The following is a 56,013-nucleotide window of genomic DNA, read 5'->3' on the forward strand; positions in this document are numbered from 1 at the left end:
AACGAGCTGTTCTACATGGACAAGACCATGATGGTGTTCGGCGACGCCAAGAAGGTGGTCGAAGACATGTTCAAGGCGGTCGACTAAGGCCGTCCGCGCGCCGCGCGCAGGCCCGGGCCATCCCGGCCCTGCCGCGGGCGCTTCTCCCGCCCGGCGCCCCGCCGGGCTCCTCCTGCCGCCGGCCCTGGCTGCAAGGCCTGCCTTGCAAGGCAGCCATGGCGCGCTATACTGGCCTGCGAATGCGCACACCGGCTTGCCGCTTGCGCCACGCCCGTGCCTAACCACTGCGCCGAACTCCTGCCCGCCGCTCCATGACCTTCAACCCGCACGACAGGAACCTGTCGGTCTTCCATCACCCGGTCCTGACCGTCCTGGTCGATGACAGCAAGTCGTTCATCGACAGCCTGGCGTTCCAGATGGATGCCTCGCGCGCTGTGATCACCTTCACCGATCCGCGTGAAGCGCTGCAATGGATCCGCGAGGCCTATGCCACCCGCTTCCCGGGCTTCCTGCCGGTGCGTGTGACGCACGACGACCTGACCTTCCTGACCGAGCGGCGCACCGTGCAGCTCGACATCGACCGCATCTACCGCCAGATCCACGACTTCAAGCGCTTCCTCCAGCCGGGCGTGGTGGTGGTCGACTATTCGATGCCGCAGATGGACGGGCTGGAATTCTGCCAGGCACTGCAGGACCTGCCCTGCAAGACCATCCTGCTGACCGGCACCGCCGACGAGAGCATCGCCGTGCAAGGCTTCAACCACGGGCTGATCGACCGCTACGTGAAGAAGCATGAGAGCAATATGGTCGAGCGGCTGGACCAGGAAATCGAGGCCATGCAGCAGGCGTACTTCGCCACGCTGTCGCGCACGCTGCGCGAGCTGCTGACGCGGCATTCGTTCTCGTTCCTGTCCGATCCGGCCATCACCGAGCGCGTGCGCCAGCTGATCGCGCGCTATGGCTTTGTCGAGTACTACCTGTACCCCAACCCGGCCGGCATCCTGCTGCTGACCGCGCAGGGCCACGCCACGCTGATGGTGATCGAGACCCGCGCCGGGCTGATGAGCCAGGTGGAGTCGGCCGAAGCCTACGACGCCCCCGCGGCACTGATCGAAGGCCTGCGCGAAGGCCGGCTGGTGCCGTTCTTCTGGCCCGGCAACGGCATGTACACGCCAGCGTGCGTGGACTGGGAACAATACTGCCTGCCAGCAGAGCGCTGCGAAGGCAATGAAGAATTCATCTATGCGCTGTTCGACCTGCCGCGCCACCTGCTGCAGGAGCCGGTGGTCAGCCTGCAGAGCTTCCTGGCGGACTTCAGCCGCAATCCGGATGCACTGACGGGGCGCAAGCGCCCCTGACCCCGCCGCCCGGCGCCGCGGGCGCCGTCAGTCCGCCTGCGGCACCCGGTTGGCGCCGCGCACCATGTCGAAGCGGAACAGCCGGCATTCGATATTGCCGTTGTAGAGCGGCGTGCGGCGCGACTCCTTGAGCCGCAGCCGGCGCGGGAAACCCATGTCGCCGGTAAACACCCACGCCTGCCAGCCCGCGAAATGCTGCTTGAGCGTGGTGGCAAAGGCACTGGCGAACTGGTTGGCGGCGGCCTCCTCCACCTCGTCGCGCGGCATCTCTTCCTCTGGCAGGCGGCGCTGGCCGCGCACCGCGATCCGCTCGCCGTACGGGGGATTCATCAACAGCAAACCCGGCTCTTCAAAAGGCGGCTGCACGAAGCGCGCGTCCACCTGCTTGGTGCGCGCCTCGCCCGGTAGGCCGGCACGCTCCCAGTTGGCGCGCGTGATGGCCAGCATGTCGGTGGAGATGTCCGAACCCACCACCTGGAGTTCATCGGCCGAGGCCAGCATGCGGGCGCGCTGCGCGTCCGACTTCAGCTTCTGCCAGGCCTTGGTATCCATGCCCTTGAGCCATTCGAAGGCAAAGCTGCGGCTGCCGCCCGGCGCGATGCCAAGCGCCACCTGCGCGGCCTCGATCAGGAAGGTGCCGCTGCCGCACATCGGGTCGTAGAAAGGCCGGAAGGTCTGGCCCGGCACCCAGCCCGCCAGGCGCAGGATGCCAGCGGCCAGGTTTTCCTTCAGCGGCGCCTCGCCCTTCTCGGTGCGCCAGCCGCGCTTGAACAGCGGCTCGCCGGTGGTGTCGAGATACAGCGTGCAGTCATGCTCGGTCAGATGGGCATAGATGCGCACATCCGGGCTGGCGGTATCGACGCTGGGGCGCGCGCCCACGCGCTCGCGCAGGGCGTCGCAGACCCCGTCCTTGACGCGCAGCGCGGTGAAATTCAGGCTGCGCAGCGGCGACTTGTGCGACGTGATGTCCACACGCAGCGATTCATCGGGCGAAAACCACTGCTCCCAGCGCACGCCGCGCGCCAGCGTATAAATGTCGTCCTCATGCCGGTAGCCGCGCGCGGCCACGCGCATCAGCACCCGGCTGGCAATGCGCGAATGCAGGTTGACCGCATAGGCGGCGGCCATCTCGCCCGAGAAATTGACGCCGCCCGGCACTTCCTGGTGCACCGTGAACGGCGCCAGCGCGGCCATGCCCGGCATCGCGGCGATCTCGCGCAGTTCTTCGGCGAGCGCGCTCTCCAGGCCGCGCGGGCAAGGGGCAAAGAAGGCTTGGGTCATGTGTTGGGTATCCTGCAAACAAAAACGTCCGCCGTAGCGGACGGGGATCTATCCGAAGCTTAGCTCAAGCCGCCGCCAGGGCGCGGTCGAGGAAATCCAGCCGGTCCTGGCCCCAGAAGGGCTGGCCGTCATGGACGTACCACGGCGCGCCGAACACGCCGGCCGAAATCGCGTCCTGCGTGTTCTGCGCATAGGCCGCCTGCACCGACTGGGCCTCGCTGGCCTTGAGCAGGCTGGCGCCGTCCAGGCCGGCCTCGTCGGCGATCTGCGCCAGCGTGGCGGCATCGGCAATATTGCGCTGCTGCGCCCACACTGCCGCGCCAATGGCGCCGGTCAGCTGCATTGCGCGGGCTGTGCCGTGCGCCAGCTGCGCGGCGATGATCAGCTTGCTGGCCGCGTCGCCCGATACCGGGAAGAACGTCGGCTGCAGATGCAGCGGCAGGTCCAGGAATTCGCTCCAGCGCGCCAGCTCCACCAGGCGGTAGGCCTGGCGCTGGGGCGGGCGCTGCGACAGCGGCAGCCCGCCCGAGACGGAAAACACCTTGCCCAGGTCGCACGGCTTCAGGTTCACCTGCGCCCCATGGCGTTCGGCGATGGCGGCAAAGCGCGCATGGCCCAGGTAGACGAACGGCGACTGCGGCGTCAGGTAATAGTCAACCAGCTTGCTCATTTCGGTTCCGCAACAGGATTGGCAACAACAGACCGGGCGCCAGGCTCAGAACGGCTTGACGACCACCAGGATCACCACCGCCAGCAGCACCAGCACCGGCAGCTCATTGAACCAGCGATAAAACTTGTGCGAGCGCGTATTGCGCCCCGCCTCGAACTTGCGCAGCAGCACGCCGCAGCCGTGGTGGTAGCCGATCAGCACCAGCACCAGCGCCAGCTTGGCGTGCATCCAGCCCTGCCCCGCGCCGCGGCCGATGCCGTAGCCCAGGTACAGCCACAGCCCGAACACCACCGCCGGCACCGCCAGCATGGTCATGAAGCGGAACAGCTTGCGCGCCATCAGCAACAGGCGCTGCGTGCTGGCGGCGTCGGTTTCCATGGCCAGGTTGACGAAGATGCGCGGCAGGTAGAACAGGCCGGCGAACCACGAGACCACGAAGACGATATGCAGCGCTTTGACCCAGAGCATCGGCAGAGAGACGTTCGAGAACGATTGTTATTGTTGTTGGCGCGCGAGCGTCAGGTGCGGATCTCGCCGTGCCCGAATACCACGTACTTCAGCGACGTCAGCCCTTCGAGCCCGACCGGGCCGCGTGCATGCAGCTTGTCGTTGGAGATGCCGATTTCCGCGCCCAGGCCGTACTCGAAGCCATCGGCAAAGCGCGTCGAAGCATTGATCATCACGCTGGCCGAATCGACCTCGCGGATAAAGCGCATGCCCGCCGAGTAGTTCTCGGTGATGATCGAATCGGTATGGTGCGAGCCGTATTCGTTGATATGGGCGACGGCCTCGTCCAGTCCGGCCACGGTCTTGATGGCGAGGATCGGGGCCAGGTATTCCAGGCGCCAGTCTTCCTCCGCGGCATCGACCAGGCCGGTGAAGCCCGCCGCTTCCAGCGTGGCGCGGGTGGCCGGGCACACGCGCAGCTCGACGCCCTTCTCCTGGTAGATGCGGCACAGCGGCGGCAGCGCGGCGGCGGCGATGTCCTGCGACACCAGCAGCGTCTCCATGGTGTTGCACGGCGCATAGCGCTGGGTCTTGGCGTTGTCGCAGACGCGCACGGCCTTGTCCAGGTCGGCAGCGGCGTCGATATAGACGTGGCAGATGCCGTCCAGGTGCTTGATCATCGGCACGCGCGCTTCTTCCATCAGCCGCGCGATCAGGCTCTTGCCGCCGCGCGGCACGATCACGTCGACGTATTCGGTCATGGTGATCAGCCGGCCCACGGCAGCGCGGTCAGTAGTCTCGATCACCTGCACCGCCTCGGACGGCAGCCCGGCCGCGGACAGGCCCTCGGCCACCAGCGCCGCCAGCGCGGTGTTGGATTCGATCGCCTCGGAGCCGCCGCGCAGGATGGTGGCGTTGCCCGACTTCAGGCACAGCGCCGCGGCGTCGATGGTCACGTTCGGGCGCGACTCGTAGATGATGCCGATCACGCCCAGCGGCACGCGCATCTGGCCGACCTGGATGCCGGTCGGGCGGAACTTCATGTTCGAGATCTCGCCGATCGGGTCGGCCAGCGCGGCGATCTGCTCCAGGCCCGCGGCCATGGTGGCGATGGCCTTGTCCGACAGCGTCAGGCGGTCGATAAAGGCGGCGTCCTGGCCGTTGGCGCGGGCGCGTTCAACGTCACGCGCGTTGACCGCCTTGAGCTTGTCGGCATCGCGGCGGATGGCAGCGGCGATGGTCAGCAGCGCACGGTTCTTGTCGGCCGTGGAGGCACGCGCCATGGCGCGCGACGCGGCGCGGGCCTGGCGGCCGACGCGGTCCATGTATTGGTTGAGGTCGAGCTCGTTCATGTCAGTGGCCCTGGGGTGGTGGCCGTCAGTGTGTTTTCCGTCCCCCCGCCGCACGCGGCGGGGGGAGCAAACCTGTGGAGTTGCGCGTTCAGCGCGCGATCATCAGGGCAAGCTGCTGCAGCCCGTCCCATGGTTCCGCCGGCAGCGGGCTGCCGCCCGGTGGCGGCAGGTCCGACAGGCCCTTGACCTGGCGGTCCAGCCGCGCCGCCAGCGCCAGCGCCGCTTCCAGCCTTGGCAGCGCCAGGCGCTGCGCAGCCTGCGGCACCAGCCGCTCGCGCGGGCCCCAGACGCGCAGCTCGCGCATCAGCACGCCCGCCGGCTTGCCGGCCGCCAGCCCTTGCCGGACCTTGGATAATACGCGAATTTCCTCGGTCAGCGCCCACAGCACCAGCACCGTGGCCTCGCCCTCGCCGCGCAGCCCTTCGAGCATGCGCACCAGCCGCGGCACGTCGCCAGAGAGCATCGATTCAGACAGCTTGAACACGTCGTAGCGGGCCACATTCAGCACCGCATCGTGCACCTGGTCGAAGGTGAGTTCGCCGGGCGGGTACAGCAGCCCCAGCTTCTGGATTTCCTGGTGCGCCGCCAGCAGGTTGCCCTCGACCTTGTCGGCGATGAACTGCAGCGCACGCCGGCCAGGCTCGCCGCCCTCGACGCGCTGCTGCTGCAGCGACAGCCGCTCGCCGACCCAGGCCGGCAGCCGGGTGCGGTCCACGGAGTCGACCTTGATCGACACGCCGGCGCTTTCCAGCGCCTGGAACCAGGCCGACTTGGACGCGGCAAAATCCAGCCGCGGCAGCGTCACCAGCAGCACCACGTCGGGCGACGGCTGGGCGGCCACGGCGCGCAGCGCCTCGCCGCCGTCCTTGCCGGGCTTGCCCGACGGAATGCGGAGTTCAACGATCTTGCGGTCGCCGAATAGCGACATCGACTGCTGCGCCTCGACCAGCTGGCCCCAGTGGAAGCCGCGCTCGGCCACCAGCACGTCGCGCTCGGAGAAGCCGGCTTCGCGCGCCGCGGCGCGCAGGCGGTCGACGGCCTCCAGCACCAGCAGGTGTTCGTCGCCATGCACCACGTACAGCGGCGCCAGGCCCTTGGCCTTCGCCTGCCGCAGGTGTGCGTCGAGCCCGTCGAGCTTGAGCTGCATGCCGTGATCAGATGGCCTTGACGGCGGCCAGCCGGCGCATCAGCTGCTGCACGATATCGCGCTGCATGTCGCGGTACAGCTGCTGCTCTTCGTAGTCCTTGGCCAGCGTGTTGGCTTCGTTGTAGGTCAGGTCGCGCGTCAGCACCAGCTGCGACGGCGGGATCAGTTCCTTGCCGGCGGCGTCGCGCAGGCGGAAGGTGAAGCGCTGCGTCAGGCGGTATTCGCGCACCACGCCGGTGGTGGTGATCGACAGGATCGACTTGGTGCGGGTGTCCTGCAGCACGTCCAGCAGCGCGTCGGCCTCCTTCTGGTCGACCACCACCTGGGTGTCGGAGCCGCCGTGGATGGCGCGGCGCAGGTCCGCGCCCATCAGCGAATTGGCCGGAATCCCGATATAGAGCCGCTTGAAGGCGAAATCCGAGTTGCCGCGCATGTGGAAGCCGCAGCCGGCCAGCAGGCCCGTTGCCGGCACTGCCAGCATTGCCGCGAGCACCTTGCGGCGCCCCATGTTCAGTCGCTTCATTCTTGGCGATTCCTTGTCAGGTTCCGGGGCCAGCTTACAACACCACGTTGACCAGGCGGCCGGGCACCACCACGATCTTCTTCGGCGCCTTGCCCTCGGCGAACTTGGCCACGGTCTCGCTGGCGGCGGCGGTTGCCTCGATGGCGGCGCGGTCAGCGTCGGCGGGCACGGTGATGCTGCCGCGCACCTTGCCGTTGATCTGCAGCACCAGTTCGATCTCGCTGCGCACCAGCGCGGCTTCATCGACCTGCGGCCACGGGGCGTCGAGCAGGTCGCCGGCTTCGGCGGCGTAGCCCAGCTGGTCCCACAGGCCGTGGGTGACGTGCGGCACCACCGGGTACAGCACGCGCAGCAGGATGCCGAAGCACTCGCGGCGCGCGGCCGGCGAAGCGGTCTTGGCGTCGTCCAGCGCGTTCAGCATCTTCATCGTGGCGGACACCACGGTGTTGTACTGGATGCGCTGGTAGTCGTAGTTGGCCTGCTTGAGCACGCCGTGGATCTCGCGGCGCAGGTCGGCGTCATCGGCAGTCGGCGTGCCGCCGGCGCCGTCACGAATGGCCGCGGCGTTGGCATAGCCGTAGTTCCACACGCGGCGCAGGAAGCGCGAGGCGCCCTCCACGCCCGAGCCGCTCCACTCCAGCTGCTGCTCCGGCGGCGCGGCGAACATCACAAAGAGGCGCGCGGTGTCGGCGCCGTACTGGTCGATCAGCGCCTGCGGGTCGATGCCGTTGTTCTTGGACTTCGACATCTTCTCGACGCCGCCGATCACCACCGGCTGGCCGTCGGCGATCAGCGTGGCGCCCACCGGGCGGCCGCGCTCATCGGTGCGCAGGTCGACCTCGGCCGGGTTGTACCAGTGCTTCTTGCCCGAGGCGTCTTCGCGGTAGTAGGTCTCGTTGAGCACCATGCCCTGCGTCAGCAGGTTGGTGAAGGGCTCGTCGAACCTGACCAGGCCCAGGTCGCGCATGACCTTGGTCCAGAAGCGTGCGTACAGCAGGTGCAGGATCGCGTGCTCGATGCCGCCGATGTACTGGTCCATCGGCATCCAGTAATCGTTGCGCGCATCGACCATGGTGGCCGCGTCCGGGCAGGTATAGCGCATGTAGTACCAGCACGAGTCGATGAAGGTATCCATCGTGTCGGTCTCGCGGCGCGCCGGCTTGCCGCACGACGGGCAGGTGCACTGCAGGAAGCGCGCATCCTTGGCCAGCGGGTTGCCGGTGCCGTCCGGCACCAGGTCTTCGGGCAGCACCACCGGCAGGTCTTTCTCAGGGACCGGCACCACGCCGCAGCTGTCGCAGTGGATCAGCGGGATCGGCGTGCCCCAGTAGCGCTGGCGCGAGATGCCCCAGTCGCGCAGGCGCCAGGTCACCTTCTTCTCGCCGATGCCCTTGGCGCCCAGGTCGGCGGCAATGGCTTCGACCGCGGCCTGGTAGCCGAGGCCGTCATACTTGCCGCTGTGGATGCAAGTGCCGTTTTCCTTGTCGCCGTACCACTCCTGCCAGGCCTCGGTTGAGTACGGCTGGCCCTTCACGTCGATGACGGGCTTGATCGGCAGCTTGTACTTGAGCGCGAAGGCGAAGTCGCGCTCGTCGTGCGCGGGCACGCCCATCACGGCGCCGTCGCCGTAGCTCATCAGCACGTAGTTGCCGACCCACACGTCGACCTTCTCGCCGGTCAGCGGGTGCACCACCTGCAGGCCGGTCGGCATGCCCTTCTTCTCCATGGTCGCCATGTCGGCTTCCATGACCGAGCCGTGCTTGCATTCGTCGATGAAGGCAGCCAGTTCGGGGTTGTTCAGCGCGGCGTGCGTGGCCAGCGGGTGCTCGGCGGCGACCGCGCAGAAGGTCACGCCCATGATGGTGTCGGCGCGCGTGGTGAACACGTACAGCTTGCCGTCGTTGATCGGCTTGCCGTCCTCGCCCGGGATGTCGTGCGGGAATGCAAAGCGCACGCCCACGCTCTTGCCGATCCAGTTCTGCTGCATCACCTTGACGCGCTCGGGCCAGCCCAGCTGGTCCAGGTCGCCCAGCAGTTCCTCCGCATACTCGGTGATGCGCAGGTAGTACATCGGGATTTCGCGCTTTTCCACCACCGCGCCCGAACGCCAGCCGCGGCCGTCGATGACCTGCTCGTTGGCCAGCACGGTCTGGTCGACCGGGTCCCAGTTGACGGTGCCGGTCTTGCGGTAGGCGATGCCCTTTTCCAGCATCTTCAGGAACAGCCACTGGTTCCAGCGGTAGTAGTCCGGGCTGCAGGTGGCGACTTCGCGCGACCAGTCGATCGCCAGGCCCATCGACTGCATCTGCTTCTTCATGTAAGCGATGTTGTCGTAGGTCCAGGCCGCCGGCGCCACACCGTTGTTCAGCGCGGCATTCTCGGCCGGCATGCCGAAGGCGTCCCAGCCCATCGGCATCAGCACGTTGTTGCCGTTCATGCGCAGGTAGCGCGCCATCACGTCGTTGATGGTGTAGTTGCGCACGTGGCCCATGTGCAGCTTGCCCGACGGATATGGCAGCATCGAGCAGGCGTAGAACTTGGGCTTTTCCTTGCCGTCGGCCCCGGCCGCATGCTCCGACACGCGATAGGCGTCGATGGCTTGCCAGTGCTGCTGGGCGGCTTGTTCAACGGCGGAAGGAAGGTATTTGTCTTGCATGGTCGGGACAGCAGTCAGGACAACGTTTGCGCGGCAACTGGCCTGCCGGCATCCGGGGGAATCGTTGGAATGAGAGCAGCGGGCGCGCCGCTTGCGCGGCGCCCGCCGGGCGTGCAATGCGAAAGAAGACGATTATAACCGTGGCGGCAGGCCAGTTTCGGCCCTGCGCGCCCCGCTGCGCCTTACTTCAGGCCCAGCACGTCCTGCATATCGAACAGGCCGTTGGGCTTGTCGGCCAGGAAACGGGCAGCGCGCACGGCACCGTTGGCATACGACTGGCGGCTGGACGACTTGTGGCTGATCTCGATGCGCTCGCCGATGCCGGCGAACATCACGGTGTGGTCGCCGACGATATCGCCGCCGCGCACGGTGGCAAAGCCGATCGAGTTGGGATCCCGCTCGCCGGTGTGGCCTTCGCGGGCATAGACGGCGCAGGTCTTGAGGTCACGGCCAAGCGCATCGGCAATCACTTCACCCATCTTCAGCGCGGTGCCCGAGGGGGCATCGACCTTGAAGCGGTGGTGCGCCTCGATCACTTCGATGTCATAGCCGGTCGACAGCAGCCTGGCGGCCACTTCCAGCAGCTTGAAGGTGGCGTTGACGCCGACGCTGAAGTTGGCGGCAAAGACGATGCCGATCGACCCGGCGGCCTCGGCCAGCGCGGCCTTGCCGGCCTCGTCGAAGCCGGTGGTGCCGATCACCATCTTCACGCCGAGTTTCTTCGCCGCGGCCACGTGGGCCAGCGTGCCTTCGGGGCGGGTGAAGTCGATCAGGCAGTCCGCGCCGGCCAGCACCGCTTCCACATCGGCACTGATCGCCACGCCGGTCTGGCGGCCCAGCAGCAGGCCGGCGTCCTGGCCCAGCGCCGGCGAGCCCGGCACGTCGAGCGCGCCCGCCAGGGTCACGCCCTCGGTGTTCAGCACGTGTTCGATCAGCATGCGGCCCATGCGGCCCGATGCGCCTGCAATGGCGATGTTCATGGTGTCTGGCTCAGCGGAATATGCGCAATGCGCGGAAAGTGATCGAGCCGGCCATGCCTGGCCGGCCCGGAAAACTGGGGGCGCGCCGCCGCCGGCGCGCCGTGTGGCGGATCAGTTGGCGGCCGGCTTGGGGGCCGCGGCCGGCGCCGCTGCCTCGGCGGGAGCGGCCGGCGATGCCGCAGCGGCGGGTGCCGCTTCCGGCTGCTGTGCCTGCCGCGGCACAAAGTTTTCCACCGTGGTCTGCGGTTCGGCCGGTGCGGCCGCGGTGGCTGCCGCGCCAGTGGAGATCTTGCCCGGCGTCTGGTCCTTCAGTGCCTTTTTCATGCCGTCGATCTCGGCAATCAGCTCATACTCGGACGGCAGTTCATCGCCGCTGAATTTGACCAGCCGGTCGCCTTCGAAAAACACCGTATAGCGGCGCTGCTGCACCACCGGGGTATTGCCGCGGCGGAACGAGAACACGTAGTCCCAGCGGTCGGCGTGGAACACGTCATTCAGCAGCGGCGTGCCGAGCAGGAACTTGACCTGGTCGCGCGTCATGCCTTCGCGCAGTTGCGACACGGCCTCGCGCGAGACGAAATTGCCCTGCACGATGTTGATCCGGTACGGCGTAATGGCGTTGGCTACCTTGCGCGAGGTGGAATCGTAGGCTGAGCAGGCGCCGGCCAGCAGGGCCGCGGCCAGCAGGGAGACAACCAGCGTCGGGCGCATGGCGGACGAACGGATAGAACGCATGTATCTCGCTTCCGGGAGGGAAAGAAAAGTACCGCGGCAAGGTACCGCAAGGCGGGCACAAAAACGGCGCAAAATGCGCCGATTGCACCACACACGCCTGTTGCGCCTGCCGCGACAATCACATGGGACGGCAACGGTGCCGGGCGCGTGATGCCGACTTGGGACATCACTACCGCGAGCGACTTTTGCTGCCAAAACCCTTATGATTCAACTATCCAGTCATTGTACTCTAGGGAGTCACCCACATGCCGAGTCCGGCGGACCTCAAGAACATCGGCCTGAAGGCGACCGTGCCCAGGCTGAAGATTCTTGAAATTTTTCAGACCAGTGAACAGCGGCACCTGAGCGCAGAAGACGTCTACCGTATCCTGCTGAACGAGCATATGGATATCGGCCTGGCCACCGTCTACCGCGTGCTGACCCAGTTCGAGCAGGCAGGCCTGCTCTCGCGCAACAACTTTGAATCCGGCAAGGCGATTTTCGAACTCAACGAAGGCAAGCACCATGATCACCTGGTGTGCCTCGACTGCGGCCGCGTCGAGGAGTTCTTCGACTCTGAAATCGAGCACCGCCAGCAAAGCATCGCGCGCGAGCGCGGCTTTACGCTGCAGGAACATGCACTGTCGCTGTACGGCAATTGCACCAAAACAGACTGTCCCCACAGACCCAAACGATAAGCCTGCACGCTCCGCAGCGGAGCGCAGACGGGCAACAAAAAACCGGCGCCTGGCGCCGGTTTTTTGTTTGGGCTGCTCGCCGCAGGATGCTGCTGCTCAGGGCGCCTGCAGGTCTTGCAGGTCCTGTTCGGTCACCACCCGTGCCGGGCGTGCCGGCGGCAGGCCGACGAACTCGCCCACCACCTGGCGGAACAGGCTGCGCGCCCACACCAGCATCGGATGGGTGTTGCGGCTGCGGTGCCAGAACATGTTCAGGCCGAGCGTGGTGTTCAGTTCCGCCGGCAGCGGGAACGCCTTCAGGCCATAGGTCTCGCAGGCCATGTCCTTGGTCAGCGCATTGACGGTGAAGATCATGTCGGTCTGCGAGGCCAGTTCGGCCTGGGCACGCCATGAATGTACCGTCAGCGTCGCATTGCGCTTGAGCCCGCGCTGCTGCAGCGCGTAGTCGAGCGGGATCAGCGACGGCGCCGGGCGGCCGGAGCCGCCGGAATGCGCCATGAAGATATGGCCGCAATCCAGGTATTGCTCAAGCGAGCAGTGGTTCTTGAGCACCGGATGGTTCTTGCGCGCGCAAACCCACAGGTTCAGCGACGTCACCATCTCCTCGACGATTTCCGGGTGGCGGGTCGGGAACGGGGAAAAGGCCAGGTCAAGCTCGTTGGCGCGCATCGAGGCGACGTCCGTTTCCCACGAATGGGATTCGACCAGCTTGATATGCAGGTCCGGCGCCAGCTGCTTGATACGCAGCACAAAACGGTTGAATACCGTGTCGCCCAGCTCGGCGGCAAAGCCGATGCTCAGCGTGCCGGTGGCAATGGCCGGATCGAAATTGTCGGCATCGCCCTCATTGATCGACGACCACAAGTCCAGCATGTCGCGGATCTTCGGGCCCAGTTCCAGCGCACGCGGCGTTGGCGTCAGGCCATGCGGGACGCGGATGAAGAGTGGATCGTCAAAGATTTCACGCAGCCTGCCCAGCGAGTGCGATACGGCCGGAGCGGTCATATGCATCTTTTCCGCGACATAAGTGGCGTTTCGCTTGCTCAGTAGTTCGGTGAAGATCACTAAAAGCTTCGTGTCTACGTTCACCATGATCAGGCCTCGGTCAGATTATTCTTAGCTAGATGGCCCCACCACTTGCACTGGCTGCACATCAGATTTCAACGGCGTCTTAATAGTGTAAGAGGAAAAAACAAGCTCGGAAAGCAAATTCGGCATTTCTAAATTGGTCGTCTACGACATAATTCTGAAAAATTGCGCGTTTTTTCCACTAATGACCGCATTTGTGGACATTTCCCGCGCCGCAGCATCCACCAGTGCCTCGGCGTATAGTGGGTCCGCCGTTTCCATTTTTATCATTCTTTTCCGACGGCTCGATCCCGGCCATCATGCCTGAACATTTCCGCCTTCCCGTACCGCTCCCGAAAGCCTACCGCTTGTTGAACCACGGCCCCACCGTGCTGGTCAGCGCCGCCGCCGCCGGCAAGCGCAATATCATGGCCGCCGCCTGGGCCATGCCGCTGGATTTTTCCCCGCCCAAGGTGGCAGTGGTGCTGGACAAGAGCACCTGGACCCGGCGCCTGCTGGAAGACAGCGGCGAGTTCGTGCTGCAGGTCCCCACCGTCAGCCAGGTCGACCTGACCGAAGCGCTGGGCTCCAGCTCAGGCCTGGCGCTGATGGAGCAGGAAGGCACCGACAAGTTCGACGCCTACGGCCTGGGCACCTTTGCCGGCACGGCGGTCGGCGCGCCGCTGCTGGAGGGCTGCGCGGCCTGGCTCGAATGCCGGCTGCTGCCGGAGCCGGCCACGCAGCAGACCTACGACCTGTTCCTTGGCGAAGTCGTGGCCGCGCACGCCGACGCGCGCGTGTTCAGCAACGGGCGCTGGCATTTCGACGGCCATGATGCGCTGCGCACCATCCACCATGTGGCTGGCGGCCATTTCCTGGTGGACGGCGACGCAGTCGACGCGCGCCCGCTGACGCCCCGCCCGGCTGGCTGAAATCACTGCGCCGGAAAATGAAAAACGCGCCCGAAGGCGCGTTTTTCTTGACCGCGGAAGCTGCCGGATTACTTGGCCGCGACGCGGACCATTTCCAGCACCTTGTTCGAGTAGCCCCACTCGTTGTCGTACCAGCTCACGACCTTGATGAAGGTGCCGTCCAGCGCGATGCCGGCTTCAGCGTCGAAGATCGAGGTGCGGGCATCGCCGCGGAAGTCGGTGGCGACGACCTTGTCTTCGGTGTAGCCCAGCACGCCCTTGAGCGCGCCCTGGCTCTGGGCCTTCATCTCGGCGCAGATTTCTTCGTACGTCGCCGACTTTTCCAGCTCGACGGTCAGGTCAACCACGGACACGTCCGAGGTCGGCACGCGGAACGACATGCCGGTCAGCTTCTTGTTCAGCTGCGGAATCACCACGCCCACGGCCTTGGCAGCGCCGGTCGACGACGGGATGATGTTCTCCAGGATGCCGCGGCCGCCGCGCCAGTCCTTGTTGGACGGGCCGTCAACGGTCTTCTGGGTGGCGGTGGCAGCGTGCACGGTGGTCATCAGGCCGCGCTTGATGCCCCACTTGTCGTTCAGCACCTTGGCCACCGGTGCCAGGCAGTTGGTGGTGCAGCTGGCGTTGGAGATGATCGCCTCGCCCTTGTACGACTCGTGGTTCACGCCGTACACGAACATCGGGGTGTCGTCCTTGGACGGGGCCGACATGATCACCTTCTTGGCACCCGCGTCGAGGTGCTTCTGCGCGCCCTCCTTGGTCAGGAAGATGCCGGTCGACTCGACCACCACGTCGGCGCCGATCTCGCCCCACTTCAGCTCGGCCGGATCCTTGACCGCGGTCAGGCGGATCTTCTTGCCGTTGACGACCAGGGTGTTGCCGTCGACCGACACTTCGCCGTCGAAGCGGCCATGCACCGAGTCGTACTTCAGCATGTACGCCAGGTAGTCGGGCTCCAGCAGGTCGTTGATGCCAACGACTTCGATGTCCTTGAAGTTGGCGACTGCGGCGCGGAACACCATGCGTCCGATGCGGCCGAAGCCGTTGATGCCGATCTTGATGGTCATGACTGTCTCTCCTGAGGATCGATTGAAACCTGTGGGCGCCGCTGCTGCCGCGCGGCGCACCACGCGGCTCCAGCGCCCGGATGCTTAGATAAGGGTGTCCTTCACCGTGCGGACCACGTTGTCGACGGTAAAGCCGAAGTGCTTGAACAGCACGCCGGCCGGGGCCGATTCACCGAAGGTGTCGATGCCCACCACCGCCTGGACCTGGTACTTCCACCAGAAGTCCGTCACGCCCGCCTCGACCGCCACGCGCGGCACGCCGGCCGGCAGCACGCTGGCCTTGTAGGCGCTGTCCTGCTTGTCGAACACGGTGGTGGCCGGCACCGAGACCACGCGCACATGCACGCCTTCGGTAGCCAGTGCGTCAGCGGCGCCGACGGCCAGGCCCACTTCGGAGCCGGTGGCCAGGATCACGGCGTCCGGACGCCTGGTCTTGGGGTTGACGCTGTCGCGCAGCACGTAGCCGCCGCGCGCGATGTTGGCACGGGTGGCTTCTTCGCGGCGCTGGAACGGCAGGTTCTGGCGGCTGAAGATCAGGCAGCTCGGCCCGTTCTCGCGGCGGATCGACTCGGCCCAGGCCACAGCGGTCTCGGTGGTGTCGGCGGTGCGCCAGACGTCCATGTTCGGGATCAGGCGCAGGCTGGCGACGTGCTCGATCGACTGGTGGGTCGGGCCGTCTTCGCCCAGGCCGATCGAGTCATGGGTGAACACGAACAGCGAGCGGATCTTCATCAGCGCCGCCATGCGCAGCGCGTTGCGGCTGTAGTCCGAGAAGGTCAGGAAGGTGGCGCCGTAGGGAATGTAGCCACCATGCAGCGTGATGCCGTTCATGATGGCGCTCATGCCGAACTCGCGCACGCCGTAGTTGATGTGGTTGCCCCAGGCATCCACGCGCACGGCCTGGCTGCCCGACCAGTTGGTCAGGTTCGAGCCGGTCAGGTCGGCCGATCCGCCGAGGAACTCGGGCAGCACCGGGCCGAAGGCCTCGATGGTGTTCTGGCTGGCCTTGCGGGTGGCGATGGTCTCGGCCTTTTCCTCGCACTTGGCGATGAATGCTTCGACGGCGGCGTCGAACGAACCCGGCAGCTCGCCCTTCATGCGGCGGCGGAACTCGCCGGCCTCATACGGGTGGCGCTCGGCGTAGGCATCGAACAGCGCGTTCCAGGCACGCTCCAGCGCCTGGCCATTGGCCTTGGCATCCCAGGCGTCGTAGACCTCGGGCGGCACTTCGAACGGGGCGTGGGCCCAGCCCAGCGCCTCGCGCGTGGCCAGCACTTCGGCGCCGCCCAGCGGGGCGCCGTGCACGTCGTGGCCGCCTTCCTTGTTGGGCGCGCCCTTGCCGATCTTGGTGCGGCAGCAGATCAGGGTCGGCTTGTCGCTGGCCTTGGCCTGCGAGATCGCCATGTCGACGGCGGTCACGTCATGGCCGTCGATGCCGCGGATCACGTTCCAGCCATAGGCTTCGAAACGCTTCGGGGTATCGTCGTTGAACCAGTGCACCACGTCGCCGTCGATCGAGATGCCATTGTCGTCCCACAGCGCAATGAGCTTATTAAGCTTCAGCGTGCCGGCCAGCGAGCTCGCTTCGTGCGAGATGCCTTCCATCAGGCAACCGTCGCCGAGGAAGACATAGGTATGGTGGTTGACGATGTCGAAGCCGGGGCGGTTGAATTCTTCGCCCAGCAGGCGTTCGGCCAGCGCCATGCCGACGGCATTGGTGATGCCCTGGCCGAGCGGGCCGGTGGTGGTTTCCACGCCCGGGGTGATGCCGTATTCCGGGTGGCCGGCGGTCTTGCTGTGCAGCTGGCGGAAATTCTTCAGCTCTTCCACAGGCAGCTCATAGCCGGTCAGGTGCAAGAGCGAATAGATCAGCATCGAGCCATGGCCGTTGGACAGCACGAAGCGGTCACGGTCGGCCCACTGGGGGTTGCTCGGGTTGTGCTTCAGGTGCCGGCCCCACAGCGCCACGGCGATGTCTGCCATGCCCATCGGCGCACCGGGGTGGCCGGAATTGGCCTGCTGGACAGCGTCCATGGCAAGCACGCGGATGGCGTCGGCCATCAGCTTGGCGGGCTGGGAAGCAAAAGGACTTGTGGCGGGATGGGCAAGGGCGGACATTCTGGCGGATTCGGGCGTGAGCCTGACGGCAGGAAAACCGCAATTTTAGCAGAAGCTAGGGGGTTTTCCGGACTCCCGGACAGCGCCTGCGGCGCAGCGAGGGCGATCACCGCAAGCCCCATGCGCCCCCCGCCCCCGGTCATCGGAACTATCCGGCCACGGACATGCCTGATGCTTCACCCCAACCAGCCCGGCCGACCGCTGCGCCGCACTTCGACAGCGTAGCGCGGCACGCGTAAGATGCACTCTCGCACCGCGCGGCACGCCAGCCGCGCCGGGTTTCCCGCACTCAGGAGACGATCATGACCAGACCGGCCAACACCCCCTGGCTCACCCCCTACCTGACCGTCGCCAACGGGCGCGCCGCACTGGACTTCTACAGCCGCGCCTTCGGATTTGCCGCCGGCAACGTGGTCGACGAAAACGGTGTGCCGACCCACGCCGAGATGCATTACCAGGGCCAGCTGGTGGTGATGTTCGCGCCCGAGGGCGCCTGGGGCAGCACCGCGCGCACGCCGCGCTCGCTGGGCGTCGAGTGCCCGCAGACCTTCTATGTCTATTGCGACGATGTCGACGCCATGCACCAGCGCGCGGTCGACGCCGGCGCGGTCAGCCTGATGGCGCCGGCCGACCAGTTCTGGGGCGACCGCTATTGCATGGTCGAAGATCCCGACGGCTACCGCTGGGGCTTCGGCAAGCCGCTGGACCAGGCAGCAGGCCAGGCAAGCTGATGGCACCTCGCTTCTTCGTCGGCGGCACAGACACCGTCCTGGCCGCCGAGTCCGATTTCCCGCTGCCCGAGCCGGTGGTGCGCCACGCGCAGGTGCTGCGCCTGGTGCCGGGCGACGCCATGACGCTGTTCGACGGCCGCGGCGGCAGCCACGCGGCCACGCTGGTCGAGCTGGGCAAGCGCCACGCGCTGGCGCGCATCGGCGCGCATGACGCGGCCGAAGCCGAGCCGCCCTTCCGCGTCACGCTGGCGCAGGGCCTGGCCGGCGGCGACAAGATGGACTGGCTGATCGAAAAGGCGGTCGAACTGGGCGTGACGGCAATCCAGCCGCTGCAGGCCAGCCGCTCGGTGGTGCGCCTGTCGGGCGAGCGCGCGCACAAGCGCCACGCGCACTGGCAGGCACTGGTGCAGGCCGCCTGCGAGCAATGCGGCCGCAATCGCTTGCCGGAGGTTGCGCCGGTCGCTAACTTTGAGACATGGCTGGCGCAGCCCGCGGCTGGCGGTGCCAGGCTGCTGGTATCGCCGCGCGCCACGCACTCGCTGCCGGCGTTCATCGCCGAACAGCGCGAAGCCTTGCTGACCGGCGGCGTCACGCTGCTGATCGGCCCCGAAGGCGGCCTGGCGCCCGAGGAAGAGCAGGCGGCAAGGCAAGCGGGTTTCACCGGCGTGTCGCTCGGCCCCCGCATCCTGCGTACTGAAACCGCCGGGCTGGCATGCCTGGCAACCCTTAATGCCTTGCTTGGCGGATTCTGACGGCGGCGGCCATCCGGTCATCGCGTCAACCTTGCAACCCTGACTGAAAGGAGTCGACCATGGGACTACTCGATAGCGTGCTGGGCGGTGTGCTCGGACAACTCGGCGGCGCGCGCGGCGAGGCTGGCGATACCGGCGGCGGGCTCGACCCCAAGCTGATGATGGCGCTCGGCCTGCTGGCGACGCTGGCCATGCGCGGCCGCGGGCAAGCCGGCGGCGGCGCGGGCGATGCGCCGGCGGCCGATGATGGACTGGGTGGCCTGGGCAGCCTCGGCGGGCTGCTCGGCGGCATGCTCGGCGGCGGCGGTGCCGGCGCGGCGCCCGGCGGCGCCACCGGCGGCCTGGATCTTGGCTCGCTGCTCGGTGGCCTGCTTGGCGGCCAGGGTGGCGCGCCGGCCAACAGCCAGGCACTGGGTGCGGCCGCCGGCGGCATCGGCGCGCTGCAGCAGATCCTGGCGCAGGCCGGGCTGGGCGAACAGGTGAACTCGTGGATCGGCAGCGGCGCCAACCAGCCGGTCACGCCGTCAGCGCTGAGCACCGCGCTGGGCGACACCGGCGCGCTCGAATCGCTGGCACAGACCACCGGCATGTCGCAGGACGACGTGGCCGCGCAACTGAGCGAAGGGCTGCCGGAACTGATCGACCGGCTCACGCCGCATGGGCATCTGCCGGCGCAGGAATAAGGCCAGCACCTGGCCAGAAAGCAAAAAGCCCGCTGATGCGGGCTTTTTGCTTGCTATACCGTGGAACGGCCAGGCCAGCGCAATCAGGCGAACGAATAAAACACCCGGAACTGCACCTTGCGCTCACCCCAGAATTCAGCAGCGTCGCGGAATACGTCGAGCAGCACCTCGCGCCCTTCCTTGTCGAACTTCTGCGCAATCGGCAGGCCTTCCAGCACGATCACAAAGCCCGGCTGCGGGCCGGCCTTGTAGATCATGTCGGTCAGGCAGTCAGCCAGCGCGTCGAAGTTCTTGCCGAAATGCTTCGGGAAGGTGAACGACGTGGCGATGGTTTCCAGGACCTCGGCCTTGCTCGCGCAATGGGCGCAATTGGCATAGAGGAAATGCTGCCCGAGATCGGCGGCCGCCTGGGCCAGCTCAGGCACGCGGAAGGCGCGGATCGACTGGACGATGTTCGGACGCACCGTCTTGAACAGGTTCATGGCCCCCTCGCTGGTGCCGTCATTCCAACCGGGACCGGCGGGCATGGCCACGGGCGCGGTCGCGGGCGGGAGTTTTTGCATGAGCTCCTGGCTCGGCATCATCAGCACGTTGTCGTATAGGTTCTGGGCCTGCTGCTGAGCCCGCTGCCAGCCATCTCCGGCGCCGCGCTCTTCGCGGGCGGCAAGGGCGTCGCCCAATCCGAAAATGTCAGTCATCATTTGAGTATCCGTTTGAAGCTGTTGTAGTGATCTTCCGTGTAGTAACAATCGTTGGCAGCGCGTTGTTCCCCGCCGCAGACGATCCGCTTGGCTCCCCGGTTCCGGCTCCTGGCGCTCTTGACCGTGTATTCGCGGTAATACTCGCGTTCACGTTGCGGCAGGATGCGCTCGTAGTTGCCGAATCTCGATCCGTCCTTGTCATACAGGAACGGGCCGCCGGCTTCGATGCGCTCCAGGGTCTGCCGTGCTTCGTTGGGCAACTGCTGCACTGCAATGGTTCCCATCCCTTCGGTCTGCACCTGCCGCGCCAGTGTCGGCTGCGCCAGGGCCAGCACCAGCGCGGCGCCGGTCATGGACCGGGCCAGCATGCGCGTTGCGTGCCGCATCAGAGAAACTTGGAAACCCACGTTGCTTGTCTTGGTTGAACCGGAAATCGAGCCTGCCGCTGGTTGGGTAGACGATCTATCTGTCCGGGCCACCCTGGCCAGCGCCCTGCGCCACCCGTAGAGGAGCGCGATGGATGCCGGCCGTACCGGGGCGCTCATGGCGAGCGCCTGTATCAAAGGCGTAAGGTTACGCGCATGCACGCAATTAAGCAATCCCGGCCCGGGGGCACTGGTAATTCTTCAATTGTTTCAATATGTTAAGCGTATGTGTGCGCATACTAACCATGCACATATGGGCACAAAAAAAGCCGGGCGGACCCGACTTTTCGTCACATTGGCCTGCTACCGCCATGCAACCGGCGATACCAAGCGGTTTAGCGCTTGGCAGCGGCGTCCACCACGACCAGCGAGGTCATGTTGACGATGCGGCGCACCGTGGCCGACGGCGTCAGGATGTGCACCGGCGCCTTCACGCCCAGCAGGATCGGCCCGATCGCGACGTTGTTGCCCGCGGCAACCTTGAGCAGGTTGTACGAGATATTGGCAGCGTCGATGTTCGGGCACACCAGCAGGTTGGCTTCGCCCTTGAGCGCGCCGTCCGGCACCAGCTGGTCGCGCAGCTTCTGGTCAAGCGCGCTGTCGCCGTGCATTTCGCCGTCGATCTCCAGGTCCGGGGCGCGATCACGCAGGATGGCGAGGGTTTCGCGCATCTTGCGGGCTGAAGGCGCTTCGGACGAACCGAAGTTCGAATGAGACAGCAGCGCGATCTTGGGCTCGATGCCGAAGCGCTTCAGTTCCTCGGCGGCCATCAGCGTGATCTGGGCCAGTTCTTCGGCGGTCGGGTCGACGTTGACGTGCGTATCCACCAGGAAGATCTGGCGGCCCGGCAGCACCAGGCCGTTCATCGCCGCGTAGACCTTGTTGGTGCCGCCCAGCACCTGGTCGATATAGCGCAGGTGCGCCGCGGTGTTGCTGACGGTGCCGCAGATCATGCCGTCGGCCTCGCCCTTCTTGACCAGCATCGCGCCGATCAGCGTGGTGCGGCGGCGCAGCTCCAGCTTGGCGTACTCGGGCGTGATGCCCTCGCGCGCCATCATGCGGTAGTAGGCGTCGGAATAATCGCGGAAGCGCTCGTCGTGCTCGGGGTTGACCACGGTGAAGTCCACGCCGGCGCGCAGGCGCAGGCCGAAGCGCTCGATGCGGTGCTGCAGCACGGCCGGGCGGCCGATCAGGATCGGGTTGGCCAGCTTTTCGTCAACGATCACCTGCACCGCGCGCAGCACGCGCTCTTGCTCGCCTTCAGCGAAGACGATGCGCTTCTTCTCCATCTCGACCTTGCGCGCGGCGGCGTAGATCGGCTTCATCAGCGTGCCCGAGTGGTACACGAACTGCTGCAGCTGCAGGCGGTAGGCGTCCATGTCCTCGATCGGACGGGCGGCCACGCCGGACTTCATCGCGGCCTCGGCCACGGCCGGCGCCACCTTGACGATCAGGCGCGGGTCGAACGGCTTCGGAATCAGGTACTCAGGGCCAAACGACAGGTCCTGGATGCCATAGGCAGTGGCAACGATGTCGCTCTGCTCCTGGCGCGCCAGCTCGGCCAGCGCATTGGCCGCGGCGATTTCCATCTCGCGCGTGATGGTGGTGGCACCGCAGTCCAGCGCGCCGCGGAAGATGAACGGGAAGCACAGGACGTTGTTGACCTGGTTCGGGTAGTCGGTGCGGCCGGTGGCCATCACCGCGTCCGGGCGCACTTCCTTGACCAGCTCCGGCGCGATTTCCGGGTTCGGGTTGGCCAGGGCCAGCACCAGCGGCTTGTCGGCCATGCGCTGGACCATGTCCTGCTTGAGCACGCCGGCGGCGGACAGGCCGAGGAAGATGTCGGCGCCGTCGATCACTTCGGCCAGCTTGCGCTTGTCGGTCTTCTGGCAGAAGCGCGCCTTTTCCGGGTCCATCAGCTCGGTACGGCCTTCGTAGACCACGCCGGCCAGGTCGGTCACCCAGATGTTCTCGATGGGCAGGCCGATATCGACCAGCAGGTCCAGGCAGGCCAGCGCGGCCGCGCCGGCGCCCGAGGCCACCAGCTTGACATTCTTGATGTCCTTGCCGACCACCTTCAGGCCGTTGATGATGGCCGCGGACACCACGATGGCGGTGCCGTGCTGGTCATCGTGGAAGACGGGGATCTTCATCTTCTCGCGCAGCTTGCGCTCGACGTAGAAGCATTCCGGTGCCTTGATGTCTTCCAGGTTGATGCCGCCGAAGGTGGGCTCCAGCGCGGCGATGATCTGGACCAGCTTCTCCGGGTCCTTCTCGTCGACTTCGATATCGAACACGTCGATACCGGCAAACTTCTTGAACAGGCCAGCCTTGCCTTCCATCACCGGCTTGGAGGCCGCGGCGCCAATGTCGCCCAGGCCCAGCACGGCGGTGCCGTTGGTGATCACCGCGACCAGGTTGCCGCGCGCGGTGTAGCGGAAGGAGTTGGCCTGATCGACAACGATTTCTTCGCAAGCTGCGGCCACGCCCGGCGAGTAGGCCAGGGCCAGGTCGCGCTGGTTCGACAGCGGCTTGGTCGGGGTGACGGAGATCTTGCCGGGGGTCGGAAACTCGTGATACTCGAGCGCCGCTTTGCGCAGCGCCTCACGCTGCTGCTGTTTCAGATCGTCTTGGGACGGGGACTGCTGAGGGCTGGTCATCGGCGCATCTTCCAATCGGTGGAGCCGTCATTGACGAGGCGGGGGACGATCGGCGGACCGGCTCCACGTGCCCGCCCTTCTCTTCCTTTGGAACCCAGCATTTTATATAGTGAAATACTATTTCACAATAAGCGTTTTGCTTGGGGCACCTTTGCGATTCGGTACAATATGCCCCATCCTCCGGGGCATTACCAGCAAGCGTAGCGCCTGCCCGCAGAAGTGGCGCACCGCGTGGCGGTCATGGCTGTCGTGCGCGGCAGTATCTTGCTGAAATACCGGGCGCACCCCATCCTGACGCGCTGCGCCGGCGCCGCGGGATTGCCCCGGATCGCCAATCATCTTCACGCAACGCGCAGCCCTTCCGAGTCCCGTCCACCCGGCCGGGCGGATCTTCCCGACGACGATGTCCCACGCCCAGCCAGCCCAGCTTTCCGAGTTCGACCTGATCCGCCGCTATTTCACGCGGCCGGTGCGCAAGGCCACGCTCGGCGTGGGCGATGACTGCGCGCTGATCGAGGGCCGCCCCGGCCATCACCTCGCCATCAGCACCGACATGCTGGTCAGCGGCCGGCATTTCTTCCCGGACGTGGCGCCGCGTGCACTCGGCCACAAGGCGCTGGCCGTGAACCTGTCCGACCTGGCCGCCATGGGCGCCGAGCCGCGCGCATTCACACTGGCGCTGGCCCTGCCCGAGGCCGACCCCGCCTGGCTGGCCGGACTGGCCGACGGCATGCTGGCGCTGGCCGATGCCCACGGCTGCGAACTGGTCGGCGGCGACACCACGCGCGGCCCGCTGACGCTCTCGCTGACGGTATTCGGCGATGTGCCCCTGCGTGCCGCGCTGCGCCGCGACGCCGCCCGGCCCGGCGACGATATCTGGATTTCCGGCACGCTTGGCGACGCCCGCCTGGCGCTGGGCGACTGCCGCGGCGAATGGCTGCTGCCGGAGCCCGAGTTCAGCCAGGTGCGCCCGCGCATGGACACGCCCACACCGCGCGTGGCACTGGGCATGGCCCTGCGCGGCGTGGCGCATGCCGCACTCGACATCTCCGACGGCCTGGTCGGCGACCTGGGCCATATACTGGAACGCTCGCAAGTCGGCGCGCTGGTCGACGTCGATGCGCTGCCGCGCTCGGCGGTGCTGGCCAGCCAGCCGGACGCGATCCAGCGTGAATGCGTGCTGGCCGGCGGCGACGACTACGAGCTGTGCTTCACCGCGCCCGCCGGCAACCGCGACGCCATTGCGGCGATCAGCGAACGCCTGGCGCTGCCGCTCACACGTGTCGGCGCGATCACGCCCGAGCCCGGCCTGCGGCTGGTCGACGGTGCCGGCAACCCGACCCGGTACGAGGGCGCCAGCTTCGACCATTTCGCTGCCCCCTGACACCGGGACACAGGCATGTCATGATGCCGGCATCGGCGCGCTGCGCGGGCACGGGAGTCCCGCAGGCATGGCAGTGCGAGCCGGCCATAACCATAAGCAGTAACTGCATCACACGAGCCAACTTTGATGTCCACCTTCCCTCCCGGGGCCGCGCCGCGCGACCCCGCCCTGACCCTGGAAGCCGGCCAGACCGTCAAGGTCACGCGCCCGAGCGCGCGCTTCATGCTGGCCCATCCGGCCCACCTGATCGCCTTCGGCTTCGGCTCGGGCCTGTCGCCCGTTGGGCCGGGCACGGTCGGCACGCTCTACGGCTGGCTGTCGTTCGTGGTGATTTCGCTGTGGATCGCGCCCACCACCTGGCTGTGGATCATCGCCGGCGGCTTCCTGGTCGGCCTGTGGGCGTGCGCGCGCACGGCGCGCGACATGGGCGTGCACGACCATGGCAGCATGGTCTGGGACGAGATCGTTGCCTTCTGGCTGGTGCTGGCCTTTGTCATGCCGACCGGCTTCTGGGGGCAGTTTGCCGCCTTCCTGTGGTTCCGGCTGTTCGACATCGCCAAGCCGGCGCCGATCGGCCACTATGACCGCACGCTAAAGGGCCCGGGCCTGCGCGGCGGCTTTGGCGTGATGTTCGACGACATCTTCGCGGCCTTCTACACGCTGCTGGTGTTTGCGCTGTGGCGCTCGTTCTGAGCCACGCATCGCCAGCCATGACAAGCTGATTCCCCCCCAAAACTACCCTGTATCCACCATGTCTGTCAGCCGCCTGCTCGACCAGCTCGCCATCCAGGCCGGCGTCGCCCTTGCCGACAAATCCCTGATGCTGGCCACTGCCGAATCCTGCACCGGCGGGCTGGTGGCTGCCGCCATTACCGATGTATCCGGCTCGTCCGGCTGGTTCGAGCGCGGCTTCGTCACCTATTCCAATGAGGCCAAGTCCACCATGCTGGGCGTGCCCGCCAAGCTGATCCGCGACCACGGCGCGGTCAGCGAGGAAGTGGCGCGCGCCATGGCCGAAGGCGCGCTGCTCAACAGCCGTGCCCAGGTAGCGTTGTCCGTCACCGGCGTGGCCGGCCCCAACGGCGGCACCCCGGAAAAGCCGGTGGGCATGGTCTGCTTCGGCTGGAGCAACCGCATCACCACCCATACCGAGACCCAGCGCTTTCGCGGCGACCGCGGCCAGATCCGCCGGCAGGCGGCCGAGCATGCGATGCGGGGGCTGCTGGAGCTGATCCGGAACGAGGCCTGAAGCCGACGGCCGGCAACCTCCGCCCAATAAAAAAACCGCGCCGTCTCCGGCGCGGTTTTTTTCTGTGCCCGGCCTCAGCCGTGGCGATAGCGATTGATGGTCTCGCGCGTCTGCAGCGCGACATTGCGCGCCGCCGCCGCAAAATCCTTCTCGCGGCTGGCGTAAAGGATGGCGCGCGACGAGTTGATCATCATGCCGGTGCCGTCCGCGGTGCGCCCCGCCTTGACCGTGGCCTCGATGTCGCCTCCCTGGGCGCCGATGCCCGGGATCAGCAGCGGCATGTCGCCGACGATCTGGCGCACGCGCGCGATCTCGTTGGGGAAGGTCGCGCCGACCACCAGGCCCATCTGACCGGTGGTGTTCCAGCGCTCGCGCGCAGCCTCGGCCACCAGCTGGTACAGCGGCTTGCCGTCGACCTGCAGGAACTGCACGTCCGAGCCGCCCGGGTTGGAGGTCCGGCACAGCACGATCACGCCGCGGTTCGGGTAGGCCAGGTAGGGCTGCATCGAATCGAAGCCCATGTACGGGCTGACCGTGACCGCGTCAGCCCTGTACCGCTCGAAGGCCTCCAGCGCGTAGTGCTCGGCGGTCGAGCCGATGTCGCCGCGCTTGGCGTCCAGGATCACCGGGATGCCGGGGTGGGCGTCGTGGATATAGTGGATCAGCTGCTCGAGCTGGTCTTCGGCGCGCTGCGAGTGGAAGTACGCAATCTGCGGCTTGAAGGCACAGACCAGGTCGGCGGTGGCGTCAACGATCTCGCGGCAGAACGAAAAGATGGCGCCGCCCGCCCCGGTCAGGGACAGCGGCAGCTTCTGCGGGTCAGGGTCGAGCCCGACGCACAGGAGGGAATCGTTGCGCTGCCAGGCGGCAGCAAGCTGCTCGGTGAAAGTCATGGGTACTCGGAATATCCTGGTGGCGCCGGCGCCCCATTGGCCCGGCCGGCGCGGTTGGCCGCAGCGGCGTGAAAACCTCTCACCCCTGCAGCATATGTCGCTTCCGGCAATTTTACCCGCTGCGTGCTATCGTTTTGCGCTTCCTCTCAAAACAAAGCGCGGCATGACGCACAGCCGCGTCCCGTCATGTCTCTCGATCGCCGCGGTATCTTCCTGCTTGTCGTGCTCACCCTTGCCTGGGGCATCAACTGGCCCATCATGAAGGTAGGCGTAGCGCACTTTCCGGCACTGGGCTTCCGCCTGCTGTGCATGGCGGGCGGGCTGGTGGCGCTGGGGCTGGCGCTGCGGTTGCGCGGCGATTCGCTGGCCGTGCCGCGGCGCGAATGGGGCACGGTGGTCCGCCTGGCCATTCCCAACATGGTGATCTGGCACCTGTTTGCGATCTGCGCGGTCAAGATGCTGTCCTCGGGCCGCGCCGCCATCCTGGGCTACACCATGCCGATCTGGGCAGTGGTCTGGGGCCTGGTGTTCTTCCGCGAACGCATTGGCGCCTGGGCCTGGCTGGGCATCGGCTGCGCGCTGGCCGGCACGGTGCTGCTGCTTTCCGGCGAGATCGCCGCGCTGACCGGCAGCCCGGCCGGCACGCTGCTGATGCTGCTGGCCGCGGCCGGCTGGGGCTTCGGCACCCAGTTGATGAAGCGCACCCAGACCGACGTGCCCATCGGCGCCATGACGTTCTGGATGCTGGCCGTGACCCTGCCCTTCCTGGCGGGCGGCTCGCTGCTGCTGGAAGACGGCTGGCGCATGCCCACGGCCATCGAATGGGGCGCCATCGCCTACAACGCGGTGGTGGTCTTCGCCTTCTGCCACCTGGTCTGGTTCGGGCTGGCACGCAACCTGCCGCCGGTGGTATCGAGCCTGTCGATCATGTTCATTCCCGTGGTCGGGGTGTTCTCGGGCATGTGGATGCTGGGCGAGCAGCCGCACTGGCAGGATTACGCGGCGATCGTGCTGATGTTCCTGGCGCTGTCCTCGGTGATGCTGGCACCGCTGCTGTGGCGCCGGCTGCAGGGCGTGCTGGGCTGATCCCCGGGGTGGGCGCCCCCGGGTCGTGAGAGGGCAACAGCGGCCCGCCTGCGCGGAGATTTCACTTAACAAGCCACCCTCCGTTGGGCTACACTCGCGGCCATCACAATCCCGGAGAAATTACGTGGGCAGTAGCATCGGGTGTTCGAGTTGCCGCAGCAGCGCTGCGACCTCTGCGAATGCCATGTCACTGCGGGCTGCGTAACGACGACCCGCCCGGAGCACCCGGCTCCGCGCCTCGTCGACCTCGCCCGCAGCAGAACTGCGGGCGAGTGTCTTTCCGTGCCACCGGCGGCGCCATCCATGCGCGCCGCAACGCGTGCGGATTTTCCCTCTCCCGGCTAGCCAGCCAACCCAGGCAAACGCCATCGCCTTGTACCGCCCGCCGAGTCCGTTGCGTCCGGCAGCCGCGGTACAGCGCGATCACGCTTGCCCGTGGCCCGGCCCTGGCAGGGCGCCTTGCGGCGTCTCGCCAGGCCATGCAGGGCATGACGGACTACCTGGGAATGCGGCGAGCCGCCTGCGCTTGTCTTCGCGCTTGTCTTTGTTTTTCGTCGCAATCAGCAATAAGGAATCCCGGGGATGATCAACCTGTTCGTCCTGCAGAAAGGCCGGCTTGCCCAGGAGCAGGTCGACGAGCGCAATGAGCTGCTGCAGCACAAGCCGATCTGGATCGATGTCGTCAATCCCGACGACGAGGAACTGAACTGGATCAAGGAAGCCTATGGCGTCGCCCTTCCCGAACTGGAGGACCTGGGCGACCTGGAAGCGTCCGCGCGATATTTCGAGGGCGAGGACGAGAATATCCATATCCGCACCGACTTCCTGCTGGACGAGGAAGAGGCCTTATCGCGCAACGTGCGCGTGGCTTTCGTGCTCACGCGCGACGTACTGTTCTCCATCCACGACGAAGACCTGCCGGTGTTCCGGCTGGTGCGGCTGCGCGCGCGTATGCGCCCGGGCTCGGTGCGCAATGCAAAGGACGTGCTGATGGACCTGTACGCGACCGACGCCGAGTATTCCGCCGACTCGATCGAGGAAATCTACGAGCGGCTCGAAGAAGCGAGCCGCCGCGTGCTGGCCGAGAACGTGACCGATGCCGCCGCGGCCGACGTGCTGGAAACCATCGCCCGCGAGGAAGACTTGAACGGGCGCATCCGCCGCAACGTGATGGACACGCGCCGCGCGGTGTCCTTCCTGATGCGCAGCCAGCTGCTGTCGGCCGAGCAGCAGGACGAGGCCCGCCAGATCCTGCGCGACATCGACTCGATCGAGAACCACACCGCGTTCCTGTTCGACAAGATCAACTTCCTGATGGACGCGACCGTCGGTTTCATCAACATCAACCAGAACAAGATCATCAAACTGTTCTCGGTGGTGTCGGTGGCGCTGATGCCGCCCACGCTGATCGCCAGTATCTACGGCATGAACTTCAAGATCATGCCGGAGCTGGACTGGGCCGCGGGGTATCCGTGGGCGATCGCACTGATGGCGGTGTCGGCGGCGATTCCGCTGGTGTATTTCCGCCGCAAGGGCTGGCTCAGCTAAAACCGAGGGGCGTCAGTCCGGCAACGTAGCCGCCCCCATCCGCCGCGCGATGATCCCCGCCTTGGCGCGGAAGTTCACGCGCACGTTGGCGCAGTACTCCTTCTTGTCGAAGCACTTGGGCGCCGGCAGCGCCGCGGCCAGGCGCGCGGACTGGCCCACGCTGAGCTTGTCGGCGCTGGTGCGGAAGTAGTGCTGCGCCGCGGCCTGCGCGCCGAACACGCCCTCGCCCCACTCCACTGAATTCAGGTAGATCTCGTAGATGCGCTGCTTGTCCAGCCAGAACTCGAGCATCCACGTGATGGCCAGCTCCTGGCCCTTGCGCAGGTAATGCTGCTCGGACGACAGGAACAGGTTCTTGGCCAGCTGCTGCGTGATGGTGGAACCGCCGCGCACGATGCGCCCGCGCTTCTTGTTGCGCTCCCACGCATCGAGCATGGCATCGAGTTCATAGCCCGGGTGGTTGACGAAGTCGGCATCCTCGCTGGCGATCACCGCGCGCTTGAGGTTGCGCGAGATGCGGTCGTACGGCACCCATTGCCGGTCGAGGCCGCAGTTCCAGACATTGGTGCCGCACAGGCGCCAGCGCTCGGCGCGCATGAAGGTGGTGGTGGTCGGGTTGATGTACTGCCACGAGGCGATCTGCACGAAGAAGTACAGCTGCATCGCCACCACGCCCGCCGCCACGCAGCCGAGCAGATAGCCCAGCCAGCGCACCGGGTTGAACACGGCACGGGCCGGCGCGGCGCTGGCCGTGCGGTTGCGGTTGGCCACGGCTGGCGGCGCCCCGGTCAGCCCTTGCGTTCGGCCTGCAGCGCGGCGCGCAGCTCGGCCAGCACGGGCGCGGTGCGGGGCCGCACGCCACGCCAGATATAGAAGGCCTCGGCGGCCTGCTCGACCAGCATGCCCAGGCCGTCGCTCACGCGCGCGCCGCAGCGGGCGGCGAACTGCAGGAACACGGTGGGCTCGGCGCCGTACATCATGTCGTAGGCCAGCACGCCTTCGCCCAGCAGGAACTCGGGCACCGGCGGCACTTCGCCATGCAGGCTGCTGGACGAGGCATTGATCACCACGTCGACGGCTTCGTCCTCGGACAGCCCGTCGAGCGCGTCGAGCCCGCCGCCCCACAGTTCCACGCCGTACTGGTCGGCGGCTTCGACAAATTCTTCCAGCATGTCGCTGGCGCGCGACGCGGTGCGGTTGGCCACCACGATGCGCGACGGCCGGCATTCGATCAGCGGCAGCATCGCGCCCATCGCAGCGCCGCCGGCGCCCAGCAGCAGCACGCGCTTGCCTTCGATCAGCGTGTCGAGGTTGTCCTGGATATCGCGCACCAGGCCGATGCCGTCGGTGTTGTCGCCATGGATCATGCCCTCTTCGATCCACAGCGTGTTGACCGCACCGGCGGCCTCGGCGCGCTCGGTCAGGCGGTCGGCCAGGTCATAGGCCTCCAGCTTGAACGGCACCGTCACGTTGCAGCCGTAGCCGCCCTCGGCAAAGAACTGGCGCACGGTGTCGGCAAACCCGTCCAGCGGCGCCTCCAGGCGGTCGTATTGCACCGCTTCGCCGGTCTGGCGCGCAAAGGCGGCGTGGATCGCCGGCGAGCGGCTGTGCGCGACCGGGTTGCCGATCACCACATAGCGGTCGGAAGTGGCTTGGGAGGAATCAGTGGATGTCATCAGCGTGCCTGCAAGCGGGTTTCCAGCCCGCTGCGCGAAAACTTGAAAGTGGAAATGACTTCGAGGATGTCCTGGCGCGACGCCATCTCGGCGGTAAAGGGGCCGAACGGCGCGGCCGCGCGCACGATCGCCACGGCCTGGCGGTCCAGCGCGGGATCGCCCGAGCTCTTGACCACGTCGATGGCGTCGACGTTGTAGCCGTCGCGGTTGTAGCCGAGCTTGCCCAGCCGGTTGACGTTGATCACCAGGATCAGCTGGCCATACAGCGGCTTGCCGTTGCGTTGCGGGAAGTCAGTGGTGCCGCGCGCCTCGATCTTGTGGCGCAGGCGGTCGTAGTACTGCGCGTAGTCGACCGCCTGGGCGCTGGTGGCGGTCAGCTGGAAACGCTTGGGCCGCTTGGCGTAGTGGTCCAGGTTGCGGCCGATCTCGGCCTCCAGCTTGGCCATCTCGTCGGTCGAGGTGCGCTCGTCCTGGCCGCGCTGCGGGGTGTCCTGGCGCTTCTCGCCGGGCTTGAGCGGCTGGTTGCGCACCGACGGCGCGGCCTCGCGCGACTGGGTCAGCAGGCGTTGCTGCTCCTGTTCCAGCTGCTCGACGCGGCGCTGCACTTGGCGCACCAGGTCGCCTTCCTGCGTCTGGGTCTGCGCGGGCAGCGGCGTGGTGGCGCGCTGCAGGTCATGGTCGCCGCCGCCGTCCAGGTTGGCTTGCGCCAGCGCGGTCGGGTTGCGCGGCTTCTGCGCCGACTTGGCATTGACCAGCACCACGTCCAGCGCGGCATCGCTGCGCTTGATCTCGAACACCTCGGGCGCGGCCACCCGCACCATCAGCAGCACCACGTGCACGGCCACGGAAATGGCCAGCGCCTTGGCCAGCGTACTGCTGTTGTGCCACCTGGCATGCCACCAGTGGCGGGGAGCGGCGAGAGTGGCGTTCACGATGGATGGAGGGTGGCTGAAGGGCGGGCGGCGGCCCGAACCGGTCCGGGCCGGCGGCCTGGCAGGACCGGGGCCACTGGCCCCGGATCAGACAGGCATTGTAAGTGAGCGCCGCCGATTTCCGAAGGCTTCAGCCGGCCGCCGGGGTGCCGGTGTCGCGCTCGCCCGACGCCGCCCCGGCAACGTCGTCGCCAGGTTCGGCCGGGCTTTCGTCCGAGACCCCGGCGGCCTGCTCGGCGGCTTCCTCGGCGGCCGCCTCGGCAGCGGCTTCGGCGGACAACTCTGCGGCTTCCTCGTCGCTTTCCAGCTCTTCCTCGGGCACTTCGCCTTCACCGGCGAAGATCTCCAGCACCCGGCAGGACACTTCCAGCGTGATCTCGTCGGTCTCGCCGATCTCCAGCAGCACCTGCGTGCCGCGCTGCGCCTGGACCAGTTCGGGCACGCGCGTGACCAGCGGGATCTCGGTAAAGCGCACAGCGCCTTCCTTGAGCACCGAGGCCACCATGCGCTCGCGCTTTTCCTGCTTGAGCCAGCGCAGGCACCAGTAGCGCTCCATGGTCGACTGGTGGTCGGCATAGGCGGCGTAAGTGCCTTCGAAGTCCGCCACCGCGGCCAGCAGGTCGGCGTCCTTGGGCTTGAACGGCGCCACCAGCTTGGCGGTCACGCCGTGCTGGGCCACCGCCAGGATCTGCCACTGGTTGACCAGGTCGACATAGCGGCGCAGCGGCGAGGTGCTCCACGCGTACTGCGCCACGCCCAGGCCCTCATGCGGCGCCGGGTAGGTCTGCATGCGGGTGCGGTGCATGCCCCACGCCTTCTGCGTGCGGTAGATGCCCGGCACGCCGTTGTCGGCCAGCAGCTTGCCCCAGGTGCTGTTGGCCAGGATCATCAGCTCGGCCACGATCTTGTCCAGCGGCGAGCCGCGCTTGCGCTGTTCAATGCGCACGCGCTGGCTGCCGTCGGCCTGGTCGTCCAGGTAGAAATTGAAGTCGGCGCGGTTGTGGGTCTCGGGGCGCAGGCCGCTGGCCAGGCGCGCCTTCTGGCGCTCGTCGTACAGGTAGCCGGCAAAGTGCCACAGCTGCGTCAGTGCGTCGCGGAACGGGTAGTCGCCGGTGCCCGCGGCAAGCGCAGCCTCGGTGATCACCTCGTCGAGCAGGTTGTGGCGCAGGTTGGCGGCGATCGGCACCATCTCGGCGCGGGTCTCGCTGCCGGTGATCAGCCACACGGTCGGGTCCACCGTCACGTACAGCGACAGCGCCGGGCACGTGCGCCCTTCCTGCAGCGTGTAGCGCTCCACCACGGCGTCGGGCAGCATGGTGATCTTGTCGCCCGGGAAATAGACCGTGGACAGCCGCTGGCGCGCGACCGCATCGAGCGGTTCGCTGCGGCGGATCCCCAGCGCGGGCGCGGCGATATGGATGCCGATGCGCAGCTTGCCGTCGGGCAGCCTGGTCACGGACAGCGCATCGTCGATCTCGGTGGTGGTGACGTCGTCGATGGAGAATGCCTCCACGTCGGCCACCGGCAGGTCGGCGGGCGGCTCGGGCACGTCGGTATCCGGGAAGCCCGTGCCCTTGGGGAAGCATTCCGCCAGGAACTTGGCCTCATGCAGCGCGCGCGCGCTGGCGACGCCGCCGGCGGCCACCATCAGCCGCATCGGGGTCATGCCCAGCGCGGTGCAGGCGGCGTCCATGGCCTTGTATTCCAGGCTGTTCTTGTCCGGCTTGAACAGCAGCTGCAGCACCTTGTTGCGGAACGTCTCCGGCAGCGTCAGCGCCTTGAGCTGTTCTTCATACTCGGCCTGCACCAGCGCCTGCTGGCGCTTGCGCTCAAGCGCGGCCAGCGCCGCCTTGAGCTGGTCTTCGGGCGCGCGCTGGTAGCGGCCGCGCCCCTTGCGGCGGAAGTACACCGGGTTGCCATGCAGCGCCATCGCCAGCGCCGCCTGCTGCACCGGGCCGGGCTCGGCGCCGTAGTACTCGGCGGCCAGCTCGGCAAAGCCGAATTCTGCCTCTGGCGCGCATTCCCACAGGAAGTCCAGGTCGATCTCGGCCGTCATGTCGCCGGTCTGGCGCACCAGCTCGATTGCCGACGGCTGCGCGAACTGCAGCAGCACGTCGCGCGACTTGACCTTGGTGCGCTTGCCGGCTGGCAGCTCCACCTGGTAAGCCTCGCCCTGCTGGTTCAGCACGGTGCCGGCGCGGATTTCGCCGCCTTCTTCGAACAGCAACTGCATCGATCGGTACTTTCAGAAAATGCGCGGAACCGCGCCTGGCCGCCAAGAGGCAGCGCCGGGGCGGGACCTGTGGGAGAAATGGTGCAACCGGGCGCAAATGCGTGCGAACGGAAGCGAGTGCGGCGCGCGGGGTGCGAATCGCTGGCCGCGGGCCGCGCCGTATCGGTACGGCCCGAGACCTGGAATGATACCGCACCCCGCTCCGGCGGCTGCGGGGGCCGGCGCACCGGCAAGGTGCGTGCACCCGGCCCGCAGCGGCGCGCAGGCTCAGAGCGACATGCCGCCGCTGGCCTCGATCGCCACGCCATTGACGTAGCTGGCGTCGTCGCTGGCCAGGAAGGCGTAGATGCTGGCGATCTCGGCCGGCTCGGCCAGGCGGCGCAGCCAGCACGACGATTTCATGCCGTCCAGCACCTTTTCCGGCACGGTCTGCAGGATCTCGGTATTGACGAAGCCCGGGCACACCGCGTTCACGCGCACGCCCTTGGGGCCCAGCTCGCGCGCCCAGGTCTTGGTAAAGCCGATCACGCCGAACTTGCTGGCGGCGTAGTTGGTCTGGCCGAAGTTGCCGTACAGGCCGACCACGCTGGAAGCGTTCAGGATCACGCCCTTGCCCTGCTCGGTCATCAGGCCGGCCACGGCCTGCGCGCAGTTGAAGACGCCCTTCAGGTTGACGTCGATGACGGCATCGAACTGGGCCTCGGTCATCTTGGCCAGGCGTGCATCCTTGGTGATGCCGGCGTTGTTGACGAGGATGTCGACGCGTTCGTGCGCGGCCAGCACGGCGGCCACCATGGCATCGACCTGGTCGCGCCGGGTCACGTCGACGCGGTAGGCCGACACGGTGGCGCCGGTGGCGGCCAGCTTGTCGGCAGCCTCGCGCACGCGCCCTTCCTGCACGTCGCACAGGACAACGATGGCGCCGTCGGCGGCAAAGCGCTGCGCGGTGGCAAACCCGATGCCGGCGGCGGCACCGGTGATGATGGCAACCCGACCCTGCAGTTTCATCTCGTGATCTCTTTCTTGGTTTCGGTAGTGTGTGTGGAGGGGCTTCGGTCTGTGGTCCGCAAATACCTGGGATGCGGAATCGCCTCGGTCCCCGGGGATGGCCGCGACAGCAGGTCCGGCAGGAACACTTCTGTCACGAGCATGACGCCGCCGCCGCGCCGGAACACCGAGCGCCGCGCCGGCAGCATGGGCAGTGGCGCCATGGCCGGCAGCACGCGCTGCAAGGCCTGGCGCAGCGGATGGTGCGGCAGCAGCCGCGCAAACTGGAACGGCTCGCGCGCCACCGCCGGATCGACAAACAGCCGGCCGCCCAGCGGGCGCTCGCCCAGCCCGCGCAGGAACGGCCAGTCGCGGCGCGCATGGCGGCAGCGCACCACAGTATGGGCAAACACGGCGGGAGTATCGTCGCAGATCAGCAGCACCTCGCGCGTCAGCGCGGGGGTGCGGTCGTGCTGGCCCAGCACCTGCCATTCATCGGCCAGCGGGCGCTGCGGGCGCTGCAGCAGGCGCGCCACGCGAAAGCGCTCCGACGCTGCCACCAGGCGCGCCGTCAGCGAGCCGTCGTCACCGGTCACCCAGCGCCGCAGGTTGGGCGTGATGGCTGCATCGAAGGCCAGGTGCGGGCTCCAGCCGCAGCGGCGCGCGGACTGCGCGCTCATGCCGGGCCTGCGCCGGCCGGCACCTTGCCGCCGGGGCCATAGCCGCAGAAGGCGAGCACATCGTCAACGTAGTCGGCAAATTCGCTGATGCCGTGGTCGCTGCCCTCGATCACGCGGATGTTCGCGCCCGGGCAGGCCGCGACCATCTCACGGTAGTCCAGTACCTCGTCGCCGGTGGCGGCGATCAGGTAATAGCGTTCGGGATCGGTGATGGTGTCCACGCGCAGGTCCAGCAGCTCCTGCAGGTGGCGGCGCTCGACCGTGACCGAGCCGCCGCCGTGCCACAGCGGCTGTTCACCCAGGTACGTTTCCAGGTCGGTCCAGGGGTGGATGGCCGGATTGAGCAGCACGGTCTTGCAGCCATGGCGCTCGCCCAGCCAGCGCGCATAGAAGCCGCCCAGCGACGAGCCGACGATGGCGATCTCCTGGTCGCCGCCGGCCTGCGCGGCGCGGATCGCGGCCTGCGCCTGGGCAATGGCCATTTCGGGCGAGACATTGAGCGTGGGGCAGGCGTAGTAGCGGCCCACGCCCCACTCGCGCATGCGCTCCTGCACCAGCCGGGCCTTGAACGACTGGGGCGAGGAGCGGAATCCGTGCAGGTACAGCAGCATGGTCGTCCTTCCCGCCGGTCAGCGTGCGGCGCCCTGAGCCAGGGCGTCCAGCAGCTTCTGGTGCACGCCGCCGAAGCCGCCGTTGCTCATCACCAGCACGTGGTCGCCCGGCTGCGCCGCGGCACGCACGGCCTGCACCAGCGCGCCCAGGTCCTGGAAGGCGGCGGCCTTGTCGCCCAGCGGCGCCAGCGATTCGGCCAGGTCCCAGCCCAGCGCGTCCTTGCCGGCCGGGGCGCCGTAGCCGAACACCAGGTCGGCCTGCTCCAGGCTGGCCGGCAGCTGCGCCTTCATCACGCCCAGCTTCATGGTGTTGGAGCGCGGCTCCAGCACCGCCAGGATGCGGGCATCGCCGACGCGGCGGCGCAGCCCTTCCAGCGTGGTCTGGATCGCGGTCGGATGGTGGGCGAAGTCGTCATAGACCGTCACGCCGCCGGCCACGCCGCGCACTTCCATGCGGCGCTTGACGTTGGCAAAGCGGGACAGCGATTCGATCGCCTGCGCGGCCGGCACGCCCACATGACGCGCGGCGGCGATCGCGGCCAGCGCATTCATGCGGTTGTGGGTGCCCTGCAGGTCCCACACCACGGTGCCCTGGACGGCATCGCCAAACCAGACGTCGAAGGCGTCCTTGCCGGGCGCCGCAGCGGCAGCAGCATCGCTCTCGCGCCAGTCACCCACGCCAAACTGCTCGACCTCGCTCCAGCAGCCGCGCTCCAGCACGCGTGCCAGGCTTTCCTCCACGCCGTTGACGATGATCCGGCCCTGGCCGGGCACGGTGCGCACCAGATGGTGGAACTGGGTCTCGATCGCCGCCAGATCCGGGAAGATGTCGGCATGATCGTATTCCAGGTTGTTCAGGATCGCGGTGCGCGGGCGGTAGTGGACAAACTTGCTGCGCTTGTCGAAGAAGGCGGTGTCGTACTCGTCGGCCTCGATCACAAAGAAGTCCGATTCGGTCACGCGCGCCGAGATGCCGAAGTTCTGCGGCACCCCGCCCACCAGGAAGCCGGGGTTATAGCCGGCATCCTCCAGGATCCAGGCCAGCATCGACGTGGTGGTGGTCTTGCCGTGCGTGCCGGCCACCGCCAGCACCCACTTGCGCGCCAGCACGTGCTCGCCCAGCCATTGCGGGCCCGACACATAGGGCAGGTTGCGGTCGAGGATGGCCTCCATCAGCGGATTGCCGCGCGAGACCACGTTACCGATCACGAACAGGTCCGGCTCCAGCGACAGCTGGGCGGGGTCGAAGCCTTCGATCAGCTCGATCCCCTGGGCCTCGAGCTGGGTGCTCATCGGCGGGTAGACATTGGCATCGCAGCCGGTGACGCGGTGGCCGGCCTCTTTGGCCAGTACCGCCAGGCCGCCCATGAAGGTGCCGCAGATGCCAAGGATATGAATATGCATGGGTTCCCGGAAAGACTTGAAGCCCGCAGGCGTGGGGATTCGGCACCCGGCGTGGCGCGGCGGCACGGCGGCTGTTTCAGGCCGTGTCTTGCGGTGCGGTGGCCGGGCAGGAAGCCTTCGATTGTACCCGAGCGCACGCGGCCTTCGCTGCACTGCGGCAGCGCGCGCGCCGGTTGCGCGGGAGCCTCCGGTATCATGGGGCATGACCCGACGCACCACCCTCGACCCCACCCGCCTGCGCGAGGAAATCGCCCAGGCTGCCGCCCGGATGATTGCCGAGGACGGTGCCGACTACGCCACCGCCAAGCGCAAGGCCGCGCGCCAGGTGCTGGGCGAGCAGCGCGTGCCCGGCGAATGGCTGCCCGACAATGAACAAGTCGAAGCCGAGGTACGCGCCTACCAGGCGCTGTTCCACGCCGACAGCCAGCCCCGCGTGCTGGCGCTGCTGCGCCGGCTGGCGGTGCTGGCCATGGAAGACCTGGCGCCGTTCCGGCCTTACCTGGTCGGCGCCGTGCTCAACGGCACCGCCACCGAGCACTCCGATATCTATCTGCAGTGCTTCTGCGACAGCGCCAAGGATGCGACGCTGCACCTGATCAACGCCGGCGTGGACTTCGAGACCAGCGAGAGCCGGCATTTCGGCGGCCGCGGCGAGGTCGAGACCCTCAGCTTCCTGTGGAAGGGCCAGTGGCCCGACCGCCGCGAGGCCCGGCTGCTCGCCGGCGAGGTGCGCGCGGAACTGGGTGCCCCAGTCGGCATTCATATAGCACTGTATGATGCCGTCGACGAACGCGGCGCCGTGCGTGCCGACGCCTCGGGGCGCCCGGCCCGCGCCGACGTGCAGGCGGTACGGGCGCTGATAGACGCGCCCGGCGATGCCGACCCGGCCTGACGCCCGCCCCCTACTACACAGGTCCAAGCCATCCCCATGACTGAAACCGTTTCTTCGCCCGCCCGCCGCTCCCGCCTCTGGCTGTGGATCGCCGTGGCCGTGGTCGCCTGCGCCACCGGCGCACTGGCCGGCCATTTCGTGTTCTCGCCCAAGCCCGCCAGCGACCAGGCGGTGGAAACCTTCTTCCAGACACGCCTGCCCGACGCCGCCGGCGCCGACCTGGACCTGGGCAAGCTGCGCGGCAAGACCGTGGTGATCAACTTCTGGGCGCCCTGGTGCGGGCCGTGTGTCGAGGAAATGCCGGAGCTGACCGCGCTGCATGAGGAATACAAGAGCCGCCAGGTCGAGTTTGTCGGCATCGGCATCGATTCCGCCGCCAATATCCAGCAGTTCACCACGAAGGTCCCGGTGGCCTACCCGCTCGCCGTGGCCGGTTTTGCCGGCACCGAGCTGTCGCGCAACTTCGGCAACAGCGCCGGCGGCCTGCCCTATACCGTGGTGATCAACCCGGACGGATCGGTGAAGTATCGCAAGATGGGACGGGTGACGGCCGAGGAACTGCGGGCCGTGCTGCCACGCGCCTGAGCATATTCTTCCGCCAAATTCGCTGAATTTCGGTTTTCTTCAGCGATTTGTTTCGCCGGGGCACCAAAACGGCCATAAAGTGCTTCAAGGGCCGCCGAAGCGTCGCAAAGGTCGCCAAGCCTTGTATCGCGCGCTAGACAAATCCCTCTAAGCTACGGTAATCTCCGCGCAATTTCGTTGATCTGGTCGAGCCGCCGTGACTGCAACCCGCTCCATCCGTCGCTCAGCCCGCTACCGCAAGGTGCTGGTCCTGCATGGGCCGAACCTGAACCTGCTGGGCACGCGCGAGCCGGAAACCTACGGGCACACGACGCTTGCCGATATCGACGCGGCCCTGGCCGAACGCGCGGCAAAAGCCGGTGTTTCGCTGGATACGTTCCAGTCCAACCATGAGGGGGCACTGGTCGACCGCATCCACGCCGCACGCGCGGAAGGGGTCGAGTTCATCATCATCAACCCGGCTGCCTACACGCACACCAGCGTGGCACTGCGCGATGCCCTGGCCGGCGTGGCGATCCCGTTCGTCGAGGTGCACCTGTCCAACGTGCACCGGCGCGAAAGCTTTCGCCACCACTCCTATTTCTCTGACGTGGCGGTCGGAGTGATCTGCGGGCTCGGCTGGCAGGGTTACCTGCTGGCGCTGGACTATGTGCTGGGCCAGGAGCAGCCGCCACCCGAGAGTTCGGGGAGCTGAACTCCCAAGATTTTTTCGACAACCTGCGCGCGCCGCCCGGCGGCCTGCGCCCGTTGGCGTGCCTCGGCACGGCGGGCGCGGATTTCCGGTGGCCGGCAACACGATTCTTCCGCCGAGGCCCGTCCCGGGCAGCGGCCGGATAACCCGATTCAGGAGGATAAAAAGATGGACCTGCGCAAGCTGAAGACGCTTATCGACCTGGTGGCCGAATCCGGCATCTCCGAGCTGGAAGTCACCGAAGGCGACGGCAAGGTACGCATCGTCAAGCAACCGCCGCAGATCGTCGCCGCGCCGATGGCCATGCCGCAGATGCAGGCGCTGCCGCCCGCCGCGGCCGCCGCACCGGCTGGTGCCGCGGCACCGGCTGCAGAGCCCGTCGCCCAACTGCCCGCCGGCCATGTGGTGACCTCGCCGATGGTGGGCACGTTCTACCGTGCGCCGTCGCCGGGCGCCGCGCCGTTCGTCAACGTCGGCGACTCGGTCAAGGAAGGCCAGACCGTCTGCATCATCGAAGCCATGAAGCTGCTCAACGAAATCGAGTGCGACAAGGCCGGCGTCATCAAGGAAATCCTGGTCGAGAACGGCCAGGCCGTCGAGTACGGCCAGCCGCTGTTCGTCATCGGCTGATCCTGACCGGCATGCCATGCCGCACGCTGCCGTCGGCCATGCAAGTGGCCTCCGCAGCAGTGCCCGCGCGGCATGCCATGGCGTTGTTTGGCGCCAGGGACGTTTTGGGCTTCGCGGCCCGTTCCGTGCAGTTCCATGCAGTTCCGCGCAGTATGGCGGCCGCGGCGGCGACAGCCCCCGGGCCGCGCGCCCGGCGTGCCGTTGCGGCACGCAGCGGGACCGCTACTGTTCTCGCAGAGAGAGACCATGTTTGAAAAAATTCTGATCGCGAACCGCGGCGAAATCGCTCTTCGCATCCAGCGCGCCTGCCGCGAACTGGGCATCAAGACGGTCGTGGTGTACTCCGAGGCCGACAAGGAGGCCAAGTACGTACGCCTGGCAGACGAAGCCGTCTGCATCGGCCCGGCCCCGTCGCCGCTGTCGTACCTGAACATGCCGGCCATCATCTCGGCCGCCGAAGTGACCGACGCGCAAGCCATCCACCCCGGCTACGGCTTCCTGTCCGAGAACGCCGACTTTGCCGAGCGCGTGGAGAAATCCGGCTTCGTCTTTATCGGCCCGACCGCCGACAGCATCCGCCTGATGGGCGACAAGGTGTCGGCCAAGCAATCCATGATCAAGGCCGGCGTGCCGTGCGTGCCCGGCTCGGACGGCGCCCTGCCCGACGATCCCAAGGAAATCCTGGCCACCGCGCGCCGCGTGGGCTACCCGGTGATCATCAAGGCCGCAGGCGGCGGCGGTGGCCGCGGCATGCGGGTGGTGCACACGGAAGCCGCGCTGATCAATGCCGTCAACATGACGCGTGAAGAAGCCGGCCGCGCCTTCGGCAATCCCGAGGTCTACATGGAGAAGTTCCTTGAGAACCCGCGCCATGTGGAAATCCAGATCCTCGCCGACCAGCACCGCCAGGCGATCTGGCTGGGCGAGCGCGACTGCTCGATGCAGCGCCGCCACCAGAAGGTGATCGAGGAAGCGCCCGCACCGCACATTCCGCGCCGCCTGATCGAGCGCATCGGCGACCGCTGCGCCGAGGCCTGCAAGAAGATGGGCTATCGCGGCGCCGGCACGTTCGAGTTCCTGTACGAGAACAACGAGTTCTACTTCATCGAGATGAACACGCGCGTGCAGGTCGAGCACCCGGTCACCGAGATGATCACCGGCATCGACATCGTGCAGGAACAGATCCGCATCGCCTTCGGCGAGAAGCTGCGCTTGCGCCAGAAGGATGTGCAGTTCCGTGGCCACGCGATCGAATGCCGCGTGAACGCCGAGGATCCGTTCAAGTTCACGCCGTCGCCGGGCCGCATCACCGCCTGGCACATGCCCGGCGGCCCGGGTGTGCGGGTCGACTCGCACGCGTATGATGGTTACTTCGTCCCGCCCAACTACGATTCGATGATCGGCAAGATCATCACTTACGGCGCCACGCGCGAGCAGGCCATTGCCCGCATGCGCATCGCGCTGTCCGAAATGGTGGTGGACGGGATCCAGACCAACGTGCCGCTGCACCGCGAGCTGATGATGGATGCCAACTTCGTTGAAGGCGGCACCAGCATCCACTACCTCGAGCATCGCCTGGCGGAGCGCGCGAAGGCTTGACGCAACGTTACCCGCAATACACAAGCAGCAAGCAAGGAAGCCCGTGGCATTTCAGGAATGTGTGATCGAAGTGGCGCAGGACCAGGCCGAGGCCTGGTCTGACGCCCTGTTCGACCTCGGCGCGCTGTCGGTCTCGGTGGAAGACGCCGATGCCGACACGCCTGACGAGCAGCCGCTCTTTGGCGAGCCCGGGCTGGAACCGAAGCAACTCGCGTGGAACCGCTCGCGCGTGGTGGCGCTGTTCGGCGATGACGCCGATCCGGCCGTGGTGGTGGCGGCAGCCGCCAACCAGCTGGGCATCGACCCGGTGCCGGCCTACCAGCTGCGCGCGGTCGAGGACCAGGACTGGGTGCGGCTGACGCAATCCCAGTTCGAGCCGATCCGCATCGGCGAGCGCATCTGGGTGGTGCCGTCGTGGCACGACGCACCCGAGCCCGATGCCGTGGTGCTGGAGCTCGACCCGGGCCTGGCCTTCGGCACCGGCAGCCATCCCACCACGCGGTTATGCATGCAGTGGCTGGAGCAGAACCTGAAGCCGGGCGAAACCGTGCTCGACTACGGCTGCGGCTCCGGCATCCTGGCCATCGTGGCGCGCAAGCTGGGCGCGGGCGACACCGTCGGCATCGACATCGATCCCAACGCGGTGGAAGCGTCGCGCTACAACGCCGAGCGCAACCGGGTGGAAGCCTCGTTCGCGCTGCCCGAATCGGTGTCCGAGGCCAGCTACGACCTGGTGGTCGCCAATATCCTGTCCAATCCGCTCAAGCTGATGGCCGCCATGCTGAGCGCGCGCGTGCGCGCCGGCGGACGGCTGGTGCTGTCCGGCGTCCTGGAGCGCCAGGCGGATGAAGTCGCCGCGGCCTACGCGCCCTGGCTGCCGCTGACGGTGTGGCGCAGCGAGGAAGGCTGGGTGTGCCTGCATGGCACCCGCGGCACCCGTCCCTGATTCACACCGATGGCCGCCGTCAAGCTAGTCACGCGCTGCCCGGCCTGCCGCACCGCCTTCCGGCTGGTCGCGGACCAGTTGCGCCTGCGCCAGGGCCTGGTGCGCTGCGGCCAGTGCGAAACGGTGTTCGACGCGCGCGAGCACCTGATCGAGATTCCGCTGCCGGCCGACGCTGCGTCATCGGCATCATCAGCGCCATCTGCGGCAACTTCACCGGCCGCGCCTGCCGCCCCCTCGGCGCCGCCCGCATCGGCTGACGCCGCGCCTGCGCCGCAGCCTGCCTTCACTCCGACCATCGACCCCGGCTATGACGTGCCGGCGCTGGATGCGCCGACGATGCTGATGTCGTCGCCGGAGGACATGGCCATGCCGGCACCCGCCGGCATGGAAGACACCGAGATCGAGCAGGCGCTGCGCGAAGCCAACGAAGCCGTCGCCCATCGCGATGCACGCGAGGCGGAACGCCAGGCTGGCGGCCCGGATGCGGCAGGGCCCGCCCCCGTCACGGCACCGGAGCAAGCCGAGGATACGCCGGCACAGCCGGCCCCCGCGTCGGCGTGGCCGGCACTCGATCACGGCGCGCTCGATACCCCCGCCGCACCAGTGGCATCCCCGACTGCTGCGGGAGCACCGGCAGCGCCGCAACCCGCCGACGCCGAGCCCGCGCCAGTGGCACCCGCTGCCAGCATCCCCAGCGCAAGCGAGTTCCTGCGCGCGGCGTCAGCCGATGCCGGATCCGAGCCGACCGCGTGGCCGGATGAGGCATCGGCCCACCCCACCGCCCCGCCCACCTCACCCACCGTTGGCGACGACGACAACGCCCCCGGCCCCGACACCGGCCAGCCCTCCACCGTCACCGGCGGCGCCGTCGCGCGCGAGCAGACCACGCGCCGCTGGGCGCGCACCGAAGCACCGGCCGGCCCGGTCTTCGCCCCCGACTTCCTGCGCCACGCGCGTGAGCGCGAGCGTGAACGCCAGCCCCGCAAGCCAGTGGCCGTGCCGCGTTCCGCCTGGCGCGTGGCCGCCGTGGTGCTTGCCATCGCCGCGGCCGTGCAAGTGGTCTACCTGGCACGCAGCCAGCTGGCCGGCCAGTTCCCGATGCTGCGCCCGGCACTCGAGGCCGCCTGCGCGCCGCTGGGCTGCGACGTGCCGCCGTGGCGCGACATCGATGCGCTGCGCATCGAGACCTCGCAGCTGCAGCGCCAGGATGAGGACGGCGACACCTACCTGCTGGCGGTCACGCTGCGCAACCTGGGCCGCGCCAGCACCGCCCTGCCCGCGATCGAGCTGGTGATGACCGACCTGCAGGACCAGCTGCTGCTGCGCCGGGTGCTGCAGCCCGCGGAGTACCTGGAGCCGTCGCAGAAGGCCTTTGCCGCGCAGGGTCTTCGCGCGGGCATGGAGCTGCCGGTTCGGGTACGATTCCGAACGCAGCAGGCGCCAGCCAACTATCGCGTGCTGATTTTTTACCCCTGAATTCCCGGCCCGCCGCCGGACCGAATCCGAGTCCTGCGGCAGGCCGCGCCCCCCGCTCCGGACACGAGCCGGAAATCCATCAGACAACAAGGAGTAGACATGAGCAACGTCACCCTCGGCGGCAACGCCATCGAAGTCGCAGGCAAGTTCCCGCAAGCCGGCGACAAGGCCCCCGCCTTCTCGCTGGTCGGCAAGGACCTGAAGGACGTCACGCTGGCCGACTTCGCCGGCAAGCGCAAGGTGCTGAACATCGTCCCGAGCCTGGATACTCCGGTGTGCCAGGCCTCCGCGCGCAAGTTCAATGAAGCCGCCAGCGGCCTCGCCAACACCGTGGTGCTGACGATCTCGGCCGACCTGCCGTTCGCCATGGGCCGCTTCTGCACGGCCGAAGGCCTGGCCAACGTGGTGCCGCTGTCGACCATGCGCGGCGCCGAGTTCAAGGGCAACTACGGCGTGGACATCAAGACCGGCCCGCTGGCCGGCGTGACCGCCCGTGCCGTGGTGGTGCTCGACGAGAACGACACCGTCAAGTACAGCCAGCTGGTGCCCGAGATCAAGAACGAGCCGGATTACGACGCCGCCCTGGCCGCGCTGAAGTAATCAGCGGCACGCCCGGGAACCCGCGGGTTCCCGGACGGCAGCGGCCGCCCGCATCCCGGGGCGGCCGCTTTTTTGTTTTCTGCCTGACCGATACTGCCCGCAAGGGCTCCATTCCACCCAATCACCCCAACACCTGGAGAGAGCATGGCCAGCCTGATCTGCGGCTCCGTCGCCTACGACACCATCATGACGTTCGACGGACGCTTCCGTGAACACATCCTGCCGGACCAGATCCACATGCTGAACGTCTCGTTCCTGGTGCCCGGCATGCGCCGCGAGTTCGGCGGCTGCGCCGGCAACATCGCCTACACGCTGAAGATGCTTGGCGGCGATCCCGTGGTGATGGCCACCGTCGGCACCGATGCCGAACCCTACCTGGACTACCTGCGCAAGCTGGAGATCCCCACCGGCCACATCCGCGTCCTGCCTGAGACCTTCACCGCGCAGGCGATGATCACCACCGACCTGGACAACAACCAGATCACCGCCTTTCACCCTGGCGCAATGAGCCAGTCGCAGTTGAACAACGTCAAGGATGCACTGGGCGGCGCCAGCGCGCCGGGCCTGGGCATCGTCGCGCCCGACAGCCGCGAGGGCATGCTGCACCATGCGCGCCAGTTCGCCGAGGCCGGCGTGCCATTCATCTTTGACCTGGGTCAGGCCATGCCCCTGTTCAACGGGGAAGACCTGCGCGAGTTCGTTGAACTCGCCAGTTACGTGACAGTCAATGACTACGAAGCGCAGGTCCTGCTGTCCCGTACCGCCTGGACCAGCGCCGAGGTTGCCGCCAAGGTTCGTGCTTTCATCGTCACGCACGGCGAGCGCGGCGCCAGCATCTTTGCCGATGGTCGCCAGTACGCGATCCCGGCCGTTGCGGCCGAGCGCATCGTGGACCCGACCGGGTGTGGCGACGCCTTCCGTGGCGGCCTGCTTTACGGCATTGAGAACGGATTAGACTGGGAAACGACTGGCCGCCTGGCATCGCTGATGGGTTCGGTCAAGATCGCGCAACAGGGTCCGCAGAACCACTGGTTGTCGCGCGAGGAAATCGGCAACCGGTTCCAGTCTGCATTCGGGTACCGCTACGCCTGACCTGCGGCCAGCGCGTGGCTTTCTTTCGGGAAACGACATGAACAACAAGCTACGTGGCGGTGCCGTTGCCGTCCTTGCCGTCACCGCCCTGGTTGCCGGCTGCGCTACGCAATCCAACTCCAACAGCGTCTATGGCACGGGCCAGGCGCAGCGCGAACAGACCGTGCGCTACGGCGTGGTCGAAGGCATCCGCGAGGTCACCATCCAGGGTAACCAGACCGGCGCCGGCACGCTGGCGGGCGGTGCCATCGGCGGCATTGCCGCCGGCAGCACCATCGGCGGCGGCAACGGCGCGGTGGCGGCCGGGATCCTCGGCGCGGTGCTCGGCGGCATTGCCGGCAGCGCGGCCGAGAACAAGATCAACCAGCGCCGCGGGCTGGAGATCACCGTACGCCTGGAAAACGGCGAGATGCGCGCGATCACGCAGGAGGCCGACGAAGCCTTCCGCCCCGGCGAGCGCGTACGGCTGCTGTCCTCGGGCGGCGTGACCCGGGTCACGCACTGAGCCCTCGCGGCCCCGCAGGGCCGCGCCAGGGCGCAGCAAGGCGCGCCGCACCCGCAAGGGTCGCGGCGCTTTTTCTTTTCGGCTTTGCAATTCCGTAACAGTGGCGGACCGCTCCCACGCGCGGGCGCGCGCCCATGAAAAAACCCGCCGGGCGGATGCCATCGGCGGGTCGGCAAGACCTGGTGTCTTGCGGACCGGATACGCAGTATCCGGTCATGCGGGCACGCGCTGCGTGCCGGTGCGGTTCCTTGCGGAACGCGTAAGGTCCACTCCGTGGCGGAGCAGCTTACGGACGGTTGCCCGTCGGGAACGGCCAGGCAGCAGCCGGGTTCAGCGCGGTCTTGGCAGCCGAAGCGGGAGCAACGGCAGGGGCCGCGGCAGGCTTGGCGGCAGCCTTCTTGGCCGCCGGCTTCTTGGCAGCAGCCTTCTTGGCAGCCGGCTTCTTGGCGGCAGCCTTCTTGGCCGGTGCAGCCTTCTTGGCAGCAACCTTCTTCACCGCAGCCTTCTTGGCCGGAGCCTTCTTGGCGACAGCCTTCTTGGCGACAGCCTTCTTGGCCACGACCTTCTTGGCGGCAACCTTCTTCACTGCAGCCTTCTTGGCCGGAGCCTTCTTGGCTGCAACCTTCTTGGTCGCGACCTTCTTGGCGGCTACCTTCTTCACCGCGGCCTTCTTGGCCGGGGCCTTCTTGGCGGCTGCCTTCTTGGCCGGTGCAGCCTTCTTGGCTGCGACCTTCTTCACAGCGGCCTTCTTGGCCGGTGCCTTCTTGGCGGCCGGTGCTGCCTTCTTGGCGGCTACCTTCTTCACAGCAGCCTTCTTGGCGGCCGGCTTGGCGGCCTTCTTAGCCGCCGGCTTTTTCTTTGCAGCAGTTGCCATGGATAACTCCTTCACTAGAGAGTGAATATCGAATGACCTAAGTTGGCGACCCGACCGACCCGAGGCGCATTACAGCAGCGCGGCCCCAGTCGAGCGAGCGATTCATCGGCGTGCGGCCCGACCACTGCTGCACGCTAATGAATTTGGTTGCAGGCGCACCGCCCGTGGCGGTGACTTGGCGGCCGGAGCGAGCCCGCAAGCGGGTCTCGGGCACGTGCCGCGCCCTGGAATATTCGATCAGCCCGCACCGCCCGTTGAGCCGGCGCACGGCCAGAAATGAGGAGATATCGGACAGCTGGCCTGCGGTGCGGGCTTGGCCTCGCGCACGGCAGGCGGCATTCATTCGGTGGTAGCGGGTCCAACCCGTTAATGGACCAAGGGAGACTGCACGCGTTTTAAGAAGCCGGTCCGGCCTGGTCTGCGTCAAAGTTCTCGTGCTCCTCAGCTACTACCTTCGTCACTGCATCGAAGCGCGCATCGCGCTTGTCGTTCCATCTTGCTTCCTGCTTCTCTGCAATGAAGTGAGACTCTTGTCAAGGCGAATCATAATTCGTTTGCACGATGATGTTAAGAAAAAAGTGCAAAAAAACTTGCCTGCATGTTTCGCTCGAACTAGTTCTCACGCGCGGTGTCACGAAGACGTTGCCGATAGCATCGCAACGCGTCGCTCGCGCGCTGGCGCCGATGCGCGTTTCGCACGCTCGCACAGGCAGCGCGACACCCCATCGCACGCACCGCGCATCGCAGCTTTTACACACCGCGACAAACGCTGACGACCAGCATCGCAACGCGCGCCTGACGATTGCGCAACGACGCTGCGCGCGTCATCGCGTTTTCCGAAAAGCCGCATGGACAAAGGCTTTGCGGGCGATGCACCGATACGCGTGCGGCAGCCGTCGACTGGCGCGGACACGTTCCTGAACGCGCGCGCGCCGCGCAGCGTGACACACGCCCTGCATGCTTTACACAGTCGGCAGCGCACGCACGCGCCGCCATGCGAGCGAGCCTCGCTCATGCTCGCCTCGCGCTTCGCGCGACAGCGTCGCACACACCCTCCGAGAGTGATGCGTGCACGCAACGGTTTGCATCGACGCAACAGCGCGAAGACATCGCGAGGGCATCAAAGCGTTGCGATCGAGCCAAGCCGCGACGCTCGCGAAGCATCGCGGCAACACTTCGGCAGACGCTTCGATCAAGCCATCGGCATGCGTGTTCGATCCGCGCGCCTGCCGTGCGATCCGGATCGCGCGCGCCGTGCCTCGCGTGTTCGCGCTCTCACCCTCGCCGCTCGTCGCACCACTCGCCTCGCCCTGCCGGCAGCGCGTCGTACGTCCGCTTAGAGGATTGCTTCAGCGCCCGCCCGCCGGTGTCTTTTGCTGCATCACAATAACCCGCAAACGGCAGCTGCATGCGGCTTTGCGGGTAGCAGGCGAGGGCGGCGGAAAGGCGCGCGCCGCGCCGCGCCGGATTGCGGCGCGGCCTCGGCGCCAGTAGATTGGCGTGGCTACGAACCTCAAAGGAGACATCATGCGCATCCATTCCCCCCTTGCTTCGACCCTGCGCGCCGCCGTGCTTGCCGCCACCCTGCTTGGCAGCGCCGCGGCGATGGCGCAGGCCACGCCCAGCGGCACGTGGAAGACCATCGACGACAACACCGGCAAGCCGCGCGGGCTGGTGGAGATCGCCGAGAAGAACGGCGTCTTCAGCGGACGCCTGATCAAGACCTTCGTCGAGAGCGACGGCAAGCCGCGCGTGTGCGACAAGTGCACCGACGCACGCAAGGACCAGCCCGTCATCGGCATGACCATCCTCTCCGGCCTGCGCAAGACCGGCGACAACGAGTGGAGCGGCGGCGAGATCCTGGACCCGGAGAACGGCAAGGTCTACAAGAGCAAGATGTCGCTGGCCGAGGACGGCAACAAGCTCAACGTGCGCGGCTTCATCGGCATCAGCCTGATCGGCCGCACCCAGACCTGGGAACGCGACCACTGACCCTGCCGGCACGGCGCAGGACTCAGGGTTTCTCCGGGGCATGCCGCTGCGTGTCCCAGCCGAAGGAGAAACGGCAGTCGAAAAAAAACGGGCGGTGATGAACCGCCCGGTTTTTTTGTCCACGATGCTGCGCTTTACATCCGGTAGCGCAGGGTGGCCATCACGCTGCGCGGGGCACCCGGCATGTTCAGGTTGGCATTCGAACCATGCGCCGAGACGATGTAGTTCTTGTTGAACAGGTTGTACAGGTTCAACTGCGCCTCGAACGGACCATGGCGGTACCAGGCCATCATGTCCGCCGTGACATAGCCCGGCAGCGTGACGGTATTGGCCTGATCGGCCATGCGGGCGCCGACCAGGTTCAGGCCGCCGCCGATGCCAAAGCCGTTGCCCAGCGTCTTGGTCAGCCAGACGTTGCCGGAGTGGCGAGGCGTCAGCGTGGCACGCTTGCCCTGGAACAAGGGGGTCGACTTGGTCACCACTGCATCCAGGTAGGCATAGCCGGCCAGCACGCGCCAGCCGCTGCCGAGCTCCGCGGCGCCGCTCAGCTCGATGCCGTCCGTGCGCTGCTCGCCAACCGGAATCAGCGCCGTGCCGGTGGCATTGGCGATCTTCATATTGTTCCGTTCCAGCCGGAATACCGAAATCGTCGTGCTCGCCTTGCCGTCGAGCCAGTCGTACTTGGCGCCGACTTCGGCATTGTTGGTCGTCTCCGGCGCCAGTTCGGCGTTGTTGGCGGCCAGCGCGAAGGTCTCACCCGAGGGCTGGAACGACCGGCTCCACGACACGTAGTACGACTGCACCTTCGACGGCTGCCAGACCAGGCCCGCACGCGGGCTCCAGGCATTGTCGGTGCGCGACAGGTTCTTCTGGCCAGCCAGGCGCTGGTTGGTGTCCTGCTGGAAGTTGTCGTAACGCACGCCGAACAGCGCCTTCCACTGCTCGGTAAAGGTGATCATGTCCTGCGTGTAGAACGCCAGGGTCTTGGCGGTGGCCAGGTTGCTCGTGGCAGGCGTGCCGCCGACCAGGCGCGGCAGCGTCGGCAGCACCGGGTTGAACAGATCGAAGGTGCCCGGCACGGCCTTGGAGAAATTGACCAGATCCTTGTTCTGCTGGCCGATCTCCATCCCGTACAGGATTTCGTGCCTGGTACCGAGGATCGTCGCCTTCTGTGTCAGGTCCGTCTGGTTGAACCAGCCGTGCTCCTCGCGGTAGACGTTGGAGTGCGACATCGTCAGCCGCTGTGTCACCTCGTTGACCGCGCTGGTCAGCGTGTTATTGCGATCCAGCGAGTAGTGGTAGTACCGCGTGGCGTTGCGGATCGACCAGTCGTCGTTGAAGCGATGGTTGATCGTGGCAGTGCCCGAGTACACACGCGACTGGCTATAGTCGGCGTCGCGCGCATTGGCCGCCCCGTAATAGCGCGAGGCCGGCACGTCCACCGGGCGCCCCTTGTAGGCCGGGATGCCGAAGTCCGTCACGCGGCGGTCTTCGAGGTAGTCGGCCTGCAGCAGCACGGTGGTCTCTGGCGCGATGCGCAGTTCCAGGGACGGCGCCACGGCGGCACGGTCCAGGAACTGCTGCGAGCGGTAGCTGTTGGCCTTCTCCACCGCGCCGGTCACGCGGAAAGCGGCGGCGCCGTCGGCGAACACGCGGCCCACGTCGGCCTCGGCGCGACGGTCGGCCCACATGCCGTAGCTAAGCGCGAAGTCGGTGACGTCGATACCCGGCTTCTTGGTCACGCGGTTGATCAGGCCCCCCGACGAACCGCGGCCGTACAGCACCGCCGCCGGTCCCTTGATGACTTCGACGCGGTCGACGTTGGACAGGTCGCGGAAGTACAGCGCATCGTCGCGGATGCCGTCGACGAACTGGTCGGCGATGGCGGAAAAGCCGCGGATCGACACCTGGTCGCGCTGGCCGTCGCCGGTGGAGAACGACACGCCCGGCACGTTCTTCAGCGCATCCTGCATCGAAGTGGCGTGCTGGTCGCGCATGACATCACCGGTGACCACGTTGACGGTCTGCGGGATGTCGCGCAGCGGCGCCTCGGTCTTGGTCGCGCTGACCGCATTGGACGGGTTATAGCCGGTGCCAAGCTCGCGGCTGACGTCGGCCCTGACCGTGACCTCAGGCAACTGCGCCGAAGCGTCTGGCGCGGCCTGGGCCCACCCCAGCATCGGTTGAAATACGAAGCTCCCCGCCACCGCGGCACAGATCGGGTGAAGTTTTATTCTCATTTCCGTGTAATCGGCTGTAATAGTTTTGAAAACGCGGGCGCATTATCGATTACAGGATTGTCACGGTCAACGAGATTGCGAATTATTCCTATTCGCGGTCAATATATGTTGCTTTAAGCACAAGGCTGAGCCAGCACCGCTATTCCTGTGCCGTATCCCGAACTTCAGAAACTCATTCCCTACACCAGCTGCCCGGCAAGTGCATCGCGCGCCTCGGCAACAAAGGCTGACTCACCGCGCCGGCCCGGCAACAGGAAAAACTCCGCCTCCGGCAGCCGCGGCAGGCCCAGCCGCGCGATGGTGGCGCCATCCAGCGGTGCCACGCCGGGGCCGATCGCCGACGCATTCAGGCACGACAACCCCAGCCCCGCCGCCAGCGCCAAGTGCAGCCCCGCGACGCCCGACGCCGAGTGCGCAACCTCGAATGGCAGCCGCTTGCGCAGCAGCAGCTGCACCACGTACTGATGCAGCGAGCAGGTGTCGGGCAGCAGCACCAGCGGCAGCGTCGCGGGCAGGCTGTCGGCCTCGGCCGGCGCGGCGACCCAGGCCAGCGGCTCGCGCCGCAGCACCGTGCCGCGCGTGCCCGCGCCCTGCCCGCGCGTGCCGGGCAGGCGCATGCTGAGGCCGATATCGAAGGTGTCCATCTCCGCGGCGGCATCGATTGCCGCGCTCTTCATCACCGTCACGTGCAGGCGCAGGTACGGGTAGCGCTCGCGCAGGCGCCGCAGCATGCCGGCGATCTCGCCCGGGCGGAAGTAATCGGTCACGGCCAGCCGCAGTTCGCCCGCCAGCGCGTGGCCGCGCAACTCCTGCAGGGCCAGCTCGTTCAGCGCCAGGATGCGCCGCGCGTGTTCCAGCAGCCGCTCCCCCGCCGGCGTCGGCACCGCGCCATGCCGTCCGCGCGACAGCAGCGGCACGCCGGCGCGCTCCTCCAGCTTGCGCAGCTGCTCGCTGACCGAGGACTGCGACAGGAACAGCCTGGGCGCCGCCGCCGACAGGCTACCGCTGTCCGCGACCGTGACAAAGGTGCGCAACTGGTCGGTTTCGAATCCACGCATGGCAAGGCTCCGGCAAGGGTGGCATTACTTCGGATAACCCGATGGTTCACATCGGATATTCCCGCTTTTCCGATACTACACCACCCCCTACCATGGCATCACCCACCCACGCAAAACCAAGGAGCCAGCCATGCCCCACATCGTCCTGCACTTGTCCGGCCAGCCCGATGCCGCCCTCACCCGCCGCAGCGCCAGGGCGATCGCCGACCTGACCGAGCGCGTGCTCGGCAAGAAGCGCGACGTGATTGCCGTCACGGTCCAGTACATCCCGCACGACAGCTGGATCATCGCCGACGTGCCGCTGTCGGAGCAGGGCCGCAACGCCTTCCACCTGGACATCAGCGTGACCGATGAAACCAACACCAAGGCGGAGAAAGCGCAGTTCATCGAGGCCGTGTTCGAGACCATGTCGGGGCTGCTGGGCAAGCTGCATCCGGTGTCGTACGTGCACGTGATCGACGCCCGCGCCGCGGCCTATGGCTACGGCGGGCGCACGCAGGAGTATAGCCACCAGCACGGCTGAAACAGCGCACCTCCTTCATGCCGGCTGTCATCTCAGTGCCCCGCGGCGAGACCAGAGGTTTCGCCGCGCGCCAAGCTGTGGCACAGTCGCCCGCTGATCCCTTTTCCTGACGGACTGACAGAGACAAGGCGCCACAAGCGCCAGCCCCCGCGCGGCAAACGGACCGCACCTCAGGACAAGGCAACCCTGAAGGAGATCCGATGTCGTTTCTGATCGTGCTGGCAGCCCTTGCCTTTCTGATGTTCGCCGCGTACCGCGGCTACAGCGTGATCCTGTTCGCGCCCATCGCCGCACTGGGCGCGGTGCTGCTGACCGACCCGTCCGCGGTCGCACCGGTGTTCACCGGCATCTTCATGGAGAAGATGGTCGGCTTCGTGAAGCTGTATTTCCCCGTGTTTTTATTAGGTGCGGTGTTCGGCAAGGTAGTTGAGCTGTCCGGCTTTTCCGAATCCATCGTCGCCGCGGCGATCCGCTATATCGGGCGCTCGCGCGCCAACGCCGTGATCGTCACGGTGTGCGCGCTGCTGACCTATGGCGGCGTGTCGCTGTTCGTGGTGGTGTTCGCGGTCTATCCGTTCGCGGCCGAGCTGTACCGCCAGAGCAACATCCCCAAGCGGCTGATGCCGGGCGCGATCGCGCTGGGCGCGTTCTCGTTCACCATGGATTCGCTGCCGGGCACGCCGCAGATCCAGAACATCATCCCCACCAACTTCTTCAACACCACCTCGTGGGCCGCGCCGGTGCTGGGCGTGGCCGGCTCGCTGTTTATTTTGGTGGTGGGCCTGAGCTACCTGGAATGGCGCCGCCGCGGCGCCGCCGCGCGTGACGAAGGCTACGGCACCAACCTGCGCAACGAGCCCGAGCGCAGCCAGTCCGGCAAGCTGCCGCACCCGCTGCTGGCGCTGCTGCCGCTGGTGGTGGTGGGCGTGGCCAACTTCTGGCTGACGCGGATGATCCCGCTCTGGTATGGCCCTTCCAACAGCGTGGCGCTGCCGGGCCTGCCCAAGCCGGTGGAAACCAAGATCGCCAGCGTGACCGCGATCTGGGCAGTGGAAGGCGCGCTGCTGCTGGGCATCGCCGTGGTGCTGGTGACCGCCTTCGGCGCCCTGCGCGAGCGCTTTGCCGAGGGCACCAAGGGCGCCGTCGGCGGCGCGCTGCTGGCGTCGATGAACACGGCATCGGAATACGGCTTCGGCGGGGTCATCGCCGCGCTGCCCGGCTTCCTGGTAGTCAGCGACGCGCTGCGCGCGATCCCCAACCCGCTGGTCAATGCCGCGGTCTCGGTCAGCACGCTGGCCGGCATAACCGGCTCGGCCTCGGGCGGCATGAGCATTGCGCTGGCGGCGATGTCGCAGACCTTTATCGCGGGCGCGCAGGCCATGCAGATCCCGCTGGAGGTGCTGCACCGCGTCGTATCGATGGCCAGCGGCGGCATGGACACGCTGCCGCACAACGGCGCCGTGATCACGCTACTGGCGGTGACCGGCCTGACCCACCGCGAGTCCTACCGCGATATCTTCGCCGTCACAATGATCAAGACCGCCGCGGTGTTCTTCGTCATCGCCGTGTATTTTCTGACCGGACTGGTCTGAAGCAATCCCTGCCCGCGCGGCTTGTACATTTCAGGTGTTGTTAACTAGACAAAATGTATTGACCTGCCGCACCTCAAGCGCCGTGGATTAGGCTTGAGATGGGTTAAACCAACGGCCCAGAGCCACAATTGAGGGGGCAGGTCATGGACAAGTTTAGCAAGTACGTGGGCCTGGATGTTCACCAAGAAACCATTGCCGTGGCGGTTGGGTGCCGCCGGGCACTTGACCCGACAAACCAGGAAGCGAACACATGAAGCAAATCACCCTGCCCGACGGCGAGCGCGTCCCGGCGCTCGGCATGGGAACGTGGAATATGGGCGAGTCGCGCGCCGCGCGCGCCGAAGAAATCGCCACGCTGCGCCTGGGCCTGGACCTTGGCCTGCGGCTGATCGATACCGCCGAGATGTATGGTGAGGGCCAGTCCGAGGAGATGATCGGCGAAGCCATCGCCGGGCGCCGCGACGAGGCCTTCCTCGTCAGCAAGGTCTACCCCTTCAACGCCAGCCGGCGCGGCACCGTGCAGGCCTGCGAGCGCAGCCTGAAGCGGCTGCGCACCGACCGCATCGACCTCTATTTATTGCACTGGCGCGGCGGCGTGCCGCTGGAAGAGACGGTGCAGGCCATGGAGGCGCTGCAGCGCGACGGCAAGATCCGCCGCTGGGGCGTGAGCAACCTCGACCTGTCCGACCTGCAGGAATTGTGGGACGCGCCGGGCGGCGACCGGCTGGTCACCAACCAGCTGCTGTACAACCTGGGCCGGCGCGGCATCGAATGGGACCTGCTGCCGTGGCTGCGCCAGCGTGGCGTGCCGGTAATGGCCTATTCGCCGATCGAGCAGTCACGCCTGCTGGGCAACCCCGGGCTGAAGCGCTTTGCGCGCGACCACGGCATGACGGCGGCACAGGCGGCGCTGGCCTGGCTGCTGGCGCAGGACGGCGTCATCGCCATCCCCAAGACCGGCCGGCGCGAGCGCCTGCAGGAGAATCTGGGCGCGCTGTCGCATACGCTGTCGGCCGCCCAGCTGGCCGAACTCGACCGCATCTTCCCGCCGCCCGACGGCCCGGGCCCGCTG

52 protein-coding genes (1 of these 52 only partly in view) are annotated in these 56,013 nt (G+C 67.1%); 25 read left to right on the forward strand and 27 right to left on the reverse strand.

Going from position 1 to position 56,013, the window contains the following annotated elements; translation table 11 throughout:
• Window positions 1–311: 311 nt before the first annotated feature.
• Window positions 312–1,358 carry a response regulator gene (locus AC07UK_RS35210; RefSeq protein ID WP_114130958.1) on the forward strand — a complete coding sequence of 349 codons (1,047 nt, stop codon included), beginning with the start codon at window positions 312–314 and terminating at the stop codon, window positions 1,356–1,358.
• Window positions 1,359–1,385: 27 nt separating this feature from the next.
• Here AC07UK_RS35210 and AC07UK_RS35215 read toward each other — a convergent pair whose 3' ends face one another.
• From AC07UK_RS35215 to AC07UK_RS35255, 9 genes are all read right to left on the reverse strand, one after another.
• Window positions 1,386–2,639 (reverse strand): THUMP domain-containing class I SAM-dependent RNA methyltransferase, encoded by a 1,254-nt coding sequence (locus AC07UK_RS35215; RefSeq protein WP_436222615.1) that lies wholly within the window; start codon window positions 2,637–2,639, stop codon window positions 1,386–1,388.
• Between the two features lie 64 nt (window positions 2,640–2,703).
• On the reverse strand, window positions 2,704–3,309 hold the full coding sequence (locus AC07UK_RS35220; protein WP_436222616.1) for a 2-hydroxychromene-2-carboxylate isomerase: 606 nt from the start codon (window positions 3,307–3,309) through the stop codon (window positions 2,704–2,706).
• Window positions 3,310–3,354: 45 nt separating this feature from the next.
• On the reverse strand, window positions 3,355–3,777 hold the full coding sequence (locus AC07UK_RS35225) for a CopD family protein (protein WP_013957963.1): 423 nt from the start codon (window positions 3,775–3,777) through the stop codon (window positions 3,355–3,357).
• Window positions 3,778–3,827: 50 nt separating this feature from the next.
• The gene (locus AC07UK_RS35230; RefSeq protein ID WP_013957964.1) at window positions 3,828–5,108 is read right to left on the reverse strand and encodes a glutamate-5-semialdehyde dehydrogenase; all 1,281 of its coding nucleotides are present in this window, start codon (window positions 5,106–5,108) and stop codon (window positions 3,828–3,830) included.
• 88 nt (window positions 5,109–5,196) lie between these two features.
• The gene (gene holA / locus AC07UK_RS35235; RefSeq protein ID WP_436222617.1) at window positions 5,197–6,255 is read right to left on the reverse strand and encodes a DNA polymerase III subunit delta; all 1,059 of its coding nucleotides are present in this window, start codon (window positions 6,253–6,255) and stop codon (window positions 5,197–5,199) included.
• Window positions 6,256–6,262: 7 nt separating this feature from the next.
• Window positions 6,263–6,778: an LPS-assembly lipoprotein LptE gene (locus AC07UK_RS35240; protein WP_013957966.1), complete on the reverse strand. Its 516-nt coding sequence runs from the start codon at window positions 6,776–6,778 to the stop codon at window positions 6,263–6,265.
• A 34-nt stretch (window positions 6,779–6,812) separates the two neighbouring features.
• The gene (gene leuS, locus AC07UK_RS35245) at window positions 6,813–9,434 is read right to left on the reverse strand and encodes a leucine--tRNA ligase (RefSeq protein WP_494687789.1); all 2,622 of its coding nucleotides are present in this window, start codon (window positions 9,432–9,434) and stop codon (window positions 6,813–6,815) included.
• A gap of 182 nt (window positions 9,435–9,616) precedes the next feature.
• Window positions 9,617–10,414 (reverse strand): 4-hydroxy-tetrahydrodipicolinate reductase, encoded by a 798-nt coding sequence (dapB, locus tag AC07UK_RS35250; RefSeq protein ID WP_494687790.1) that lies wholly within the window; start codon window positions 10,412–10,414, stop codon window positions 9,617–9,619.
• Between the two features lie 111 nt (window positions 10,415–10,525).
• Window positions 10,526–11,149, reverse strand: a complete 624-nt coding sequence (locus AC07UK_RS35255; protein ID WP_494687791.1) for an outer membrane protein assembly factor BamE — start codon at window positions 11,147–11,149, stop codon at window positions 10,526–10,528.
• Window positions 11,150–11,394: 245 nt separating this feature from the next.
• Here AC07UK_RS35255 and fur point away from each other — a divergent pair, with 245 nt between their 5' ends.
• Window positions 11,395–11,826 carry a ferric iron uptake transcriptional regulator gene (gene fur, locus AC07UK_RS35260; protein ID WP_010813212.1) on the forward strand — a complete coding sequence of 144 codons (432 nt, stop codon included), beginning with the start codon at window positions 11,395–11,397 and terminating at the stop codon, window positions 11,824–11,826.
• A 96-nt stretch (window positions 11,827–11,922) separates the two neighbouring features.
• On the opposite strand, the gene AC07UK_RS35265 is transcribed toward fur, so the two are convergent.
• The gene (locus AC07UK_RS35265; protein WP_436222621.1) at window positions 11,923–12,918 is read right to left on the reverse strand and encodes a LysR family transcriptional regulator; all 996 of its coding nucleotides are present in this window, start codon (window positions 12,916–12,918) and stop codon (window positions 11,923–11,925) included.
• A 296-nt stretch (window positions 12,919–13,214) separates the two neighbouring features.
• Here AC07UK_RS35265 and AC07UK_RS35270 point away from each other — a divergent pair, with 296 nt between their 5' ends.
• On the forward strand, window positions 13,215–13,826 hold the full coding sequence (locus tag AC07UK_RS35270) for a flavin reductase family protein (RefSeq protein WP_436222622.1): 612 nt from the start codon (window positions 13,215–13,217) through the stop codon (window positions 13,824–13,826).
• 68 nt (window positions 13,827–13,894) lie between these two features.
• Here the strand turns inward: AC07UK_RS35270 and gap are convergent, their stop codons facing one another.
• On the reverse strand, window positions 13,895–14,893 hold the full coding sequence (gene gap / locus AC07UK_RS35275) for a type I glyceraldehyde-3-phosphate dehydrogenase (RefSeq protein ID WP_010813209.1): 999 nt from the start codon (window positions 14,891–14,893) through the stop codon (window positions 13,895–13,897).
• An 84-nt stretch (window positions 14,894–14,977) separates the two neighbouring features.
• A complete protein-coding gene (gene tkt, locus AC07UK_RS35280; RefSeq protein WP_436222623.1) occupies window positions 14,978–17,011 on the reverse strand; it encodes a transketolase in 2,034 nt (677 codons plus the stop codon).
• Window positions 17,012–17,313: 302 nt separating this feature from the next.
• Here tkt and AC07UK_RS35285 point away from each other — a divergent pair, with 302 nt between their 5' ends.
• The 3 genes from AC07UK_RS35285 to AC07UK_RS35295 are packed head-to-tail and all read left to right on the forward strand — an operon-like array spanning window position 17,314 to window position 19,177.
• Window positions 17,314–17,742 carry a VOC family protein gene (locus AC07UK_RS35285; protein ID WP_013957973.1) on the forward strand — a complete coding sequence of 143 codons (429 nt, stop codon included), beginning with the start codon at window positions 17,314–17,316 and terminating at the stop codon, window positions 17,740–17,742.
• Window positions 17,742–18,494: a 16S rRNA (uracil(1498)-N(3))-methyltransferase gene (locus AC07UK_RS35290; RefSeq protein ID WP_494687792.1), complete on the forward strand. Its 753-nt coding sequence runs from the start codon at window positions 17,742–17,744 to the stop codon at window positions 18,492–18,494. Before AC07UK_RS35285 ends, AC07UK_RS35290 begins: the two co-directional genes overlap by 1 nt.
• 59 nt (window positions 18,495–18,553) lie before the next feature.
• Window positions 18,554–19,177 (forward strand): YidB family protein, encoded by a 624-nt coding sequence (locus tag AC07UK_RS35295; RefSeq protein ID WP_436222625.1) that lies wholly within the window; start codon window positions 18,554–18,556, stop codon window positions 19,175–19,177.
• Window positions 19,178–19,260: 83 nt separating this feature from the next.
• On the opposite strand, the gene AC07UK_RS35300 is transcribed toward AC07UK_RS35295, so the two are convergent.
• From AC07UK_RS35300 to AC07UK_RS35310, 3 genes are all read right to left on the reverse strand, one after another.
• Complete coding sequence (locus AC07UK_RS35300) at window positions 19,261–19,878, reverse strand: barstar family protein (RefSeq protein ID WP_010813204.1); 618 nt, start codon at window positions 19,876–19,878, stop codon at window positions 19,261–19,263.
• The gene (locus tag AC07UK_RS35305) at window positions 19,875–20,246 is read right to left on the reverse strand and encodes a guanyl-specific ribonuclease (protein ID WP_436223107.1); all 372 of its coding nucleotides are present in this window, start codon (window positions 20,244–20,246) and stop codon (window positions 19,875–19,877) included. The genes AC07UK_RS35300 and AC07UK_RS35305 overlap by 4 nt, the downstream gene beginning before the upstream one ends.
• Window positions 20,247–20,638: 392 nt before the next feature.
• Entirely contained in the window at window positions 20,639–22,963 is a 2,325-nt protein-coding gene (locus tag AC07UK_RS35310; protein ID WP_436222626.1) for an NADP-dependent malic enzyme, read from the reverse strand.
• A 403-nt stretch (window positions 22,964–23,366) separates the two neighbouring features.
• On the opposite strand from AC07UK_RS35310, the gene thiL reads away from it, so the two are divergent.
• The 3 genes from thiL (at window position 23,367) to AC07UK_RS35325 (ending at window position 25,596) form a co-directional block, all read left to right on the forward strand.
• Entirely contained in the window at window positions 23,367–24,347 is a 981-nt protein-coding gene (gene thiL / locus AC07UK_RS35315; RefSeq protein ID WP_436222627.1) for a thiamine-phosphate kinase, read from the forward strand.
• A 126-nt stretch (window positions 24,348–24,473) separates the two neighbouring features.
• On the forward strand, window positions 24,474–25,040 hold the full coding sequence (locus AC07UK_RS35320; RefSeq protein WP_013957980.1) for a phosphatidylglycerophosphatase A family protein: 567 nt from the start codon (window positions 24,474–24,476) through the stop codon (window positions 25,038–25,040).
• A 58-nt stretch (window positions 25,041–25,098) separates the two neighbouring features.
• Entirely contained in the window at window positions 25,099–25,596 is a 498-nt protein-coding gene (locus AC07UK_RS35325) for a CinA family protein (RefSeq protein ID WP_013957981.1), read from the forward strand.
• A gap of 74 nt (window positions 25,597–25,670) precedes the next feature.
• Here the strand turns inward: AC07UK_RS35325 and pyrF are convergent, their stop codons facing one another.
• Entirely contained in the window at window positions 25,671–26,489 is an 819-nt protein-coding gene (gene pyrF / locus AC07UK_RS35330; protein ID WP_436222628.1) for an orotidine-5'-phosphate decarboxylase, read from the reverse strand.
• A gap of 186 nt (window positions 26,490–26,675) precedes the next feature.
• Between pyrF and AC07UK_RS35335 the strand changes: the two genes are divergently transcribed.
• Complete coding sequence (locus AC07UK_RS35335) at window positions 26,676–27,575, forward strand: DMT family transporter (protein ID WP_436222629.1); 900 nt, start codon at window positions 26,676–26,678, stop codon at window positions 27,573–27,575.
• A gap of 582 nt (window positions 27,576–28,157) precedes the next feature.
• Window positions 28,158–29,123, forward strand: coding sequence for a magnesium/cobalt transporter CorA (gene corA / locus AC07UK_RS35340; protein WP_436222630.1), 966 nt, complete (start codon window positions 28,158–28,160; stop codon window positions 29,121–29,123).
• A 12-nt stretch (window positions 29,124–29,135) separates the two neighbouring features.
• On the opposite strand, the gene mtgA is transcribed toward corA, so the two are convergent.
• The 8 genes from mtgA to mpl form a co-directional block, all read right to left on the reverse strand.
• Window positions 29,136–29,837, reverse strand: coding sequence for a monofunctional biosynthetic peptidoglycan transglycosylase (gene mtgA, locus AC07UK_RS35345; RefSeq protein ID WP_436223108.1), 702 nt, complete (start codon window positions 29,835–29,837; stop codon window positions 29,136–29,138).
• A gap of 74 nt (window positions 29,838–29,911) precedes the next feature.
• On the reverse strand, window positions 29,912–30,799 hold the full coding sequence (gene aroE, locus AC07UK_RS35350; protein ID WP_316151475.1) for a shikimate dehydrogenase: 888 nt from the start codon (window positions 30,797–30,799) through the stop codon (window positions 29,912–29,914).
• Complete coding sequence (locus AC07UK_RS35355) at window positions 30,799–31,731, reverse strand: energy transducer TonB family protein (RefSeq protein ID WP_436222631.1); 933 nt, start codon at window positions 31,729–31,731, stop codon at window positions 30,799–30,801. The genes aroE and AC07UK_RS35355 overlap by 1 nt, the downstream gene beginning before the upstream one ends.
• Window positions 31,732–31,861: 130 nt before the next feature.
• Entirely contained in the window at window positions 31,862–33,964 is a 2,103-nt protein-coding gene (locus AC07UK_RS35360; protein ID WP_436222632.1) for a ribonuclease catalytic domain-containing protein, read from the reverse strand.
• Window positions 33,965–34,231: 267 nt separating this feature from the next.
• Window positions 34,232–34,972 (reverse strand): 3-oxoacyl-ACP reductase FabG, encoded by a 741-nt coding sequence (gene fabG, locus AC07UK_RS35365; protein WP_436222633.1) that lies wholly within the window; start codon window positions 34,970–34,972, stop codon window positions 34,232–34,234.
• Window positions 34,969–35,631, reverse strand: coding sequence for a chorismate--pyruvate lyase family protein (locus AC07UK_RS35370; RefSeq protein WP_436222634.1), 663 nt, complete (start codon window positions 35,629–35,631; stop codon window positions 34,969–34,971). Before AC07UK_RS35370 ends, fabG begins: the two co-directional genes overlap by 4 nt.
• Complete coding sequence (locus tag AC07UK_RS35375; RefSeq protein WP_013957991.1) at window positions 35,628–36,242, reverse strand: YqiA/YcfP family alpha/beta fold hydrolase; 615 nt, start codon at window positions 36,240–36,242, stop codon at window positions 35,628–35,630. Before AC07UK_RS35375 ends, AC07UK_RS35370 begins: the two co-directional genes overlap by 4 nt.
• An 18-nt stretch (window positions 36,243–36,260) precedes the next feature.
• Window positions 36,261–37,646 carry a UDP-N-acetylmuramate:L-alanyl-gamma-D-glutamyl-meso-diaminopimelate ligase gene (gene mpl / locus AC07UK_RS35380; RefSeq protein WP_436222635.1) on the reverse strand — a complete coding sequence of 462 codons (1,386 nt, stop codon included), beginning with the start codon at window positions 37,644–37,646 and terminating at the stop codon, window positions 36,261–36,263.
• A gap of 202 nt (window positions 37,647–37,848) precedes the next feature.
• On the opposite strand from mpl, the gene AC07UK_RS35385 reads away from it, so the two are divergent.
• From AC07UK_RS35385 to AC07UK_RS35430, 10 genes are all read left to right on the forward strand, one after another.
• Window positions 37,849–38,538, forward strand: a complete 690-nt coding sequence (locus AC07UK_RS35385) for a UDP-N-acetylmuramate--alanine ligase (protein ID WP_494687793.1) — start codon at window positions 37,849–37,851, stop codon at window positions 38,536–38,538.
• 36 nt (window positions 38,539–38,574) lie between these two features.
• Complete coding sequence (locus AC07UK_RS35390) at window positions 38,575–39,123, forward strand: TlpA family protein disulfide reductase (RefSeq protein ID WP_013957994.1); 549 nt, start codon at window positions 38,575–38,577, stop codon at window positions 39,121–39,123.
• A 196-nt stretch (window positions 39,124–39,319) separates the two neighbouring features.
• Window positions 39,320–39,817, forward strand: a complete 498-nt coding sequence (gene aroQ, locus AC07UK_RS35395; RefSeq protein WP_011616025.1) for a type II 3-dehydroquinate dehydratase — start codon at window positions 39,320–39,322, stop codon at window positions 39,815–39,817.
• Between the two features lie 165 nt (window positions 39,818–39,982).
• Window positions 39,983–40,444, forward strand: a complete 462-nt coding sequence (gene accB, locus AC07UK_RS35400) for an acetyl-CoA carboxylase biotin carboxyl carrier protein (protein ID WP_114130930.1) — start codon at window positions 39,983–39,985, stop codon at window positions 40,442–40,444.
• A 246-nt stretch (window positions 40,445–40,690) separates the two neighbouring features.
• Entirely contained in the window at window positions 40,691–42,043 is a 1,353-nt protein-coding gene (accC, locus tag AC07UK_RS35405; RefSeq protein ID WP_018312111.1) for an acetyl-CoA carboxylase biotin carboxylase subunit, read from the forward strand.
• A gap of 43 nt (window positions 42,044–42,086) precedes the next feature.
• Window positions 42,087–42,989: a 50S ribosomal protein L11 methyltransferase gene (gene prmA / locus AC07UK_RS35410; protein ID WP_436222639.1), complete on the forward strand. Its 903-nt coding sequence runs from the start codon at window positions 42,087–42,089 to the stop codon at window positions 42,987–42,989.
• 9 nt (window positions 42,990–42,998) lie between these two features.
• Window positions 42,999–44,465 carry a DUF3426 domain-containing protein gene (locus AC07UK_RS35415; RefSeq protein ID WP_436222640.1) on the forward strand — a complete coding sequence of 489 codons (1,467 nt, stop codon included), beginning with the start codon at window positions 42,999–43,001 and terminating at the stop codon, window positions 44,463–44,465.
• A 99-nt stretch (window positions 44,466–44,564) separates the two neighbouring features.
• Window positions 44,565–45,065, forward strand: a complete 501-nt coding sequence (gene tpx / locus AC07UK_RS35420; protein ID WP_114130927.1) for a thiol peroxidase — start codon at window positions 44,565–44,567, stop codon at window positions 45,063–45,065.
• Window positions 45,066–45,209: 144 nt separating this feature from the next.
• A complete protein-coding gene (locus tag AC07UK_RS35425) occupies window positions 45,210–46,157 on the forward strand; it encodes a carbohydrate kinase family protein (protein ID WP_436222641.1) in 948 nt (315 codons plus the stop codon).
• Between the two features lie 37 nt (window positions 46,158–46,194).
• Complete coding sequence (locus AC07UK_RS35430; protein ID WP_436222642.1) at window positions 46,195–46,662, forward strand: outer membrane lipoprotein; 468 nt, start codon at window positions 46,195–46,197, stop codon at window positions 46,660–46,662.
• Window positions 46,663–46,948: 286 nt separating this feature from the next.
• Here AC07UK_RS35430 and AC07UK_RS35435 read toward each other — a convergent pair whose 3' ends face one another.
• Window positions 46,949–47,536, reverse strand: a complete 588-nt coding sequence (locus AC07UK_RS35435; protein ID WP_018312105.1) for a histone H1-like DNA-binding protein — start codon at window positions 47,534–47,536, stop codon at window positions 46,949–46,951.
• Between the two features lie 1,527 nt (window positions 47,537–49,063).
• Between AC07UK_RS35435 and AC07UK_RS35440 the strand changes: the two genes are divergently transcribed.
• On the forward strand, window positions 49,064–49,528 hold the full coding sequence (locus AC07UK_RS35440; RefSeq protein ID WP_436222644.1) for a DUF2147 domain-containing protein: 465 nt from the start codon (window positions 49,064–49,066) through the stop codon (window positions 49,526–49,528).
• A gap of 134 nt (window positions 49,529–49,662) precedes the next feature.
• Here the strand turns inward: AC07UK_RS35440 and AC07UK_RS35445 are convergent, their stop codons facing one another.
• The gene (locus AC07UK_RS35445; protein WP_494687794.1) at window positions 49,663–51,768 is read right to left on the reverse strand and encodes a TonB-dependent receptor; all 2,106 of its coding nucleotides are present in this window, start codon (window positions 51,766–51,768) and stop codon (window positions 49,663–49,665) included.
• A gap of 179 nt (window positions 51,769–51,947) precedes the next feature.
• Entirely contained in the window at window positions 51,948–52,826 is an 879-nt protein-coding gene (locus AC07UK_RS35450; protein ID WP_494687795.1) for a LysR family transcriptional regulator, read from the reverse strand.
• A gap of 130 nt (window positions 52,827–52,956) precedes the next feature.
• Between AC07UK_RS35450 and AC07UK_RS35455 the strand changes: the two genes are divergently transcribed.
• The 3 genes from AC07UK_RS35455 to AC07UK_RS35465 form a co-directional block, all read left to right on the forward strand.
• The gene (locus tag AC07UK_RS35455; protein WP_494687796.1) at window positions 52,957–53,349 is read left to right on the forward strand and encodes a tautomerase family protein; all 393 of its coding nucleotides are present in this window, start codon (window positions 52,957–52,959) and stop codon (window positions 53,347–53,349) included.
• Window positions 53,350–53,549: 200 nt separating this feature from the next.
• Window positions 53,550–54,941: a GntP family permease gene (locus tag AC07UK_RS35460; RefSeq protein ID WP_494687797.1), complete on the forward strand. Its 1,392-nt coding sequence runs from the start codon at window positions 53,550–53,552 to the stop codon at window positions 54,939–54,941.
• 250 nt (window positions 54,942–55,191) lie between these two features.
• Window positions 55,192–56,013 carry the 5' portion of an aldo/keto reductase gene (locus tag AC07UK_RS35465; protein WP_436222648.1) on the forward strand. The gene runs 12 nt beyond the window's last position, so only the first 822 of its 834 coding nucleotides appear in the window; it begins with the start codon at window positions 55,192–55,194; its stop codon lies beyond the right edge, outside the window.

The organism is Cupriavidus sp. GW821-FHT07C08, assembly GCF_059419025.1.

Bases quoted from the DNA above. Each gene is read 5' to 3' on its own strand.
- AC07UK_RS35210 (WP_114130958.1), top strand. From the start codon at position 312: ATGACCTTCAACCCGCACGACAGGAACCTGTCGGTCTTCCATCACCCG.
- AC07UK_RS35215 (WP_436222615.1), bottom strand. From the start codon at position 2,639: ATGACCCAAGCCTTCTTTGCCCCTTGCCCGCGCGGCCTGGAGAGCGCG.
- AC07UK_RS35220 (WP_436222616.1), bottom strand. From the start codon at position 3,309: ATGAGCAAGCTGGTTGACTATTACCTGACGCCGCAGTCGCCGTTCGTC.
- AC07UK_RS35225 (WP_013957963.1), bottom strand. From the start codon at position 3,777: ATGCTCTGGGTCAAAGCGCTGCATATCGTCTTCGTGGTCTCGTGGTTC.
- AC07UK_RS35230 (WP_013957964.1), bottom strand. From the start codon at position 5,108: ATGAACGAGCTCGACCTCAACCAATACATGGACCGCGTCGGCCGCCAG.
- holA (WP_436222617.1), bottom strand. From the start codon at position 6,255: ATGCAGCTCAAGCTCGACGGGCTCGACGCACACCTGCGGCAGGCGAAG.
- AC07UK_RS35240 (WP_013957966.1), bottom strand. From the start codon at position 6,778: ATGAAGCGACTGAACATGGGGCGCCGCAAGGTGCTCGCGGCAATGCTG.
- leuS (WP_494687789.1), bottom strand. From the start codon at position 9,434: ATGCAAGACAAATACCTTCCTTCCGCCGTTGAACAAGCCGCCCAGCAG.
- dapB (WP_494687790.1), bottom strand. From the start codon at position 10,414: ATGAACATCGCCATTGCAGGCGCATCGGGCCGCATGGGCCGCATGCTG.
- AC07UK_RS35255 (WP_494687791.1), bottom strand. From the start codon at position 11,149: ATGCGTTCTATCCGTTCGTCCGCCATGCGCCCGACGCTGGTTGTCTCC.
- fur (WP_010813212.1), top strand. From the start codon at position 11,395: ATGCCGAGTCCGGCGGACCTCAAGAACATCGGCCTGAAGGCGACCGTG.
- AC07UK_RS35265 (WP_436222621.1), bottom strand. From the start codon at position 12,918: ATGGTGAACGTAGACACGAAGCTTTTAGTGATCTTCACCGAACTACTG.
- AC07UK_RS35270 (WP_436222622.1), top strand. From the start codon at position 13,215: ATGCCTGAACATTTCCGCCTTCCCGTACCGCTCCCGAAAGCCTACCGC.
- gap (WP_010813209.1), bottom strand. From the start codon at position 14,893: ATGACCATCAAGATCGGCATCAACGGCTTCGGCCGCATCGGACGCATG.
- tkt (WP_436222623.1), bottom strand. From the start codon at position 17,011: ATGTCCGCCCTTGCCCATCCCGCCACAAGTCCTTTTGCTTCCCAGCCC.
- AC07UK_RS35285 (WP_013957973.1), top strand. From the start codon at position 17,314: ATGACCAGACCGGCCAACACCCCCTGGCTCACCCCCTACCTGACCGTC.
- AC07UK_RS35290 (WP_494687792.1), top strand. From the start codon at position 17,742: ATGGCACCTCGCTTCTTCGTCGGCGGCACAGACACCGTCCTGGCCGCC.
- AC07UK_RS35295 (WP_436222625.1), top strand. From the start codon at position 18,554: ATGGGACTACTCGATAGCGTGCTGGGCGGTGTGCTCGGACAACTCGGC.
- AC07UK_RS35300 (WP_010813204.1), bottom strand. From the start codon at position 19,878: ATGATGACTGACATTTTCGGATTGGGCGACGCCCTTGCCGCCCGCGAA.
- AC07UK_RS35305 (WP_436223107.1), bottom strand. From the start codon at position 20,246: ATGCTGGCCCGGTCCATGACCGGCGCCGCGCTGGTGCTGGCCCTGGCG.
- AC07UK_RS35310 (WP_436222626.1), bottom strand. From the start codon at position 22,963: ATGACCAGCCCTCAGCAGTCCCCGTCCCAAGACGATCTGAAACAGCAG.
- thiL (WP_436222627.1), top strand. From the start codon at position 23,367: ATGTCCCACGCCCAGCCAGCCCAGCTTTCCGAGTTCGACCTGATCCGC.
- AC07UK_RS35320 (WP_013957980.1), top strand. From the start codon at position 24,474: ATGTCCACCTTCCCTCCCGGGGCCGCGCCGCGCGACCCCGCCCTGACC.
- AC07UK_RS35325 (WP_013957981.1), top strand. From the start codon at position 25,099: ATGTCTGTCAGCCGCCTGCTCGACCAGCTCGCCATCCAGGCCGGCGTC.
- pyrF (WP_436222628.1), bottom strand. From the start codon at position 26,489: ATGACTTTCACCGAGCAGCTTGCTGCCGCCTGGCAGCGCAACGATTCC.
- AC07UK_RS35335 (WP_436222629.1), top strand. From the start codon at position 26,676: ATGTCTCTCGATCGCCGCGGTATCTTCCTGCTTGTCGTGCTCACCCTT.
- corA (WP_436222630.1), top strand. From the start codon at position 28,158: ATGATCAACCTGTTCGTCCTGCAGAAAGGCCGGCTTGCCCAGGAGCAG.
- aroE (WP_316151475.1), bottom strand. From the start codon at position 30,799: ATGACATCCACTGATTCCTCCCAAGCCACTTCCGACCGCTATGTGGTG.
- AC07UK_RS35360 (WP_436222632.1), bottom strand. From the start codon at position 33,964: ATGCAGTTGCTGTTCGAAGAAGGCGGCGAAATCCGCGCCGGCACCGTG.
- fabG (WP_436222633.1), bottom strand. From the start codon at position 34,972: ATGAAACTGCAGGGTCGGGTTGCCATCATCACCGGTGCCGCCGCCGGC.
- AC07UK_RS35370 (WP_436222634.1), bottom strand. From the start codon at position 35,631: ATGAGCGCGCAGTCCGCGCGCCGCTGCGGCTGGAGCCCGCACCTGGCC.
- AC07UK_RS35375 (WP_013957991.1), bottom strand. From the start codon at position 36,242: ATGCTGCTGTACCTGCACGGATTCCGCTCCTCGCCCCAGTCGTTCAAG.
- mpl (WP_436222635.1), bottom strand. From the start codon at position 37,646: ATGCATATTCATATCCTTGGCATCTGCGGCACCTTCATGGGCGGCCTG.
- AC07UK_RS35385 (WP_494687793.1), top strand. From the start codon at position 37,849: ATGACCCGACGCACCACCCTCGACCCCACCCGCCTGCGCGAGGAAATC.
- AC07UK_RS35390 (WP_013957994.1), top strand. From the start codon at position 38,575: ATGACTGAAACCGTTTCTTCGCCCGCCCGCCGCTCCCGCCTCTGGCTG.
- accB (WP_114130930.1), top strand. From the start codon at position 39,983: ATGGACCTGCGCAAGCTGAAGACGCTTATCGACCTGGTGGCCGAATCC.
- accC (WP_018312111.1), top strand. From the start codon at position 40,691: ATGTTTGAAAAAATTCTGATCGCGAACCGCGGCGAAATCGCTCTTCGC.
- AC07UK_RS35415 (WP_436222640.1), top strand. From the start codon at position 42,999: ATGGCCGCCGTCAAGCTAGTCACGCGCTGCCCGGCCTGCCGCACCGCC.
- tpx (WP_114130927.1), top strand. From the start codon at position 44,565: ATGAGCAACGTCACCCTCGGCGGCAACGCCATCGAAGTCGCAGGCAAG.
- AC07UK_RS35425 (WP_436222641.1), top strand. From the start codon at position 45,210: ATGGCCAGCCTGATCTGCGGCTCCGTCGCCTACGACACCATCATGACG.
- AC07UK_RS35430 (WP_436222642.1), top strand. From the start codon at position 46,195: ATGAACAACAAGCTACGTGGCGGTGCCGTTGCCGTCCTTGCCGTCACC.
- AC07UK_RS35435 (WP_018312105.1), bottom strand. From the start codon at position 47,536: ATGGCAACTGCTGCAAAGAAAAAGCCGGCGGCTAAGAAGGCCGCCAAG.
- AC07UK_RS35440 (WP_436222644.1), top strand. From the start codon at position 49,064: ATGCGCATCCATTCCCCCCTTGCTTCGACCCTGCGCGCCGCCGTGCTT.
- AC07UK_RS35445 (WP_494687794.1), bottom strand. From the start codon at position 51,768: ATGAGAATAAAACTTCACCCGATCTGTGCCGCGGTGGCGGGGAGCTTC.
- AC07UK_RS35450 (WP_494687795.1), bottom strand. From the start codon at position 52,826: ATGCGTGGATTCGAAACCGACCAGTTGCGCACCTTTGTCACGGTCGCG.
- AC07UK_RS35455 (WP_494687796.1), top strand. From the start codon at position 52,957: ATGCCCCACATCGTCCTGCACTTGTCCGGCCAGCCCGATGCCGCCCTC.
- AC07UK_RS35460 (WP_494687797.1), top strand. From the start codon at position 53,550: ATGTCGTTTCTGATCGTGCTGGCAGCCCTTGCCTTTCTGATGTTCGCC.